The following is a 57,671-nucleotide window of genomic DNA, read 5'->3' as shown; positions in this document are numbered from 1 at the left end:
CGGGCTACCTGCGAATTGGAGGGTCACCGGGGAGGCGTCGGTGACCGTCCCCGTGACGTGCAGGCTCGCCGCGTTGGTGATCGTCCCCTCCGGCGGGGAGGCGATGGTCACCACGGGGGGGATGGAGTCGACGATCACCCCAACCTGGGCCGTGCCCACGTTCCCCGCCGCGTCCTGGGCGTTGGCCACGATCGTGAGCGGGCCGTCGGGGGACGGGACCAGGGCGCTGAAGGCCCCGCCCGCGATGGGGGCCGGGGTTCCATTGACGATGACCTGGGCCAGGGGGGCGGCCGCGCTGACCGTTCCCGTCACGGGAACGGCCGGGCCCCTTACGTACGCGCCCGAAACGGGACTCGTGATCTGGACGGTGGGAGGCGTCCGGTCCACGTTCAGGGTCACGGTGGCGGTCTGGGTGTTGCCGGCGGCGTCGGTGGCGGTGGCGTGGAGGGTGACCAAGGGGCCCGCGCCCAGGGGCACGGCAGGCGCCGTGAAGGCTCCTCCCGAGACCGGAGCCGCGATGCCCTCCACCAGCACCGTGACCGGAGTGTCGTCGGACACGGGGCCGGACACCGCGGTGGTGAGGGCGTTGGTGTAGCTCCCGCCGACGGGCTGGGTGATCGCAATTTGGGGGGGCGTGGTGTCGATCTCGAACTGGATGACCACGGGCGGGGCGGCGTTCTGGGCCAGGTCGGAGAGCGCCGCCCGCAGCTGATAAGAGCCATCGGCGAGGGGAGCCGAGGCCGGAATGCTCCCCAACGCGCTCGCGGGGCCCACCTGCAGGTACGACGTGATCTCGACCTCCGGGCTGGGACCCGAAGGCGTGGGCGGGGGCTGGAGGTAGACGTGCACGGAGCCGGTCGCGACCCCGCTCGTCGCGTCCGAGTAGTCGAGCTCGATCGTCGGGGTGGGATTGTTGAGGAAGGAATCGTTTACGGGCGACCGGAAGGCGGCGGTGGGAGGCTGGGTGTCCACGGTGAAGGTGGTCGGTCCCGCCTGGCCCGGGTTGCCCGCGCCGTCCGCGAAGGTCACGAGGACGGTGTGGGCTCCCTCCGCGAGGGGGGAGGCTGGCGTCCCCACCACCGCGCTCGTGGAGGCCGTGAAATTTGCGCCCTGCAGGACGCCGTCCAGGAAGACCTGGACGCTTCCGGGATTGACGCCCGTCCCGGGCGCGGGGTCGGCGTAGGTGGCCTGGATGATGGGGAGGGCCGTGTTCACCAGAGGCTGCGGAGCCACGAACGTACCCGTGGGAGGCACCGAGTCCACGGTGAAAGTGGAGCCGGCCGTACCCACATTCCCCGCCACGTCGGAGATCTGGGCCTGAAGCGTGTTCGGGCCCTGGGGAAGACCGGAGAGAGCGCCGCTGGCGGAGCCGGGCATCGCCGTGAACGAGGACGTCACGTCGGCGCCGTTCAGGGTCGCCTTGAAGCTCGACAGGACGACCCCATCCGCATCTGAGAACGTGACCGACGCCCCGGTGTTCGTCGAGTTCAGGATCGAGCCCGGCAGCGGCCGCGTGACCGCGATCGCGGGGGGGGTGGTGTCCACGACGAACGAGGCGCCCGCCGTGGTGCGGTTGCCCGCCCGGTCTGCGATGGAGGCGGTGAGGGCGTGCGGGCCGTCCGCGAGCGGCCCCGCGCTCCCCGTGGCCCCGCTGGGCCCGGGGATGCCCATGACGACGGGGGAGGAGTCGAGGAGGACCTTCAGGCTCGTGAGATCGAGGGCCTGGTCGTCCGCGTACTGAAGGCTCACGGTCACGGTGGACATCGAGAGGTAGGAGCCTGCCGCGGGGTGCACGATGGAGAGGGTGGGAGGCTGGGTGTCCACGATGAAGGAGACCTGGGCGGAGGAGGCGTTCCCGGCCAAGTCCTTGATCTGGGCCACGATCAGGTTCCCGCCCGTGGGAAGGCTGGGCGTCCCCGTGGCCCCCCCGGCCGTCTTGGTGAAGGCGGCCGTCTCATCGGTGCCGTTGACCAGCACCTTGAAAGAGGAGAGATCCAGGGCGAAGTTGTCCTGGTACCGGATCTGGACCAGGGGGGTCGCAGTGTTCAAGTAGGCGCCGGCGGCGGGGGTCAGGATCTGGATCTGGGGGGAGCTCAGGCTCACGGTGAAGGAGGCCGTGGTGGTTCCTAGGTTCCCGGCGCGATCCTTGATCGAGGCCGTGACCGCGTGGATACCCTCAGCCAGGGTCAGACCGGGAGGCAGGTCGAGGGAGGCGTCGCTCGAGCGAACGGTGAAGAGGGAGGTGCGGTCGACCCCGTCCAGGAGCACCTGAAGCGTCGAGACGTCCACGCCCGAAGCGACCGGCTCTCCCACCCCCAGGAGGTCCTGATACTGGACGTCGATCCGGGGCGTGGCCGTTCCGATCGTGGACCCGGGGGCCGGCTGGGCGACCGTCACGCGCGGGGGGGTGTGGTCGGCGTTCTGGCCAGAGAGAGTCAGGTAGAGGTACGAGCCGGGCTCGCTGGCCAGGGTGACCTTGAGGATGGTCTGCGGAGTGAGGGTGACGGTCCGGTCGAAGCTGGCCACTGCCTTGTCGTGGTCATCCTCCCCCCGGTTCCCGAAGTCCCGGGGGGTCGCCACGCAGACCCCGTTGACCTGGATCCAGGCCGCGGTCAGGCGGTGAGTCCCGTCGGCTTCCCCGTTCTGCACGTGCAGGTTGTAGGGCCCCACCACCCAAGGGGGAACGCTGAGGGTCGTGGTGTAGCGGTTCCTCTCCCCAGGGGTCCGGAGGTACTTCTGGGGTCCGAAGATGCCAAAGCCTCCCGGGGAGGGCGAGGGCACGACTCCTGGCTCCCCGTGCTCGCCTTCACCGGGGGAACCGCGCCCCTCGTCCCCACCCTCCGCCGGCTCGCACGTCCCGTCGCCCTCCCCGTCCCGGTGATCCTCCTCCCGCGTCCCCACGTCCCGGATATCGGGACGCCCCTCACCCCGGCCCCCACGGTCGGGGGGATCCCGCGGTGCGATGGTCTCGCGGAGGAGGCCGAATGGCGACGGCGTGGAGGCCACCTGCGGCCCGGAGTCGACCGCGTGAGGGAGGGAAGCCGAAGGCGCGCGGTAGGCGACCCCCGGGGCCGTGGGAATCACGTTGGGGGGCGGTATCGCTGAGACCGGGCCGGCAGAGAAGATCCATGACAAAGCGAGCGCGGTCGCGCGCCGAAGCGGTGGGTGACGCCGCGAGCCGTCTTGTCTGCGTTCGCTCATTGCGGGCTCTAGACTCACTGAACTGTGATGTTCCAGACTCCACCGACGAGGCTGTAGAACCCGATGATGGCGCCGTCCCGGCCGGCGGGGGCCACCTGGATCTCGGCCGTACCCGACGAGGCTCCGGCCGTAGAGTAGGTGACGGTGATGCTCCCGTTCAGGACCGAGAACACCCGGTACTGGAGTCCGGTGGGAGAGACGCCGCCGCCGAGAATGGTCCCCCCGGTGGAGCGGTTGTAGCCGTTGCTCGTGGGATCGACGGTGGCAATATCGGCGGCGGAGACGACCACCAGGGTGCCGTCCGGCACCGTGTTGCCCGCGGAGTCCTTGATGCCGGAGAACGTGATCGTGCCCTGACCGCCGCTCAAGGGAAGCGTGGGGGGACCGGAGCCCATGGTCGAGCTCGTCCCGCGGAGGTTAATGGTCCCGACGCCGAAGGCCCGGTTCGTCACGATGCCGTTCGTATCGCCCGCCACGGGCACCACCGCGACCGAGGCCACCCGAGTCTCGTTGACCCCCAGCGCGAGGCCCTGGTCCGAGTAAGCGGCCTGCACGCGGCCTCCCGCCACCGTGAACACGCCGAAGCGCGCGTCGTTGGAAGCGGGGGCTCCGTCCCCGGGCGTGGTGCCCCCGGTCAGGATCTGACCACCCGCGGAGCGGACATAGCAGCAGCCGTCCTCGGTGGCGGCGGCGATGTCGGCCGCCGTGAGTCCGACCTTGGCCCCGTCGGGAATCGGCGTTCCCCCCGTGTCGACGAGGGCGCTCAGGGTGATCTGCGAGAGATGCGCCCCCCCGTCCGCGAACACGTCGGGCGGGTTCGCGGCCACGTTCGCCGACGTCGGACCCACGAGCGCAATGGACGCGGTGGCCACCACCAGGTTGGAGATGAAGGACCCCGCGGGCGTGACCGTGAGGGCCTGGACAGTGGCCGTCTTCTGCTCCGCGCTGCCCGCCGCCACTCCCTGGGCCGAGTACTGCAGCACCACCTGCCCGCTCGTGACGGGGAAGAGCTTGTACTGTGCTCCGAAGGAAGCGGGCGTCCCGCCCACAATCACGCCACCCGCGGAGCGGATATAGCAACAGCCGTTCTGGGTGACCGACCCCTGGTCCGCGGCCGTGAAAGCCAGCAGCGTCCCATCGGGCACGGGCTGACCGTTGGCGTCCCGGATGTTGGACAGGGTCACCGAGGTCCGGTTGTCGAGGTCGTCGGCGTGGACATAGCCCGGGCTCGCCGCCATCGTGCCCGAGGTCACGCCGGCCAAGGCGATCGGGACCACGCCCACGGCGCGGGTGCTGAGAACGCTGCCGTCGCTGCCCGCCTCCAGCAGGCTGGCGTTGGCCTGCTTCACCTCTCCGGGGCCGGCGGTCACGTTCTGGTCGGCGTAGGTGAAGGTGACCTTGCCCCCCTGGATGGTGAGCGCCTTGTAGGCCGACCCGCTGGGCGAGGCGTCCCCCCCCAGGATCTGGCCGCCCGCGGAGCGGATATTGCAGCAACCGTTCTCGGTGACCGCGGCTAGGTCCTGCACGGTCGCGGCCACCTTCGATCCGTCGGGGAGGGGGTTGCCGTAGGCATCGAGGACGGGAGTGAACACAACCGTGGCCGTGTGGACTCCGCCTTCCGCCAAGACCGACGGTGGGGTGGCGGATCCCACGGCGTTGGCCGGCCCGACCAGGCTCAGGGGAGCGACGGCCAGCGCGTGGTTGTCGAGGAGGGTGCCGCTCGGGTCCCCCATCTCGACCTGGAGGTTGACGGTGCCGACCTGGCCGGGACCAATCGAGGCCCCATCGGAGCTGTAGGTGGCGAGGGCCTGCCCCTGGGAAAGGGAGAACACCTTGAAGCCCTGCCCGGAGGGCGATGCCACCCCGTCCACGATCGCCCCCCCCAGCGATCGGACATAGGCGCTCCCGTCAAAAGTGATGGTGGCTAAGTCGTTGGCGCTGATGAGGACGGTGGCTCCGTCGGGGATGAGATTTGCGCGGGCGTCGCGGAGCTGACGGATGACGACGGAGACGGGGCGGGCCGGGGAGGAGAGGGCGACGCTCGGGCTCGAGACCTCCACGTCCGCGATGTCGGCGCCGACCAGGGTGATCTGGGCGGTGCCGATCGTATGGTTGTCGGCCACGGCTCCCGTGCTCGTGGCCGGGAGCACTTGGATGATGGCGGGGGAGACCCTGACCGCCCCAAAGGCGAGGCTCGCGTCGGAGTACTGGCACCGTATCGTCCCGCCCGTAACCGTGAACACCTGGTAGGAGCCACCGCTGGGCGAGGGCTGCCCTCCCAGCACCGCGCCCCCCGCCGAGCGGACATAGCTGCTGTCGGGGTTCAAGGATCCCAAGTCGGCGGCGGTGAGGACAACGGGCGTCCCGTCGGGCAGGGGATTGCCCGCCGCGTCCCGGACGCTGACTGTCACCTGGCTCCGGCGGTCCACGCGATCGGCGTAGAGGGACGAGGGTGAAGGGGAGACGATGGCCCGATCGGCCGCGGGCCGGAGGTTGAGGTCGAGGGTGCCCACCGCGTGCGTTCCCAGCACGTTGCCCGCCGTGTCCGCGGCCTGGATCTGGACGAGGGCGAGGGCGCCCGTGACGGGGGCGGGGGTCACGGAAGCGCTCGAATAGGTCGCGGTCACCGTCCCCCCGCTGATGGTGAAGACCTGGAAGTTGGTGTTGTTGGCGGCCGGCACTCCGTCCACGATCGCCCCCCCCGCGGAGCGGAAGGGATTGGCCCGGGGATCCGTGGAGGCCATGTCCGCAACCGCCACCGCGATCTTGGCCCCGTCGAGGAGGAGCGTGCCGTCGATGTCGCGGATGTTCGTGATGGTCAGGGTGGTCGTGGCCGGCGCGCCCGCGGGCACGGCCACGGTGGTGGGGCTGGCGGAGAGGGTCATGGAGTGCGCGATCTGGGGCTTGTCTTGCGGAGCCACGATCGTGAAGCTGCCCACGAAGTTGGAGCCGTCCGCGAAGCCGGCGGTCACGGTGTAGGTGGCGCCGGGCTGGATCAAGCCGAAATCGGAAGCGAAGAGGGTCAGGGTGGCGCCCGTCGTCACCGGGAAGCTGACCTGGCCGTCGGGGCCGTTGAGCAGCGGGGCGCCCACGTCCGCAGCCACACCCAGAACCGACCCCACCTGCGGACGCGTGCTGCGGGTGAGGGGTCCCGCGAGGTCGATGAAGGACAGCTGGCGGGTCACTCCCTGGCCGATGGACAGACTCAGGGTGAAGACGGCGTCCAGCGCCCCGTCCGGGGTCAGCGCAGCCGGGCCCGGGCCCACCCGATCGACCAGGATTCCCAGGTAGGTGAGCGACGTGGTCCCGTTGGAGGGAGGCAGGGAGGGGGTCCGGCGCACAACCACCAGGGTGGCCGCGCTCCGGTTCCCCACATCGTCGACGGCGATGAGGGAGAGCGTGTCATCGGCGGCGGCGGCGATGGTGGCGCTGAAGGAGCCGTCGGACTGGACGCCCGCGCTGGCCAGGGCGCCGTTGCCGGTGTTGGTGATCTGCACGGTGATCGCGGCCTGAACCGAACCCGCCCGCCCGAAGACCAGGGACGCGCCCGCACTCGGGGGCTCGGCGTCGATGAGGGCGGGGTTGGGGGCGGGGGGCGGTGTCTTCACCACGACCACGGTGAGGGTGGCGGTCGCGGTTTCCCCGCCGGGGGCGAAGCCCTTGACGGTGACGGTGGCCGGCCCGTCCGCGAGGGAGGCCAGGCTCAGGCTGGCCTGGTAGGGCGCGCTCGTCACGGAGAGGGTCTGGGACCCGACCGAGAAGTCCACGTGGTCGACTGACTTCGAGACCGTCGCCTTCACGAGCACGGAGTCGCGGAACCGTGCCCCGTTGGGGGGCGAGGTGATGACCAGGGTCAGGGGCTGGTTGTCCACGATGATGTGCACGTCGGGCCCGAGGGGACCTACGTTACCCGCCCCATCGACCGCCCGCGCCGCCAGATCGTGGATCCCTTCCACGAGCGTGGTCGTGTCCAGAGCCGTCGAGAAGGATGGAGCGATGAGACTCCGCAGGGGGAAGCCGTCGCTCAAGATATCGATGCGCGCCACCCCGGAGCCCGCGTCCGTCGCCGTCGCTCCCAGCGTGATGGTCCCCCGCACCACCTGGGCTTCGGCAACACCCGTGATCTGGGCGGCAGAGGGAGGAACGGTGTCGATCCCGAAACTGACGCTCAGCGTGCCCGAGTTGCCGGCCCGATCAGCTCCCGAAGCCTGCAGGGTGTGGACGCCGTCCGCCAGCCCGGAGGAAGGCGTGAAGACGAGGGAGTTCCCCTGGACGACGGCGGGCACGGCGTTGCCGTCCAGGCTGAGGCCGGCCGTGCCCATGTTCACCCCGCTCAAGGCATCGAAAAGAGTCACGGCGAGGGTGGGTCGGGACGAGCCGAGGAAAGTGCCGTTCACGAGCGCCCCACTGCCCGTGGCCGTCGTGAAGGAGGCGCTCAGGGTAGGCGGGATGGTGTCAAGGGTGGCGAAGGTCGAGCCGAAGGGCACGGTCTGGAGATTTCCGGCCAGGTCCACGGACCCGTTCACGGTCACGGTGTAGAGAACGTTCGTGGCGAGGGGGCTTGCCGGGGTGAAGGTCACCGAGTTTGACGAAGCCAGGACGGTGGTCCCGGCCACCGGCCCCCCCGGCCCGCCCAGGGTCACGAGGGAGGAGAGGTTCGTGAGGGTCGGAGAGAGCGCTTCGCTGAAGGAGACGGTAAGCACGGCCGCGGGATCGACCTGGATCGCCCCGGACGCCGGAACCACAGTGGAGACGGAGGGGGGCGTCAGGTCGACGGTCTGGAACCGAGTGACGACGAACTGCGCCAGGGGCCGACCAAGGACGTCGGTCACGCTCGTGGGAATGGTGAGGGTGAGCTGCTTCTCGTCGGGCCAGCTCGGGGTGGGAGAGAGGGTGAGGGTCACGCCGTCCGCGGCCAGGCTGGCCTGGGAGGGGATGTTAGCGGGCCCGTTGCTCACGGTCACGCCGGCGAAGGACTGCACGCGCTCCGAGAAGACGATGACCACCGGCTGGTCCACCGCCACCTGGGCCGCCCCATCGGACGGAGAGACGGAAACGACCGCGATGGGGGTGTCGTCCAGGACGATGGTGCCGAGGCTGAGGATCTGCAGGTTCGTGTCCAGGCTGCGGCCCTGGACCAGGCCGAGGCCGCTCGTCAGGGGGTCGTTGATGCGGAGGGTGAAAGCCCCCAGGGGCACGCCGTTCAGGGCGAAGGTGCCATCGCTCTGGGCCTGGGTGGTCAGGGAGCCGCGCCCCTGGTCGAGATCAACCGTGACGGAGGCTCCGTATGCGGGGGTCTTGCCGTCGGGGCGGAGGACGCTGCCCGTGATGGTCCCCGTCGGCTGCAGAGCCACCGTCAGCTGAGTCGTCTGCCCCGGGCTCACACGTTCCGAGGCGGTGCCGTAGAGGTTGGCGCCCCCCGCGGAGACGGAGGTGAGCGCGGCTGTGAAGGGTCCAGCCAGGACCTGGGGCAGTTGGAAGGTGCCCCCGCTTCCCTTGGAGAGTATGAGGTAGAAGAAGTAAGGGAAGGAGCCCGTGCCCGTGATCTTCAACGTCCCGTCCACGGGGTTGCCGGCCGAGTCGACCCCCACCCCGCTCAACACCCCCACCCCGTTGAGGGTGATCGGCACCTGAACCGCCCCCCCCGCGGGCACGGTGGCCGTGGCCATCCCCTCGTCGATGCTTCCCAGCACGGTCGCGGTCAGGCTGGCCCGGCCCGTGGGCACCTGATCAAAGCGATAGTTGCCGGTGGCGTCCGTGGTCGTGGTGAGGCTGGCGCTGCCGCTCACCTGCAGCGACACCAGCGATGTGGGGGCGGGGGTCGCCCCGCCCGCGCTCAGGACCTGCCCCGTCACCTGGCCGGACCCCTGGAGGGCCACGTTCACAGTGAGCGTGGTGCCCTCGCCCGTGAGGGTGGCGGCGGCGGTGCCGGAAAATGAGCCGTCGCTGAAGCTCGCCGTCACGACCACGTGGCCTTCGGGCACCCCTTTGATGACGTATTGCCCGGTTCCGTCGCTGTAGGTCACGGCTTGGAAGGCTCCCGACGCCACCACCACCTTGACGGAGGCGACGGGTTGCTCGTTCTGCGTGACCGACCCCGTGACCGTGCCCAGAGCCTGGGCCAGGACGTTGAGGGTAACGACCTGATCCTGGCTGTCCACCGTCCCCACCGCGAGTCCGGTCCGGCCGGTCAGGGGATCCTGGGCGTCCAGACGCACGGGTCCCGCGGGGACGAAGGAGAACGAGAAGGATCCTACGTCCCCGCTCCCCGCGGTCGTGACCTGGCCGATCGTGCGTCCGCCCGCGGTGAGGGAGACGACCCCGAAGGGAATGACGGTTGCTCCGTCGGGCATATAGAAGTGGCCCTGAACGGTCCCGGTGACGGTCAGGCTCACCTGCACGCTGATCGTGGTGCCGCCGGGCCGCGGCAGCACGGCCGACGTGCGGCCGCCGCGTCCGAAGCTGTCCGACGCCTCGACGCTCAGCGGACCCTCGAAGACATTCGGGAAGGTGGCCACTCCCTGGTTGGAGGCGTCGATCGACCCCTCGTAGACCCGATTCGGGTATTCGGTCTCCCGGACCCGAACGAAGGCGCTAGTCACCGGACTGCCCGCCCCATCCACAACCGTGACCGTCACCGTGCCCCTTCCCTTGAGGCGCATGTTGTGGGTCGTGTCCTGGCCCGCGGCCAGGTAGACGGACTCGCGACCCAGCCCACCCGTGACGGGGTCGCTGACCGTCACCTGGTAGAGCCCCTCGGGGAGGATCTTCGCGAAGTGGTATTGACCTTGCCCGTCCGTGGTGACCGTAATGTCGGGGAGGGGACCGGTGGCGGTGACCTGGACCCCGGCTCCCGCCGTGGTCGTGCCATCAGGTAGGAAGACCGCTCCCGAGAGAACCCCCGCAATGGTGTTGACCAGCCGGAGGGGAGGCAAGGTCACGGTCTGACTGTCCTGAAGGAGCGTGCTGTTGACCCCCACCGCCGTCGGGAAGAAGGGCTGACTCGCGGACGCCACCAGCGGACCGACGTTGACGCCGGTGAAGGTGAACAGCCCGTCGGGCCCGGTCTGGAAGCGATGCGAGACCTCCTGGATCAGGTCGCAGGTGGTCAGGCCATCGTTGAAGAAGTGCCGCGAAGAGAGGGCGACGGAGGCGCCAAAGGAGGGTGTGCCGTCAGGATTGAAGACCTTGCCCGTCACCGTCCCCGCGCCCGCGAATTGGACGACGCCGAAGCCGGTGTCGCCGTCCCGCTTGATCGAGGCTTTCCCGTAGGCGACGTCCGTCACGCCGCCCGACATACGAATGGCCTTGACGTTGAAGTCGCCGAGGCCGACCCCCGTAAAGGTGACGGTCCCGTCCGGGCCCGTGGACATGGCGCTGCACCAGCAGACGTCGACGCAGGGCGTCCGGAGCTCCTGGTTTGCAATGGGCTTCCCCGCGGGGTCCAAGACTGTGAACTTCGCCGTGCCCAGGCCGGATAGGGTGATGACAAGCCCGCTCACGACCTGGTTCGGCGACCCGAGCACGAAGGTCGCAAATCCGGAACGCAGCCCGTCTTGCGTGGCCGCGGACACGGTCTGGGACACATTGGGCTTCACGGGAGCGTTGGGAATGCTGAAGGCCCCCGTCGCGTCCGTCAGCACGCCGCGGCCGTCGATGGACACCACGACTCCCGGGGCGGGTGTCGTATCGGGCAGGCGTACGACACCCTGGACGGTGCCGGAGAGGGTCTGGTCCTGGGCTTGGAAGACGAGGTTCTTCCCCGTGAGCTGGTCTCCGGCCACGGTCGCGAAGCCCACGGCAACGATTCCGTACTGGCTGTAGGCGGTGATCACGACAGATCCGGGGGGCATGGAATCGAGGCTGTAGGTCCCGTCCCCGGCGGTCTTCGTCACCCCCACCGGCGTCGGGTTCAATGAGGGGTTCTCGCTGACCCCGTAGACGACGGTGACGTCCGGAAGCGGGGAGCTGACCGTTCCCTGCACGAGGAGCACCGTGCCCGTGACGTGAACCGATCCCGTGTTGAGCGTCACATCAACGACGGAGGCGGTCCCCGCCCGGTCCACCCGCCCCGCGGCCCGGCCCACGAAGGTCCCCTTGGCGGCCCGCACGCTCACCGGGCCCACGGTGATTCCGGGAATGACGTATTGCCCCTGCCCATCCGTGGTGGCGGTACCCCCGCTCTGCGCATCGGTCGTGCTCAGGGCCACGACCACGGCTCCGGGAACGGGGTGACCGGGGATGTCGCGGACCGTGCCCTCCACCGTGCCCCGCCCCTCCAGGGCCAGGTCGAGCACGATCCGCTCGCCCGCCGCCCGCACGAAGCTCGAGACCTGCCGTACCGCTCCGCTGGAGGGGTCCTGGGTCAAGATCATGAAGGGAGAGCCGCAGTTGTCCTGCCGCACGTACCGCAGCTGGTAGCGACCCTGACCGTTGAGGGAAACGGCGGCAAGCGGCTTCTCGAAGGGGAAGATGCAGGACATGTCGGCCTGGTTGAGGTAGGTCACGACCCCCGAGGTGACGGCGGTCCCGTCCGCGTTGAATACTCGCCCGGAGACGACGGCCCCCGCATCCTGGAGGAGCGACCGCAAGGGCTGGGTGAGGGCGGGGCCGAGCGTGCCCCGCGGGTCCAAGATCCCGCTCTCGCTGACCGAGCTGAGAACGTAGGGGCCCTCCGGCGCGGCCAGGGACATGAAAACGATCCGTCCCGACAGCTGCCGCTTGGCGGCCACGACCGAGTTGGAGGGGACCTGGTAGGTCCCGAGCGCGGATGACGCTGTGTCGTCGACGATGCGGTCGAAGAGGAGGGCGACGTCCAACCCGAAGGCACTGGCACCGTCCAGGGTCTCGGGACCGATGACGTTTGCGGACAGCAACTGCGGGCCCTGGGGTGAGATGACCTCGGTGACGAGGGGCATCGCGGTGGCAAAGGTGCCGTCTCCCGCGGTGTCCACGGCGAGGACGAGGGAATCCGGCTGCAGGAGGTCGATCGCGAGCTTGGCGCTGAGGCCAGCCGTGAAGGCCACCCCCAGGATGGACCCCCGCACGAGGGTGCCGTCACCGCGGGGAAGGGTGACGGATATGTCGACCGGACCCGCGCCCCGTCCGGCGATCCGGAGGGTGTAGGGGGAGGCACTGGGGGCGGTCAGCAAGCCCAGCAGGGGCGCGGTGGCGGGGGGGCCCAGGGGAACGATCACGCCACCCGGGATGTCGGAGCGGGGCACAGCGGCCGTGGTCCCGCTGAGGCTCTGCCGGAGCGCGCCGTCGGCGAAGGCGACGTCGACGGGTGCGCCGCTCGTCCCGCTACCCACCGCAAACGAGATGAAATCGGGCCCCGAGGCCTGGAGCTGGGCGAAGCTTCTCTCGTAGGGTAGGGGGCCACCCGCCTGGATCACAGCCCCCACCAGCTCATTCCCGAGGGCAAGGGCCAGGCTTCGGCCGGCGTCCGTCTGCCGCAGGATCTGGTCGAAGCCGGGGTCGAGCGACGGCCCGCCATAGAAATCGACGCCAATGTCGCGCAGGGCGTCGGACAGGTTCTCGCCCAGGGTGACCCGGAGCCCGGCTTCGGCCAGGGCAAGTCCCTTCTGGAAGACGACGGTCTTGCTCGTCCGGATGACGCCTTTTGGCAGCGTCCCGCTGGGGGCGTTGGCTACGCTCCAGGCCTGGCCCAGGACGCGCATGGCTGCATCCACGACGTCGGTGGGCAGGGCGTCAACCGATGCCGGCAGGACGAGGGTGTCCGGGGAGAGCGGTACACCACGCTCGCCAATGCCGAGGGTGAACTTCAGTTCCCCCGTGGACCCGTCCTGGGTGTTGAGATGGAGGTAGCTGGCCACGACCTGGCCGGTCTTCTGGCTTTGGAAGTCGAACTCCAGGGTCTGGGCGTTCCCGGGCTTGAGCGTGGCGATGACCTGCGAGGGATCGCTGAGGAGCAGGACGCCGCTCAGGGCTCCCGAGTCCAGGCTGACGGTGAGGGCGTTGGCGAGGCCCTGGCCAATGTTCGTGATGGTGGTGAAGAGCTTGAACTTCTCCCCCCGCCTCACCACCGAGGGCACGGTGAAAGTCATGTCGAAGAATGGGTTCCGGACCAGCACGCCCCCACTCGCCTTCCCCGTCACGTTGACCGGCCCCACCGGGAGACCCTCGAGCACCGCGGCAATGCCGAAGTCGATGGTCGCGTAGCCTTCCTTCTCTCCTCTGATCAGGAACTCGGCCTGCCCCTGGTCTCCAGGGTTCAGGGTGTCGACATCGGGCTTGCCGTCCGGACCCAGACTGCGCACGGGCATGGTGGAAGGCTGGGGGCCGTTGACCGTAGCGGGGAGAGAGAGGGGATCGTCCGCGGTGCCAACAACGCCGTCCGCCCCCGGGGGCAGGTGGATGGTTCCCGTCACGCTGTGGACGACGAGGCCGGAACCGGCGGGAGCGCCGTTCGCCACGTACAAATCAGCCGCGAAGAACTGCTTGAGGTACCCGACGTTCCCGGGGATGACGAGGACGCCGGGGATCTGGACGGGGGCGCCGCCGGGCAGGGTGAGGGGGATGTCCTGGCCGCTTGAGTCCTTGCCCGTGAGGAGCACGGGAACGATGGTGGGAAGCGGAGGCAGGGACAGGGACACGCCTTGCCGCGTTGGGTCGGGCGGAGGCGTGATGGGCAGGGGCACGGAGACGCCCTGATTATTGAAGACGACAGGGAAGGTGAAGTTCACGGGCGTGGACTCAAGCATCAAGCCCAACGTGAACTCGAAGCCCAGGAAGGCGCTGCTGTCGAGGACGATGCCCCTGGCCTTGATCTCGTCGAGGGTCAGGGGGCGAGTCTGGACCGAGGTGACGAGGATCTGGTCGATGACATGAACCGTAATCTGCTGCGGGACCGCGTCGAGAACGGATCGGCCGCCCACGACGATGCGGGGGTTCGAGAGCAGGTAGTCGCCACCGATGGCAAGAGGAGGGAGGGGCAGGAGAAGGGGGTCTCCCAGAGGCGGCGACCCCGCCTGGGGAATCGTGATCGTCCCCGGCAGCCCCGGACCAGAAAGCTCCGCTGCGACTTGAAATCCCGCTCCCAGGAACCGCGGCACGTCCGCGGAGGTGAGCGGCGTCCCCCCCGCGGTCACGACCAACCTGACCGCGGAGGCGACATTCTTGGGTACCGAGGGGTTCAGGGGGTCGACGGTCGCGGAGACGCCAAGGATGGAAAGATCGGCTTCGCCGATCTTGCGCAGTGGAGCTTGGGCCCAAGCCGGAATGGCCCAAGCCAAGAGACCAAGACTGAGGCCAACGCGGAGACTCGGTCTGACGTTCTGCAGGGCACGAACTCCCAGCTCTTTTCGAGAGCAATCACGGATTTGACACCCCTGTGTCCGAGGACGCAGAGGCCCAACCCGTTTCCTTGGAGGAGTTGAGAGTATACAGTAATCGCCCGGCAGGTCCAGTGAGCTAGAACACAGTCTTCCTTGCGTGTTCGCGCGGGACGCAGTGGCGCAACCCTCAGAAGCGAGGCGGGCAGCGGGACAATCGCCTGGGCGGGTAGGGACTTTTACGGGCTGGGCAAGGTCGAGACGCCCCCCCTCTGATCTTTAATTAAGGAGAGCCCGAACCGGGTGGTGAGGAAGCTAGGGCCTTGCGCCCCTACCGTGGGTTCCGGGAGCGTGGGCCGCCACACGGGAAGTCGGGGTACCCAGTCACAGGCAACTCGGTTGATTCGGAGTCAATCGCGACCCTCCGCCGCTCGGAGCTAGCCTACGAGCTGATGTCGGCTAAGGAACAGCGGTAGCTTGAAGTAGAGTTGCCGGCAAAGCTCCTCGTACGTGCGATACCGAACCGTGAGGATCCCCGCCAGGTCGGAGGGCACGCTCGCCGTGTCCGGCACCGCGTGGGGTCGGCGCTTCCCGACGTATTCGCACACGATGAGGGGCCGCTCGAGGGCATAGGCGATCCCCACCTCCACGTAGACGTTCGGACGGTTGAGCGTCCCGAGGTTGTCGAAAAGACACATCTCTGCCGTGCGGATGCGGCGGATGATGTCCTCGAAGACGTCGTGGGCGCTGATGTCGTAGCCCGACCACTCGAGGTCGATCCGGTACGGCTCGAGGAGATGCCGCAGATTGTAGCGGAGGCTTCGTTCGATGTTCGCCGTGAAGCGGTGCCCGACGAAGCACCTGATCCGCCGGCGATTTGTCGTGCGTGGCACTACCTGGATAAAGGGGAACTCCCGCAGATCGGGCTCCCGCAGCATCCGCAGCGTCAAGGATCCAAGATCCGGGTCGTCGACACTGGAAGTCTTCGCGAAAAGGTGGCTGCTCAACTTCCGTGCGTCGGTCTCCAGTCTGCGTTTGCGCGAGTGGTACTCGTCAGCCGTGAGCTGACCGCCGACAAACTGGGTCTCGAGGAACTCGCCGAGGAAGCCGGCCACAAATCTGGTCCGACTTCGGAGCGCCACGAGCTGCCTAGCCGAGCGAACGATAGGTGTTCACGAAAAGGTCGATGACTCCCTCGTCCCGCTCCCCCGCAGCGGAGGTACGAGCCTTGGTCGCCCGACGGCTCTGCCTCGGCCCAGCCATCTTCAGATCGGCCCGCTTCCCGACCCTCTTCTTGGTTGCTTTCCTGTGCCTCATGCGATGACCTCTGGCGGAGTCGGCGCCCACGTCGTTGACGCCCCTCCTGAGTCCGTCAAGCTGCGAGGCGTTTCGCACACTCCCCGCACTCACATCATCGTACTACGACCGGACGCGGGGTGAGATCCACCGATCTTCGCGGCCGGGGCATCGTTCTGGCGAATTCTCCAGCCTGCCCAACGCGCGGCCACCCGGACGCGGGTTCACCGGGACCGCAGCTTCTTCACGACTCCAGACGAACGGAGATCTCGCACTTGGTTCCCCCTTTGAGCATACACGTCGACTCGGAAATTACCACCTTCTCGCCGAACTCGGCCGCGATGCCGCGGACGATGCCCTTTGCTACCCCGCACATCTTTCGGTTCGAAGTGTAGGCAATCACGAGCGTCGTGGCGCTCAGGCGCGTGCACTGCAGTCGAGGCGGCTCCGCGCCGGGGTTCTGGGAGCGCACTACTCGATGAATCGTTTCCTCCGTATGCTCGAGAATATCCAGGGTCTTCCATTCCTTCTTCAGCAGCGCTCGATACATCCGCAGGAGGTCGGGAGCGATGAACTCACCGAAGTGCTGGAGCACGCCGTCGACCGGCTGCCCGGTGATCTTCGCCGCGGCCGAGACCAGGGCCACCGCTTCCTGATCCGGGTAGGTGTGGATGGGCATGTAGAGCTTCCCGGGAAGGCCCGCGGCTTGGAGCAGGCCGGCCCAGGCGTCCCCGCCCAGCTTGCTGTCCACGTACTTCCTCAGTTCCGAGAAGATAATCCCGTGCATAGACACCTCCTCGGCGCGAGCATAGCGCCGAGTTCGACGGGAAGCACGGGAAATAGCGGTCGGGGCCGGGGGTCATCGAGCGCGCGGATAGTGACCGGCCCCGGGGATGGCTGACGGTTGCTCTGGAAAGCTCCGGCGACGCCGCGAAAGCATGGCTCCTTTTCCGGCCCGCTCAGCGGCCGTGGGGGTTCCGGTCACGTCCGCTCGCCTGGGCCGGACGTGGAGCTGGCCGCGACTCGGCGTGCGGAGGTGCAGAGTGCGGTTGGCTGAACCGTGGCCCACTGTCCGCGCGGGGTGGCCTGGACACCTGGGCATGGGTCATCGGCTGCTGACGAGGCGGCTGGAAGGACCGATTTCCAAACCCAGATCCGTAATCGCGGGATCGACTCGGGGCCGGCCGGGCCGCAGGAGGCGTGACCCTCTCTACCGGGCGGGGCGCAGATTGACGGACTGAAGGCCGGTTCCAACCGCTTGTTTGCCCACGGGGTTCACTCTGCCGCACTTGCGAAGCCGACGGAGGCGGAGCGTCGACACGGCGGCGAGCCGACGTGCCGCTGTTGAACCCTCCGCTGTCTGTGGTGCGGCCGTCCTGACTCCGAGGAACGGGACGCTCGTTCTGCAACTGCCGGGGAGCGGTGGACGTGCTCCGGCCATTCCGATCCGTCGTGCGGCCGATTCCAGCCTGCGGACGCGCGTTTGGCGACCGTTCCGGGATCCTGACGCGGGCGCCGTCTCTTGGAGTCGTCGCGCCGCGAATCGCGGACCGCGAGGGGAGAGGCGCGCTCTGGCTGCGTAGCCGTGCCGTGGGCACGGGCATCGCGTGGACGGTGTGGACGGTGCGGAAGTCCCGTGACGGCTGGGCAACGGGAGAAGACGACAAGACCCTAACTGCGCCGACCACCGCCGGACTGGCTGAGATTCGGTGCCGCGCGATTTGCGGCGCCAGGATGTCGGCACGGCGAGAATAGAACCAGGCCCGCCCGCCGAACCGCCCCCCACTGACGCCTATGCCGATGACGGGCCGGTCATGGAAGCCCAGGGGGCACCAGCCCACGTAGTCTCCGCCGTGGGCCCAAGAGACCCAGGCCGGCCCCCAGACCGAACCGGGGATCCAGTACCAGCCGAGCCGCGCGCCGAAACCCCAGCGGCCGTAGTGGAAGGGAGCCCAGCCCCAGGTCTCATAGGGGCACCAAGTCCAGCCGTAGACGGTCCAGGTCCAGCGCCCGTCGGAGTAGGGAGACCAATCCGCGTCGACGTTTGGCCGCCAAACGCGGCCGACCTCGGCGTCGTCAGCCCAACTGCCGTTGGCGTCCAGATCGTCGGCGTAGGATGCGACCTCTGCCGGAAGGTAGCGCCGACTCTCGCCCGCGTAGGCAGCGACGCTGCTCTCGCGGGTGCGGTCCCAAGAGGCGAAGTTATCACTGTCCGCGCGGTCGAAGCGCTGAGGATCTTCCGGGGGCTCCCCCTTTTGGGCGTACGTTCGTTCCCCGCCTGGAACATCGACCTGGCGATTTCCCGAGTCAAGCGACGCGCTTCCTTGCAGCACGGTGAGACGCGTCTCACCTGAGTCCGCATCGATGCGGTAGACGCCGCTTCGCTGGAGCGTCACGAGCCCTCCGGGCGTCTCTATGGTCAGGTCGCCGCCTTGGCGCGCATGAACGTACAACCCTCCCGAGTCAACCCGGAAGGCTGGCCGGGCTCCCTCGGAGACGTACTCCAGGGAGCTCTGGGTGTCCATGCGGATGAAGACATCCGTTGCCAACTGCAGCTCGGCACGCCCGGCGTTGTCGGTCCACATGCGGTCGCCCGGGAGAAACGGGACATTGGCTTGAGCCTCTTCCGAGGAGGCTTGCGAGCCGTCGTCAGAAGAGTACCTCTGCAGCGTCACCGACGGCTCGACGTAACGGATTCGGGCGGTGGGAGCGTAGGAGTGCGAGTCGTACCCCTCGTCGGCCATCGCGGGTACCGCCAACGCCGCCATCATTAGGACTAGCACTGGCTTATTCATGATCGACTCCGTCCGGGCACGCTCAGCACCGGCGCCCACATCTCCATTGAGCAAGCAGTGTGCCGAGAGCTCCGACGCGCCGTGTCCTTTGTAATCAATGAGTTACGGCCTGACTCGGCAGGCAGTGTCCCCCGGGGAGGGCAGGCCATTCGGCACCGGCGCCTCGGAACGCTCCCTGGAATCGAATCGGCAGCCGCGGGCTACACGGACCAAGACGCAGATCGGAGTCGGCGTCCTGAATGTGCCGTTCACGCTTCCCGCGGCGTCCGCCAAACGTCGGCGGGGGTCTCGACGCTCCACGTGCCTTACTTCCGGCCCTCCTGGCCGTAGCGCCCGTCATGTGGGCGAGTCAGGACGCCACGGTACCACGAACCGACGCCGAGGCAGGTCCGATAGCCTTGGGCAGCCTCTGCTGGTCGCAACCGGCTGCCGGGGGTCGCGTTCGGCCAAGCGCTCCGAGGGGGCCGCCTCCGGGGAGGCGACGTGTGCCGGTCGCGTGGCCCCGGGGGGACCGGCGATGCGCAAGGTCCTGAGGCGTGGCTGATTTCTAAGCCCAGCCAAGGCCGACCTGGGGTAGCGTAGCAGGTGTGAAGCGCCTGGACCGGCTTTTGGGCATCGCCCTCCTCCTCTCGGCGCGGCGGCGGCTCAAGGCGGAGGAACTAGCCCGACGTTTCGGCGTCAGCCTCCGAACGGTCTACCGCGACGTACGGGCTTTACACGAGGGTGGCTTCCCGGTTGCGGGGGCGGCAGGGGACGGTTACCTCCTCCCGCCCGGTAGCCAGCTCCGCCCCCTAGCCCTCGCGCCGGCCGAAGCCGAGGCCCTGGTCATGGGCGCTCGGCTCCTCAACACGGTGGCCGACAACGCCCTCAAGGCGCGACTGCGTTCCGCCACTCTGAAGCTCGAGGCGGCGCTCGGCCCGGAGGCGGTACGCGGTGTTCGTGATCACGAAAGCACCGTGCTGATGCCCTCCCTGGGCCCGAGAGACCCTGGCCCGCTCACTCTCTTCATGGAAGCAGTCAAGCGGCGCGAGGTCGTCACGATTCGGTATCACGGCGTCGCGCGGGGCATGGCCACCGAGCGCGCCATCGAACCCCTCGGGGTCGTCCGTCTGGGCGACGTCTGGCTCGTGCCCGCCTATTGTCGCTTGCGGGAGGACCTGCGGGTCTTTCGTGTGGACCGCATGCTCAAGGCCGAGGCCACCGGTAAGTACTTCACCCTACGGCCCGGAGTCTCCCTGGAGGACTTCGTCCGGCTCAAGGAAAGCGAGCCCATCCCGCGATCCTCCTGACAACAGGCTGTCACTGCTTGTCTGCATCCTCGTGATTGCGGGCTGGTGCCCGCGAAAAGGAGGGTGTGCATGACCGCCAACTTGAGCCCGGACCTCTTCGTGAGCGACCTGGAGAGGAGTGTGGCCTTCTACAAGAAGGCCCTGGGCGTCGAAGAAGTGGATCGGGCGGCGGGGCCCGACGGGCCCTTCTTCTCGATGATGAGTCGCGATGGCTTCCGTATCATGGTCGAGTCGCCCAAGAGCCCAGGAACACAGGAGTTGCAGCGGCGCCAGGGCACAAAGCCTCGGGCCACGATTCTTCTGTACCTCTCCGTCGACGACTTGGCGGTCGAGGAGCGCCGCCTCAAGGCGGCTGGGGTCACGTATGAAGGACCGGTGACCCAGCCCTATGGAATGAAGGAGGTCTCTTTCGAAGATCCTGATGGTTACGCCTGGGCGATCGGGCAAAAGGTCGGGTAGCGGGACGGTCGATCGGTCGACTCGTCCTCCCCGGCGCGGAGGCCGGGAGGGGTTTCCCGGGGACGGGATCGGGCATAGGCCGCGGCGAGCTTGAACCAGTGCCGAACTGTGCGGCAACCTCGGCCCTGAGAAGCGATCGCTAAGGGCCGCCCGCGACCTAAATCCCGGACGTGGCCACCGCGGGCCGTTTCCTGGCACCCATAACAAACCGTCAACGCGAACTGCCCGTAGTCCGACCGGATCCCTATCGGGATGTACCTGCCTTCTTGTTGTGGGCCGGCGGCGGGATGGTGATGTCGATGGTTGTGACCGGGCCGAAGGACGAGAGGGGCCGGTCGAAATCCGTCTGCTTCCCGACCACGAGGACAGCCAACTTGTTTTTGTCGATGTAGTGCTGCGCGACCCGTGCGACATCCGCGGCGGTGACCTTCTCGACCCCAGCGGGGTAGCGCTCGAGGAAGTCGAGGGGGTAGCCGTAAAACTCGTAGGTCATCTTCTCAAACAGGACCTTGGCCCGGGAATCGATGCGGAAGATGTGCGAGTTGAGGAGTGACTCCTTGGCCCGCTGCAGCTCCTCCCCCGTCACCGGTACCTTCTTGATGTTGTCGATCTCCTCGTAGAGGGCGTCGATGGCAGTGGCAGTGGTCCCGCTCTTCGTGGACGTGAAGACCGAGAACAGCCCTGGATGGTCGTAAGCGACGCCGACAGCGCCTCCCACTGCATAGGCGAGGCCCTTCTTGGAGCGGACGTTCGTGAAAAGGCGGGCCGCGAAACTGCCGCCAAACACCTCGTTCATTACCGTGATCGCGTAGTAGTCGGGATTGTCCATGGTCGTGCCCAGGTGGACCATTCGGATGTTGGACTGGTTCACGTCGTCCTTGGCGATGAAGTACAAGCCGGGCGCCGCGGTGGGAGTCGGGCTCGCCTTGGCCTTCGGCGCGGCGGGTCCCTTGGGCCACGAGCCGAAGGCCTTGCGGAGCGTCCCTTCCATCGCCTGGGCGTCGAAATCGCCCACCACGCCGAGGATCATGTTGTTGGGATGGACGTAAGTCTTGTGCCAGGCGAGGAGGTCGTCGCGCGTTACGGCGTTCAGCGTGGCGTACTCCAACAGCCGTCCGTAGGGCGATGCCGCGCCGTAGCCCAGCCTATTCGACTCCCGGAACAGGATGGACTGCGGGCTGTCGTTGCGGCGGGCGATGATCGTACTCAGCTGCTGGCGCGCCAGCTCGATCTTCTCTTGCCTGAACTCCGGCTCCCGGACGAGCTCCAGGAAGACATCAAGGACCTCGGTGAAGTTCTCCTTGAGGCAGTCGAGGCTCACCGTCGACGAGTCGAGGCCGTCATTGGTTTCGACGTGGGCAGCGCGAGCTTCGAGGAAGTCGTCGAGGTGGTCGCCTGTGCGATTCCTTGTCCCTCCGGTGCGCCAGGCCCGACCATAGATGCCGCCCAGCCCGACCTTCGCGGCGTCCTCTTCCCGCCAGCCACCGCGGATGCGAAGAGTGGCGTGGATAAGAGGCAGCTCGCGATCTTCTTGGAGGAACATCACGAGGCCGTTGCCGACCATTACCCGCTTTGGTTGCACGGGCTGGAAGGGGCGCAGCGCCGGTTTGCGGATTTGCTTCCAGTCGGTGGAGACCGGCTGGGCAAGAGCCGGCCAGGGAATAAGAAGCGGCGCGAAGAGCACTGCCAGAATCGTCCGTCGGGGACCCATCACTTGCCTCCCTGCCCTGGGGGGCCGCCCGCTAGCTTCGTTGACTCGAGAATCCCGACCGTCCGGTTCTCCGGAACGAACGCCTTCTGGGCGATCCTTCTCATGTCGGCCTTCGTGACCCTACCGATGTGATCGACGCTGCGGAACAACTCCCGCCAGTCGCCGTACCGCGCCTGCGCTTGGCCGAGCTGGAAGGCCAACCCGTTGTTGTTTCCGAGTCGGCGGATGAGGTCTGCTTTGACTCGGGTCTTGACCATCTTCAGCTCGTCGTCGGTCACGTCCTCGCTCTTGATGCGCTCGACCTCGGCCCCGATGGCGTCACCCAGCTCTTGGGGGGTGTGGCCCGGTGTGGAGATCGCGAAGAAGGCGAACAAGTGCGGGTACTTGTTGCCGGGCAGCCCGCTGAACCCCGAGGCTCCGGCCGCGATCTTCTTGTCGCGGACCAAAGAGCGGTAGAGGCGAGAGGTCCGACCTTCCGACATCAGGTTGCTGATCACGGCGTAGACGGCGTCGTCCGGGTCCCGCGAGTCGGGCCGATGGTAGCCCTCGATGTAATAGGGCTGAGCAGTCTCGCGCAGGATCACCTGCCGCTCCGCCCGCTGAGGAGGCTCGATGGTGCGGAGCGGCTCTGGCTTGGGTGCCGCGGGGAGGCGGCCGAAGTATCTTTCGACCAGCGGCACCACTTCGGAGGGCCGGACGTCACCCACCACGGTCACCACCATGTTTGCGGGCACGTAGTAACGGCGATAGAACTCCATGGCATCCGTCGCCGAGAAGGACTCGAGGTCGGAAGGCCAGCCGATAACGGGCTGGCCGTAGGGATGCGCGGTGAAGGCCGCAGCCAGGAACTCCTCGATCAGTCGTCCTATGGGCTGGCTGTCCGTGCGCATCCTCCGCTCCTCGTGGACGACGTCGCGCTCCTTGTAGAACTCGCGCATCACTGGTTTCAGGAAGCGCTCCGATTCAAGATACGCCCACAGCTCGAGACGGTTCGAGGGCAGAGAATAGAAGTAGCCGGTCTCTTGGCTGCTCGTGAAGGCGTTCAGTCCGACCCCGCCCTCTCGTTCGACGATCTCGCCGAACGCGTTGGTCACGACATATTTGTTCGCCTCGGCCAGCGCGTTCTTCCAGGCCCTTTCCTGCTCTGCCACCTTCGTCTCGTCGCGCCCCGGACTGCGCCGGCGCTCCAAGTCGAAGGACAGATAGGCGCGCTCGACCTTCTCGAGGGCCACCTTCTCCGCTCCGTAATTGGTTGTGCCTATGACGTCGGTCCCCTTGAAGGCCATGTGTTCGAACATGTGGGCGAGCCCGGTGATCCCCGGAACCTCACGATCGGCACCTACATCCACGTGGGTGTAGAACGAGAACACGGGCACCTCGGGCCGCTCGCAAACTACCAGGGTCAGGCCGTTGTCCAGGGTTTTAACGGTGACGCGCTTCTCGAACGAAGCGAGGTCTTGGGCGCTCGCCGATCCGGCCACAAGGATCAGGACTCCCGCCAATAGCGCCGGTCTGTTCATCGCGTTCCTCCCGTTTCTGACACTGAGATTACGTTCCTGGGGCGCCGGGTGTCCACTGGATCTACGGTTTGGCAGCAGGGCGACAGCGGCTCTTACCAGGGGTGCATAATATCCGCGAGGTGATTCATGTCCACCCTTGCCAGAGCCATCGCTGTGGCTGCTCAGGCTCACATCGATCAGAAGGACAAGTCGGGTGCCCCCTACATCCTCCACCCGCTGCGGATCATGCTGCGCATGGACACCGAGGCGGAAATGATGGTCGCTGTGCTCCACGACGTAGTCGAGGATACCGACTGGAGTATCGACAAGCTGCGTTCGAACGGATTCCCGGAAGTGGTGTTGACGGCGGTCGAGAGCGTCACGCACCGAGAGGGGGAAAGCTACGACGATTTCGTCGCGCGTGCGGCCGCCAACCCGATCGGCCGCAGGGTCAAGCTCGCAGACCTCGAAGACAACATGGATGTGAGGCGTATCGACGAGCTCGCCGATCGGGATCTCGAGCGGGTCAGGAAGTACCATCGCGCGTGGCGAATCTTGACGAACACACCTCGCTGAGTCATGTGCGCCGCCTTTTCAACAGAAGCCGCGAGCGCAGCACCCTACGCCCTTCGCGGCGGTGCTTGCCGCGCGTGTGACAGCTCGGATCTCAGCGCTCTGATCGCCCGCCAGCCCTTCCCAGGAATGGCACCGTGGGAGCGGCGACCTCAACCAAGCCCGCCGTCCTGGACAGCGGCCTGGGTGACTGCGGGGGGAGGGAAATGGAGCCTACGACTGACAAGCCCTGGAAGGTCGTCGGCTGGGATACGTTTGCCGGGGATGACTACCCCGTGTCCCAACACGCTACCGAGAAGGAAGCCCAACAAGCGGCGCAAGAGTTTCTGCGCGAGATCGAATGCCAACAACCCTCGGAAAGGTCCGGCGGACAAGATGGGATCCAGGACCAGGTCTCCATCTCTGGGCCCAATTGGGTCTTCTACCAGGTGCGATTTCTGCTGCGTGGGATGAAGCCCTGTCACCGCGCTGCATTTCTTGGTGCCAAGCTCGCAGGAGTGCTCTCGTCGGAGGACTGCGAGGCATTGCGCCGTGAAGTCGCCCACGAGCTACCCGAGCTGTCGGGATTCCTCGAGAAGAGTCTGGTGCACAAGATCGAGCAGCCGTTTTTCCGCCAAGTCGAGGTCATAGAAGCGACGACCCAGGAGTTGCGCATCTGCGCCGCTTTGGCCGGCGAGCCGCGGCGCGCATGGTTATTGAGCGGTCGACCCGAAAACCTGAACGCGATAGCCGAACTTGAGCGGCCAGCTGAACTCAATAACCAGAAGATCGCGACGGCGTACGCGCTCAACTGCTCCGATTGGACGTTGCCGCCATCGCCGTTCGGCGAACTGTTAGTCACGAGTTTCGACGAGATGCCATTTCGTTCGCCGCTCACACAGGAGGAGCGCGCGGCCGTGGACGAGCTGCGGGCCCGCATCGGTGACCGCATTCAGCCGGTGCGGCTCGCCTTGGGCGTCGGCACCTCCGAGGTCACGATTTGGCTGGTAAGTGGACAGATGGTTGTCGAGCGAACGATGAAGCTTCTAATCAACGGACATTTCGAACAGCAAGACGCTGTATGCGCGCGCGGGCTTCCGATGCCGGACGGCCGATTTTGGGGTTTCGTCGACCCAAACCCACGCAACGTTCCAATGGACTCTTGGCTTTCTCCGCAAGTATGGGAGGCGCGGGATGACGCTTTTGTTTGTACCTGGAGGGCCGTAGGCGGTCCTCCAAAGGGTCCTGAATGAACGAGAGCATCAGGGGGTTCCGATAGCAAACGGCCCCAAAACAACGGTCTTCGGAGCTGCCCGTAACAGAGCGGCTTACTTGAAGGATCGCCGGGCGGGCCGCAGTCTCGCTCGACATTCTTTGATTGTGCACGCCGCGGGGGAGCACGAGCCGTGGTGAGCGTCGCGGTTTCCGGGAGGCGGCGCTATGTTTTCGCTGACTTCGTCCTCTCGCCCTCCCGCCGCGTGCTTCTCCGGGGCCCGCGCGAGGTTTCCTTGATCCCGCGCTATTTCGACCTCCTGGTGATGCTGGTCGAGAGGAGGGGGGAGGCCGTGCACCGGCGGGAGATTTTCGACGCTGTCTGGAGAGATGTCGTCGTCACGGACGGGGCGCTCAGCCAGGCAGTCCGGACCCTCCGCAGGGCGCTCGGGGACGACCCCCGCGACCCGGTCTTCATTCGCACGCTGTCGCGCCACGGGTACCGTTTCGTCTTTTCTGAAGTTGTTGAGCAGCCGGACGAGGAATCGGTGCTCCCTGTTGCCGCCAGCGCCGGCGCGCGCCCGCCCGAAACGCCCCCGCCCGCGGCGGAGCCGGATCCTCTCGGGGCGGCTCTCGAGCGGCTATTGGCTCCGGGCCCCCTCGACGGCGAGGAGCGGCGGGAGGCGGCGGAGTCGCTTCACGCCCTCGGCACCGAAGAGGCGCTGGCGGGCCTGGACCGCCGTCCAGGGCACGCGCGGGCGCGGGCCCTCCTTCGCGACACACGCTGGGAGGTCGCGGGCGCCGGCCCCGTACCTCTCCTCGGCCAACCGGGCCTGCCGGCGACGATCGGCTTCTTGGCCTGGCTGCGCTTGCGGCGGACTCTACGGCTCGCGGGCGCCCGCTGGGCGGGCGCCGTCGCGGGAGGCGCGGTTACTGGGCTCATCGCTGGGTTCCTGGGAGGCCTCGCCCTTCGCCTGGGGCCGGGCTCGCGCGCCGCCGACAGTGTGTCCGTCGTCCTCGGCCTGGTCGGGCTCGCCATCGGAGGGCTGGGTGCCGCCGGCGTCGGGGCCGGCCTCGCCGCGGCCGAAGTGCTCGTCCGGTCCTTCCGGGGGATCGCCCTTGTCGTCTTCGGAGCCCTGGGTGGAGGCGCGGTGGGCGCCGGAGCGCACCTGCTTGCGCTGTGGACGATCCAGGGGCTCTTCGGCCGCGACCTCTCGGCGGTCGCGGGCGGCTTCGAGGGGTTCGTGCTGGGCGCGGCCACCGGCCTTGGCTACGCGCTCGCTACCTCGCGGGCGGAAGGTGGCATGGCCGCCCCGCGCGGCCCGGCGCGTGCCCTCGCCGTGCTGGTCACGGGTCTTAGCTGTGCCACCGCAGCAGTGGCGCTCGCGGCGACGGGCAGCTACCTGGGCGCCATGAGCCTCGACTTCATGGCCAATGCCTTTCCGGGCTCGCAGGTGGGCCTCGCCCCCTTGTCGCGCTTGTTGGGGGAGGACGAGCCGGGCCTCTTCACCCGTGTGGTGATCAGCGCCTGGGAGGGTCTCCTCTTCGGCTCCGGCCTCGTCTTGGGTCTGACCCGGCGTCCCCGATCCTCGGTTTCCTGACACCGTGACCCAACCCTCACATCCCCCTCACGTCTCCCTCAGCCCGCGGGCCTAGCTTCTGCCCTGACGCCTCGGTCGCAGGCGAGAGAAGGAGAGCGAATGGCCGCGAGCCTATTCGTGAGCGTGCGGGAAGCGGCCGTTCTCCGCGTGTGCCGCGACCTCATCCACCTCCGGACGGAGAAGCCCTTGCAGTTCATCGACCTGACGGAGTTGGTGGCGGAGCGGGTCCGGAGGTCCGGCGTATCTGAAGGAATGGTCATGGTGCAGAGCCGGCACACGACCGCCGCCGTGGTCGTGAACGAGAACGAGCCCTTTCTCCTCGAGGATTTCGCTCACCTCCTCGAGCGCTGGGCCCCCGAAGGCGTCCCCTACCGCCACAACAACCTCGCGGCGCGGGAGGCTCCGCTCTCGGACGAGAAACCCAACGGACACGCCCACGCCCGAGCCCTGGTACTTGGCGCCTCCGTCTCTTTGAACGTCGCGGAAGGGGAGATCGACATCGGGCAATGGCAGAGCGTCTTCCTGGTCGAGCTCGACGGACCCCGGAGGCGCTTGGTGTCGGTCCAGGTCCTGGGCGTCGTGACCGCGGATCGCGGCCGGCCATGAGAGTGAAGATGATCCTCCCCGCCCTCACCGAGGCGGTGAGCCCGTTCTTCCGTCCCATCAAGTACTCGCTCTTCCCTCCCCTGGGTCTCGCTACCCTCGCCGGCTACCTGCGCGAGGAGGACGAGGTCCGGCTCCAGGACGAGCACGTGGAGCGCCTCGACCTGGACGACGAGCCGGACTTGGTGGTCATCCAGGTTTACATCACCTCCGCCAAACGGGCCTACCGCCTAGCCGACCACTACCGGAGGAAAGGCGCCTACGTCGCTCTCGGTGGCCTCCACGTGACCTCGCTCCCGGAGGAGGCGGCCCCGCACGCCGATAGCATCTTCCTCGGCCCCGGCGAGGACACCTGGCCCCAGTTCCTGGCCGACTTCTCCTCCGGGCGGCCCCAGCCGGTCTACCGCTCGCGCGTCCGGACCCTCGCGGGTCTCCCCCCGATCCGCCGCGACCTCATCCGGCGCCACCTCTACCTCGTGCCCAACTCCATCGTCGTCTCGCGTGGCTGCCCCCACGCCTGCGACTTCTGCTACAAGGAGGCGTTCTTCGAGGGCGGGAGGGGCTTCTACACCCAGCGGGTGGACGCGGCTCTCGCGGAGATCGAACGCCTGCCCGGCCGCCACCTTTACTTCCTGGACGACCATCTCTTCGGCGACGTGCGCTTTGCGGCCGCGCTCTTCGAAGGCATGCGGGGCATGGGGCGCGTCTGGCAGGCGGCGGGCACGGTGCAGTCGGTGCTGAAGCCGGCTTTGCTCGAAAAGGCCGTCGCCTCTGGCCTGCGCAGCCTGTTCGTCGGCTTCGAGACGCTCAACCCTCTGGGCCTGCGCGCCCAGGGCAAGGTGCAGAACCTACACCGCGACTATGGCGAGACCGTGCGCCGGCTCCATAGCCTCGGAGTGATGGTCAACGGCAGCTTTGTGTTCGGGATGGACGAGGACGACGCCTCGGTGTTCGACCGGACCGTGGGCTGGGCCATCGGGGAGGGGATAGAGACCGCGACCTTCCACATCCTCACTCCCTATCCGGGCACCGCGTTGTTTCAGCGGATGGAAGCGGCCGGGCGCATCCTCCACCGGGACTGGGACCTCTACGACACGCGGCATGTGGTCTTCGAAGGCCGCGGCATGCGGGCCGGGGAGCTGGAATCAGGCTACTGGCGTGCCTACCGGGAGTTCTATCGCTGGGGCTCGATCTTTCGGAGCGCGTCCACGACGCGGTCGTGGGGCGGACGGCTTCGCCACCTGGCCTACGCCGGGGGATGGAAGAAGTTCGAGCCCCTCTGGGACTGGGTCATCCGCGCTCGAAGGGTCTCGCGGATGCTTCCCCTTCTCGAGGCCGTGCTGGGCTGAAGGGCTTCTTCCCATGCGAAGAGCCCATCGTGTACTTGTAGGCCCGACCCTTGGCGGAGTTTTGCTCAGCGAACGCCAGGCCGGTGTGGTACGGCTTCCATCAGGATTGCGAGAGCTCTCCGCAGGCTCTGCGTTCCGGGTTCGCTGCCTTTGAAGTGGCCCAGCCGAACGACCACGAGGTCGTGCGAAGGAATGATCAGCGTGGTCTGTCCCCCGGCACCGGCCATGAAGTACGCCTCTTTAGGGACTGGGAACGCGCCTTCGCCGTTGATCCAGAAGAAGCCGCCGTAGACGGGCCGCTTGTCGGCCTCCCACGCCGGCGCGACCGTGGACACAAACTTGACGTATCCCTCGGGAAGAATCCGTTCGCCCTTCCACACGCCATCCTGAAGGTAGAGGTTGCCGAGACGGGCCCAGTCGCGTCCCGACGCGAAATCGTATCCCTGAGTCAGGAAGTTCCCGAAGGGGTCCGTTTCGATCACTATGGTTCGGATCCCGATCTTGTCGAATAGGGCCCGCCGCGGGAACGAGAGATACTCTTCCCCCCGTTTCTCGACGGCCAGACGGATGAGGTAGTTGATCAGGACCGGGTCGGTGTTGTGATAGCGCCCCACCATGCCGGGCGGCCATTGCAACGGGCGGGTGGCAGCGTAGTGAAATGAGTCGACGCCGCCCGTGTAGAGATAGACGTGGTCGGGATACGTGCCTGACGGATCGTAGTCTGGATCCTGGGGCGCCTTGATGCGTAGCCCACTCGACATGCGCAGGAGGTCGGCGATGCGGATCTTGGCGCGAGCATCGCCCTCCCCTTGCCACTCGGGAATGGGCGCCCGCTGCCACAGGTCGTAGGCCCCTTGTTTGATGAGGATGCCCATGAGGGTGGCCGTCACGCTCTTGCCCATCGACCAGCTCTCGAGCGGCGTGTGCCCCGTGATGGTTTCGCCGTACCGCTCACCAATGAGCCTGCCCCTCCACGTCACCACAAAGGCGGACGTCATGCCCTCGGCAGGCTCGAAGGCCGCATCCACAGCTTGCTTGACCTTGGCCGTGTCGATGTCCGCCGCCAGGGCGTCCTTGGCGGGTACGTCGCCCATCGGCCAGGGCAGCGTCGAAGCGTCGGGGAGCTGGCTCTTGAGCGGCAGGGGTGTGAAATTCACGGAGGACTTTCCAGCGGGGAGCGTCACGCAGCCTTGGTCACCCAGATACTTGGCCGTGCGCGTCACGCCACTGGGAAGCGTCACACTCACCGTCTTCCCGATACGATCGATCACGGGTCTTCCCACCTTCGCGCGCTCAGCGTAGGGGCTGGTGAAGTACCCGACGTTCTCGGCGGCGAACTCGGGATCGAGCCCAGTGATGAAAACCGCGGAGCAGATGACTTTGGCGAAGCCGGCCGTGTGATGCTCAAGAGGGTCGCCCGGAGGTGGCACGTACGGGGTGTCGAGCTCAAGCGATTTTGCGCGCGCGATGAGCGCCTCGCGGGGGGAGAGGGGCGCCTGAGCCGCGGTGCCGCTCTTCCCTCCAGTCGTCTGGGCATGTGATCCCGAGATGACCGACGCCCCGGTGATCAGCAAGAGCACGTTCCCGATGGTGTGAATCCGCACTTCCAACCTCCTACGGCAGGGAGCGCTGCCCTATCCGCACCTGGCCGTCTCCCTACCCGCTTTGTTACTCAGGCAACGGCATCGGTGTGATGCCGACAGCCACTAGCTGCGGTCGCAGACTCGCCATATCGCCTGCCACAATGAACACCAGTGCGTCGGCGTGCAAGACACTAAGGGATTCGCGGATCGCAGTCTCATCGGTGGCTGCAGCCTGACGGAGCAATTCCGGATAGGAAGTCAGGGGGAGACCTCGGCGAGTGAGCTCAACCAGCGCATCAACCACGCCTGCCGTTATGTTCGCACTGCCAACGATCTGCCGAGTGAGATCCCGTCGATAGAACGGCAACCGCGCTGTTTCGCTGTCACCGCCGGTCGCACCGAACTCACGCCGGATCTCTGCGATCGCATCCGCGGTTCGGTCGGCCTGCACTTCGGTCACAACTGACAACATCGGCGTGCCGTCCGAAGCCGCGGCTAGCATCGCTTGCGCTCCATACGACCAATGACGCTGCTCGCGGAGGTTCGCGTTGAGTCTCGTGCCAACGATCGCGGTTGCGAGTCGTGCCTTGATGAATGTCGCAGGCGTGATCGGGTCCAGGCTGTGGCCGCCGGCGATCAGCGTTTGGGGCCGACCCGGAACATCGAGGACGTAAGCGACTGGGCCGCCGACCATCGACCGAGCCGGTCGTGTCCCTTGATTGTTGGTGGCCGCTCGGACGGTTTTCCTGTCACCAAAGAGCTTCTTCACGGTTGCATCGACAGTCGATGATTGGATACCACCCGCGACAATAAGAGTCGCCCCGGTCGTTGAGACCATCGTCCGGATCGCCGCGTCCGCGATGGTCTCCCGGTTGTCTCGCCCCTCACGCGCTTCGCCGCCAGCGAGAAGGTCGGCAAGCGCCGCGCGAATACGCGTCGTCGCGTCCTGCGCCACGCGACGATCCTCGTCTTCGGATAGGGCGCGTCTTACAGCGCCCCCGTCTAACGGTTCGGACACGAACAGCGTTGCGGCTGCTTCCAAGGCCAGCGATGTACCGGCAACCAGTGTTTCGATAGTGATGGTTGTCGCAGCCCCATCCACGGCAACATCGACGGCGCCTCCTGCGGCGATACACGCCCGCCATGCCTCCGCGCGCCGCGAACGGTTTTCGGGGTGGCGATCCGTAAGCGCCCGCGCAACGATGCGGCGCATTTGCTCGGTTGCTCTGGCCGTCTGTGGAGAGAGGGTGGCCGTGACGTTCACCAGGCGCGACTCTGGCACCTCCATCGTCGCCAGGGTCAGACTGTCCGGCAGCGTTTTCACCATGACCGGCGGCAAGTTGGGCGGCACGGCCGGCGGCAGCGATACCGGGCGCGTCCGATCAATATCGGCAGGTGAGGTGGTAGAAGCTTGCGCAATTGCGTTGAGGACGTATCCGTGGCCGAGGACCCACATCCGAGCCGCGTGCGCCACATCCTCGCGGGTCGCGTTCGCAATGCGCTCGACACGCTCACGATAGGCATCAGCGTTGCCCAGGTAGAGCGCCCCCTCGCCCAGCAAGTCGATTCGCGACCCTTGGAATCCTAGGCGCTCCCACTGACGCGCCTCTCGCGTGGCCAGGCGCGCCTTCGCCGTGCGCAGCTCCGAATCGGTCGGTCCGGTCTGCGACAACTCATCGACCACACTGAGGAAGACTGATTCGGCTCTCTGTGGACTGGCCCCCGGCCGCAGCGACACCGTCGCGCGAATCAACCCTGCTAATTCCTCGATCTGCGCATCGGCAGCTGTCGTGCTGGCCAGTGTGTCGAGCGACACCATCTGCAGATACAGACGACCGACCTCCGGCGCCGCGAGGATCTCCGCAAAAAGCGTCAGATAGTCGGCGTCAGCCGTGCCGTACCGGGGTGTGCTCCATACAGCCAGAACTTGTCCCGTCGGCGCTGCGACAGTCATCCGCTCGCGGCGCTGGGGTGTCGGTTGAATCGGCTCCACGACCAGTCGGCTTTGCGGACCGGCGGGCAGGCCTTTGACCGCGGGAATCGGCGCAAAGTAGCGCTCGATGAGCGGGCGTGCACGCTCGACTGACACCTTGCCGGCAATAAGCAAGACGGCCTCGCCGGGCGTGTAACGTGCGGCGATCCACCGCCGCATATCGGCGTCTGTCAGCGTGGAGACGTCCGAGTTGAGCTGAATCGGCCGGCCGTATGGATGCTGCAACCCGAAGCCGTTGACCAACATCTTGACATCTGTTGCCGACCCGAATCCAAACGGACGCGATTCATTGCCACGGTATTCGTTGATGACGATGTCCCGATTAGCCTTGAGACGTTCAGCCGTCATGGCAGCGAGTGGGTAGTCAAGCCGATCGGCCTGTAAAGCCAAGGCGTACTCGAGGGCCTCACTGCCAACCAGCAAATAGTATCGGCAAAAATCGCGACGTGTCTGCGCATTGCCATCAAGGACGCGGCCCGGCGCCGGTGGAGTACGTGTGGCGCCAAAGATGTGTTCAAAGAAATGTGCTTGGCCCCAATGACCGGCGTCTTCGTAGCGCACGCCCGCCCGCACCCACAATTCCACCGCGACGTTTGCCACCGAGGAATCCTCGTTGATCACCACGGTAAGACCATTGGAGAGAGTAAAGGTCGTGGAGGGTTTCTCCGTCACGGACTGTGCGACGGTCGGAACGACGCCTAGGGACGTGCAGAGGAGCGCGAGGGTCAGCGGGGCGGTTCGACTCATGGGAGACTCCCTCGGCGTAAATCAACCGATGGTAGTCTTCGGCAAGCTCCTCCCGCAAGCGGACAGGCGCTTTGGCTTCGAGGTTTCCCATCTCGCCCTGCACCGAGAGTGGGGACGAAACCCGGATTGTCAGGACAGCCTTGACAATTCGGTCGAGGCTATATAGCCTATTGACTCGATAGGAATGCAATGAGGATCTCCCACCGTGGGCTGTACGCCATGAAGGCTCTCACCCACCTGGCCGAGGCTTACGGTGGGGGATTGGTCAAGATTCATCGCATCGCAGAGCTTGAGTCGATACCAGAGAAATTCCTAGAGGGGATCCTGGTGACTCTCAAGAACGCCCGTATCGTCGCGAGCGAGCGTGGACGCGAGGGAGGATATCGCCTTCGCCGACCCCCCGGAGAAATCATGGTGGGCGATGTGATCCGTGTCGTGGACGGGCCGCTCGCCCCGCTTGGGGATGCCGTAGAGCTGGCCCATCGGGTCAAGACCGAGCCCCGCCACCCCGGCCTTTTCGACCTATTTCTGGACGTGCGCAACGCCGCCGCCGCGATCCTGGACCATACGAGCCTCGCCGACCTTGTCGAGCGCAATAGCCGGATCCTCGAAGGTCGTCCGCAGAGAAATGCCGTCTAAGAAGCGAGTCCCGAGAGAGTGACGAGTCACGTAATGTCTAGTACTAACGTGGACATACAAGATAACAGCACGATCAGCGAAACTAGTGGCTGGGAGCGGCAGGTAGTCGACGCCGTGCGGGCGATCCGGTACAGGTCCGTGGAGGTCGTGGCCCTCTACGGCCGAGTTGTTCAGATCGTGCCATGAATGCTCGCGCCCGGCACGCCCTCGCCACGCTCGTTCTGGGCGCCCTTGCGACCTTGGCATCGGCCGCCGACCAGACCCTCCTGAACGTGTCCTACGACCCCACCCGAGAGCTCTACCAGGACTTCAACACCGCATTCGCGAAGTACTGGCGCCAGAAGAGCGGGAAGACGGTCGAGGTGCAGCAATCCCACGGCGGCTCCAGCAAGCAGTCGCGGGCCGTCATCGATGGCCTCGAGGCCGACGTCCTGACGCTGGCCCTGGCCTACGACATCGATGCCGTGGCCGAGAGTGGGCTCCTGGCCAAGGGCTGGCAGCAACGGCTTCCGCAGAACAGCTCTCCCTTCACGTCGACCATCGTATTTCTCGTGCGCAAGGGGAACCCGAAAGGGATCAACGACTGGAGCGGCCTCGTCAGGCCCGGGATCCAAGTCATCACCCCTAACCCCAAGACCTCGGGTGGCGCTCGCTGGAACTACTTGGCCGCCTGGGCCTATGCGCTCAGGCAGCCCGGGGGGAGCGAGGCGAAGGCGCGGGACTTCGTCACCCGGCTCTACAGGAACGTGCCCGTGCTGGACTCCGGCGCCCGCGGGTCCGCCACCACTTTCGTCCAGCGGGGGATCGGGGACGTCCTCCTGGCCTGGGAGAACGAGGCGTTCCTGGCCATCAAGGAGCTGGGTCCGGACAAGGTGGAGATCGTGGTGCCGTCCCAGAGCATCCTCGCTGAGCCCCCCGTCGCCCTGGTCGACCGCGTGGTTGACAAGAGAGGGACTCGGGCTGTCGCCCAGGCCTACCTGGAATACCTGTACACGTTTGAGGGGCAGGAGATCGCCGCCAAGAACTACTACCGGCCGCGGCTCGAGGCCGTGGCCAAGAAGTACGCGTCGACGTTCCCCAGGGTCAGTCTCGCCACGGTCGATGAGATCGCCGGGGGCTGGCAGAAGGCACAGAAGAGGCATTTCGCGGACGGCGGCATCTTCGACGAGATCTACCAGCCGAAATGAGGGAAACCAGCCGGCGCAACCTGGCGGGCGTTCGGAGGCAGAAGAAGCGCGCCGGAGCGGAGGAATGGGTGCCGTGTTGAGGATTCCCTGGACGCGCCCGCGCGTTCTGCCGGGTTTCGGGCTGACCCTCGGATACACGCTCTTGTACCTGAGCGTGATCGTCCTGATCCCGCTCTCGACACTATTTCTGAGGAGCGCGACCCTCGGGGCGAGCGGCTTCTGGGCTGCCGTCACCGCGCCGCGCGTGCTGGCGTCGTACAAGCTCACTCTCGGCGCCTCGCTGGCGGGGGCTGTCATCAACGCCGTCTTTGGCTTGATCGTGGCCTGGGTCCTCGTGCGGTATCGTTTCCCGGGCCATCGGTTGGTGGACGCGCTCGTGGACCTTCCCTTTGCCCTCCCCACGGCCGTCGCCGGAATTGTGCTGACGACGCTCTATGCGGAAACGGGTTGGCTGGGCAGGCCGCTGGCGAAGGCGGGAATCAAGGTCGCCTTCACGCCTCTCGGCGTGGCCGTGGCCCTCACTTTCATCGGACTCCCGTTCGTGGTCCGCACGCTGCAGCCGGTGATCGACAGCCTTGAGCCCGAATTCGAGGAGGCGGCGGCAAGTCTGGGGGCGAGCCGGCTGCAGATCTTCCGGCGGGTGATCCTTCCCGCCATCCTCCCCGCCTGGATCACTGGCTTCGCGCTCGCCTTCGCACGAGCCCTCGGGGAGTACGGGTCCGTCGTCTTCATCGCGGGGAACATGCCGATGCGAACGGAGATTTCCGCTCTCCTGATCATCACCAAGCTGGAGCAGTACGACTACGCAGGCGCCACGGCCATCGCGGTGGTGATGCTCGTGGCCTCCTTCGTGCTGCTCCTCGCCATCAACCGCCTCCAGTCGTGGAGCATGCGCTTCGCATCGGACTGAGGAGGAACGACCTCATGGCCAGCGTCGTCGGCGTCCAGAATCGTGGGGCGGATGGACCGCGGAATCTCACCGAACCGGTCGCCGTTCGCGTCGTCCTCACCCTGGTGGCTCTGGCCTATCTCTCGGTCTTTCTCGTCGTCCCCCTCGGCGCCGTCTTCGCGGAGGCTCTGCAAAAGGGCTGGGCCGCCTACGTCAACGCGGTGAGGGAGCCGATGGCCCTCTCCGCGCTGTGGCTCACTTTGCTCACGGCCGCGGTTGCCGTGCCCTTGAACCTCGTCTTCGGCGTCGCCGCGGCATGGACGATCGCCAAGTTCGAGCTTCCGGGCAAGAACGCCCTCATCACGCTCATCGACCTTCCCTTTGCGGTCTCCCCGGTGATCTCGGGAATGGTCTTCATCCTCCTTTTCGGCCGCCAGGGATATCTGGGACCCTGGCTACAGGCCCACGACTTCAAGATCGTGTTCGCGCTTCCCGGGCTCGCCCTGGCCACCATCTTCGTCACCTTTCCCTTCGTCGCCCGGGAGCTGATCCCGGTGATGCAGGCGGCGGGACCCGAAGAGGAGGAAGCGGCGCGGGTGCTGGGGGCCGGCGGCTGGACCACCTTCTACCGCGTGACGCTCCCCAGCGTGAAGTGGGGGCTCCTGTTCGGCGTGATCCTCTGCAACGCTCGCGCCCTGGGCGAGTTCGGCGCCGTCTCGGTCGTGTCGGGGCACATCCGGGGCAAGACCAACACCCTGCCCCTGCACGTGGAGATCCTCTACAACGAATACAACTTCCAGGCCGCTTTTGCCGTGGCCTCCCTGCTCACTTTCGTCGCCGTCCTCACCCTTGTGGCCAAGAGCCTGGTCGAGTGGCGGTCGAGCCGGCGGACGGACTCGCTTGCGGAGCCCGGGCAATGAGCATCGAAGTCCGAAACGTCACGAAGAAATTCGGGGACTTCATCGCGGTGAACGACGTGAGCCTCCACGTCCCCAGCGGTGAGCTCGTGGCGCTGCTAGGCCCCTCCGGGTCGGGGAAGACCAGCTTGCTGCGGATTATCGCCGGCCTCGAACAAGCCGAGAGGGGCCAGGTACTCTTCGAGGGCGAAGACGCGACCACCCGCCACGTGCGCCATCGGTCCGTGGGCTTCGTCTTCCAGCACTACGCTCTCTTCCGCCACATGAGCGTTTTCGAGAATGTGGCCTTCGGCCTCCGCGTCCGGCCGCGGGCCAGCCGCCCCGAGGAGAAGGAGATCCGCCGCCGCGTGATGGACCTCCTGAAGCTGGTCCAGCTCGACTGGCTCGGGAATCGGCTTCCTTCCGAGCTCTCGGGCGGGCAGCGGCAGCGCGTGGCCCTGGCCCGCGCCCTGGCCGTGGAGCCACGGGTGCTCCTGCTCGACGAGCCCTTCGGCTCCCTGGACGCCAAGGTGCGCCAGGAGCTCCGGCGGTGGCTGCGCCGCCTCCACGACGAGATCCGCCTCACCAGCGTGTTCGTCACCCACGATCAGGAGGAAGCTCTGGAGGTCGCGGACCGGGTGGTGGTCATGAACCACGGGCGCGTGGAGCAGGTGGGAACGCCGCAGGAGGTCTTCGATCACCCCGCCACCCCCTTTGTCATGGGATTCCTGGGAAACGTGAACATCTTTGGGGGGCGCGTAGAGGGCGGGCGGGCCATCCTCGGCCCCCTCCGTCTCGACTACCCGGAGCACCCCCACGCGGAGTCTCTCCCCGCCGCCGGCTACACGCGGCCCCACGAGCTGGAGGTGGACCGGACAGAGGGCGGGGGGGGTGGATTCTGGGCCGCGCTGCGCTACGCCAACACGGCCGGCGCCGTGGTCAAGCTCGAGCTCGTCACCGGAGACGACCGGATCGTGCACGTCGAGACGACCCGCGAGCAGTACGAACTCCTCCGCCCGACAACCGGCGAGCGGCTCTATGTTCGGCCGCGCCAGGTGCGCATCTTCGTAGAGCCCGGCAAGGGTCCGCCATCGTCAGCGGACGGAGTGATGCCGCCCAAATAGCCTCGGGTACAGGATTGCGGAGCAGCCTTACTCCTTCCGCTTCGCCGCCCATGCGCCATCGGAACGTCCTTCCACGCGCATCCGCCCCTTGCCGGAATCGCCGTCAATCCAACCGGTCAGGAACGCAGTGACCGGACCCGGGGCTCCTTGCCGGCTCTCCTTCGGCCAGTCACCCCCAAACGAGAGCTCGACGTAACCGTCGCGCCAGGTGCCGGTTATCTCGCGCCCCTCTCCAAGTGGGCCGGACCACGTTCCCTTGACTCTGTTTCCGTCGCGGTGCAATTCCATGGACGCGCCCATTCCACCTGCGTCGCTTGAATACCGCATCTCCCACGAACCGGCGACGTCCGATCCGTTTTTCAGGTTCTGCGGCACCGCGCGCGTAATCCGCACATTGGAAAAATAGGCCTCCTCGTCGGTGAAGCCCCAAAGCCCGACGGCGCCGTGCAAGTCCTCGCCCTTCAACCCGTCCACGACCAGACTCGGCTTGGTCGATCCGTTCAGATAGAGTGTCGCGGCGCGGCCGGTCACCTCGACCCGAATTCTGGTCCAAGTCTCCATGGCAAGATCCGCATGAGACTCATAAACCCACGGCCATTCCCGGCGCAGTCGATACCATCCGAAGCCTGGCTCCGAGACGTACTGAACTGAATGGTTCCGCATCGCTTGATCCGCGGCCGCCGAGTTTCCCGGCCTCAGGTAGAACAACTCGTAGTGCGAAGCATCGGGCCTGACGCGGAAGGCAATGCCGACAAAGCCTGGATACCTGACCCCCGGGGGGGTTGTGGTCTTCAGCGCGATATCCGCCTCGATCACTCCATCTTGGAAGTCGGTTCCCGGCAGCAGCGCGATCCCCGCGTGGTCTTCCCCTTCGATGGTGACCCGGACGCATTCGCGTCCGAGGTACTTCACTGCTTCCGTCTTCACTTTCGGCGCTATCAAGCCCGTCGTATCGCGAAGAGGAAACGTTTGGACGGGCCCCGATGTCTGCGCAAACAGGCAACTTGCCGCCAATACCGTTACTGCGCTGCAATTGAAGCAACGTCTCAGCATGACCGTGCTCCTCGAGGGCGGTTAGCTTCAATCCCTCAACACATGGCCGCAGCGGCGACGGTGCTGAAGCCGTATTTCCGTGTCAACGTACATGAGACACGCTACCATCTGGAAATAGTGACGACGAGGTGGGGAGGTACAACTGTGACCCTTTCCTATCGAAGGGTCTAACGCAACCGTGCTCTCTACCCCTCGGAACGGCAAACGAACGTGTGCTAGTCTTGCCCCCAACCGCCGAGGGCGGCGGTAGCGACCCGCGTGAATCAAGGACCAAGAAGGAAGCATCGCCATGGAACGAAAGAACGCGTCCGACTTCTCGCAGGAAGTGCTGGACCTGTTTCACCTCTACGTTCACGGTGACATCAGTCGTCGGGCATTCCTGGACCGTGCCGGCAAGTTCGCCGTTGGTGGCCTCACGGCGGCGGCGCTCCTCGAGTCGCTCCAGGCCAACTACGCTTGGGCGGAGCAGGTGCCGCCGCAGGACAAGCGCATCCGGACCGACAGCGCGACGGTACTATCGCCCATGGGCAACGGCTCGATCAAGGGCTATCTCGTCCGGCCGGCGAGCGGCTCGAAATGGCCCGCGGTCCTCGTCGTCCATGAGAACCGCGGCCTCAATCCCTATGTTGAAGATGTCGCGCGGCGGCTCGGCACGGCGGATTTCATGGCCCTTGCGCCGGACGGCCTGACATCGCTCGGCGGGTATCCGGGCGACGACGAAAAGGGACTCGAGCTGTTCAAGAAGTTGGACAGACCAAAGCTCGCGGAGGACTTCGTCGCGGCCGCCAACTGGCTGAAGGCTCGTCCCGACAGCACGGGCAAGCTCGGGGTGGTCGGGTTCTGCTTCGGCGGCGGCACCGCCAGCATGATCGCCACCCGCCTTCCGGACCTTGCGGCGGCCGTTTCCTTCTACGGCGGGGTGCCTGAGCCGGCAGAAGTCGCGAAGATCAAGGCGGCGGTCCTGGTGCACCACGCCGAGCTCGACACGCGGCTGGCGGCGACGTGGCCCGATTACGACAAGGCCCTGACCGCCATCGGCGTACCGCACGAAGGCTACGTATATCCCAAGGCCAACCACGGCTTTCACAACGACACGACACCCCGCTACGACGAAGCCGCCGCGAAGCTGGCCTGGCAGCGGACGCTGGACTGGTTCAGCAAGTACCTGCGCGGCTGATGCGTAGCGCCGGGCGGAGAGGAGCCTGATCCCTCACATAGGGTTCGGTGCGTCAGCCGTTCCGTCCGACCATTTTGCGACCGGGATCAGGAATACCGTCAATCGGGAAGCGGGGTCTTGAGACGCCAAAATGGGGGAGCCTGGCAGATTTGCACACCAAGTCAGAGCCGCCGTTTGCGGAACGAAAAACATCAGGTGGGGGTGCCAGTGCCCGTCACGATCGCTCAGGTACCCATCCTTTGACAGCATGTAGCACATCGCACCAGATTCCGGTGTCGGCAACTCCTTCTTGTCGAGGCCGGCCCTTATACCTTCGGACATTTGAGTTTTGGACTGTCCAGCTAGCACCAACTCGGTCTTCTTGATAGTAAGGGGGAGGTAGGAACGTACTGCGGGCGGGTTGAAGCAAATCGGACCCCGCAGCTTGGGATTCCAAAAGTCGGGATCGTCGATCGGGGCGGTCCACGATCTCTCCACGATACACATGAAGCCGTTCTTGCCTTTAACGGCGGTCTCGTAGCCCTGCCGTCCAAGCACCATGACCTCGGCATCGCGTGAGATGGATTCCGGCGCCGCGCTCCGGGCCAGCGCTACCTCGGCATTCCGATCGGTGATCAAGTATTGCTCAAGCGGCGCCATGCTCGGATACGGTGCTTTGGCCTCTTGCGCCTGCTGCGGCCACCCGGGGCTCAAGGCGGCGGCCAGCACGAGGCTTGGAAATGAGACGGTCCGGGTCATCTCTAGCTTCATTGATTTCTCCTGGGACAGAGGATCCCTCTCGTGATACAAGGGCAGCGTGGCTGCCTTTCCCTCTCCGCGCCGTTTGCGCGATACGTTGATATCAATATAATTCAACTATGTCAAGACTTACGAACCCTGCTTACGAGACGACACTCCTGGTCCGTGACTCTTGCCTCTGTCTTCATGTGCAGCGAGCAGCGAGGGCGCTGGCGCGACGCTTTGACGATGCGTTACGCCCGCTAAGCCTGACCAACGGGCAGTTCTCGCTCATGATGTCCCTGAACCGCCCGAAACCACCCGATATGGCGGAAGTGTCGTCGCTACTGGCGATGGATCGGACCACCTTGACGGCGGCCCTCAAACCGTTGCAGAGCAGGGGCCTGGTCACGATCGTGACGGACCCGACCGACCGGCGGCGCCGTCTGATGACGCTGACGCCCACTGGGCGGAAATTGCTTGTCCGCGCCGTTCCCGTCTGGAAGAGAACCCACGCTGCGATCGAGAGCCTTCTTTCCGATGGCGGCCCGGACCGGCTGCGGAAAGATCTGCGCGCACTCTACTGACTGTCTCTAGAGTTGCGAATCGAATGTATGTGCTCATCCGTTCGACCGGGCCTCAGAGTGTCAGCACGGTGCTGACTTGGGCCTCCCGAGCTTGATCTAACGGAGAGCGAGGATCACCCTCTCTTCAACGCAGGGGGCCCGGAGCCTCGCGACGGCTCGCCGCGCGCAGGGAGAGTTCTTCGGGGCCCCTACCTCGATGAGGTGGGGATCCACACAGTCTCGAGCACTATTTCGCTATTCCCAACGGAATACCTGCGTCATCGAGGCGAAACTCGCTCCCCTTTCCTAAGGCCGCGGGCAGGCCCCGCTGCGTCCGAAGACCGCGTAGCGGATGTCCACGTTGATCTCGGACTCGGGAAGCACATGACCGGGCCCGGCCGTGCTGGCCTTGTTCAAGGCGAAGCCGAAGGCATCGAAAAAGGCCCCGTGCAGGTCGGCCGTGGGGTTCTGCCGAATAGTGAGGTAGTCGCCGAACAGACCCGTCGTCGCGTTCGCATCCGTCGTGTCGTAGACCTTGAAGTCCCCCCAGAATCCCACCGCGTGGTTCTCATAGTCCGTGTTCCCGCCACCGCGGGCCAGGGAGAGCCCGATCTCCCCGGTGCAGGCATTGGTGGCGAGGGAAGGGAACCCGAAGGCGAAGGCGGAGTTCCAGATCTGCTCCTGCTGGACCACGGTAAAGTCGGCGCTCCGATCCAGGGTGACCATCTCGATGTAGGGTTGGGGAATGTCGTCCTTCGGGGCGGCATCCCACGCGAACCAGACCTGCTTCCCCGACCGTGTGGCCCCCATGATGATGTCGTCCGAGAACCTCCAGAGCCAGTCCCGGGTGTGGGGGACGAGGAGCTTCGCTAGGGGGTAGGGAGCATAGGAGGGCTCGTGGCCAGCGACCTTGATGATCTTGCCGGCGTTGTTCGTGGTCCCCGGGGGGTTCCTCACGTAGGTCGCGATCTTCACATCCTCCCAGTGGTAGATGTTCGAACCTTCCGCCCAGGAAAACACCCTGAGCTGGCTGGTGCCGTTGTGGCCGGCCCAGAAGACCTCGTCCTTCGTGTCCTGGGTCACGGCCGACGCCCAGGCCACGTAGGAGTTGGACGGGTGCGTGTAGCGGAAGTGGATGGCGCCGCCGGCTTGGATGTCCGAGAGGGGGATCCGCAGGACCTCGCGCCCCCACGTGCAAGGGTGCTTCTTGGTTCCGCAGGCCTGCCATCCCACGTCCCAGCTAACATAGAGGGAGTTGTTGCCCACGGACATGCTGGGGTAGTCGAAGTCTGTAGGGTCCGGCTGGCCGATGCTGTGGGCGTCCAGTTTCCAGGTGGTCCAGACCAGGCCGTGGTGCTTCTTGATCTCGGCGGGGCTCGCCGCCGCCAGCCGGTAGTCGCCCTGGCCCGATTGGCTGTGGGTCGGGCCCTGCATGATCCAGATAAAACGATCGATCTTCGGGACGTACTGGACTACCTGGTCGCAGCAGATCCCGATGCCGTCGTGGGGGAAGGCCTTCTGGAGGTCGATCGTCCTGTAGGTGCTTCCCCCGTCCAGGGAGTAGGCCGCGCCCGTGGTGTAGTACGGGTTGAAGGTGACGAAGACCACCCCTCCCCCGCTTGCACCGCTCGGCTCCGTAATCGGCCAGATATCGGACTGGGGGACGCCAACGCCCCGGTTCGTCGTGATGGCGACCGGCGGGTCCGTTAGTGGCTTCGTCAGGAGCGCGGAGGCCGTGTGACCGTTCGGGGGCGCCTCGACGGAGGTGCTCGGCTGGGTCAAGTTGCCGGGGACGAAGGGGCCCACCGGTGTGGGCAGCCTCACCGTGTTGACCTCGGGGCTGAACCCGTGGGGAAAGGGCGGGAAGGGGGGGCCCGAGGGAGACTCGGGTCTTGCCGAACCACTCTTCGCTGTGGCCGAGCCGGGGCTTGCCGGGAGCGTGCTCACCTCCCGCGTCAGCGTGAAGGGGATCGGGCGGCCGTTGGGCCCGTGGGTGTACGTGCCCGTGACCGTCAGGGTGTAGGAGAAATCCGCCTCGAGATTGCCGGCCTCGAAGTCGGCCTGGAAGATCACGTGACCGCCGGGTGGAATCGGTCCCAGTATGACCGGGAAGGACGTTGGGCTCAGGAGCGGTGCTGACCCCAGGGACACGCCCGTCACCTGCAGGTCGTCCACGCGCTGGGCCCCCGCGTTGTCGATGGGGAGCGCCACCATGAACGTCTCGTCCATCATTCCCAGCCCCGGGCGGCCGGTCTCGAGCCGGACGATAGGGGTTTTGGCCCCTCCAGCGGTCCAGGCCGCTAGAGTGAAGAGAAGCAATCCCACGGAAGTGGCTACCAGCCGAGACGGCATGAGTGTCCTCCTTGTCTGACGCGCCTTATCTTAAGGCCGTAAAGGAGGGCGGGTCTATTGGACCTGCAAGGCGCATGTCGCAGCGACACGAAAAACGGTTCTTCCCCACTAGTGCACGAAAGGAGCTGGCCGAGCCCGCAACTAACCGGAATGGCAGGGGTAACTCGGATGACATCAGCGCGTTTGTTCATTCAGGCAGTCGCGCCGACTCGTTCGCTCGTAACCCCCTGGCTCAAAGGTGGTTCGCCGCCAGAAAGGCCGCCGGTTTGCACCGAGAGTGGGGAAGAACCCAGATAGGTGCCATCGCCCGGCTCTTTTGCCACCGAAAGTGCGGACAAACCGATCAAAACAGCAGGTCGACAGGCGTCACGGCGCACTGGAAGTATTCGTCCTAAGGGGCAGGCGAGCCCTCACCTCAGTCCCACCTCCTGGGCGGGTGGTTAGTTCGTAAACTCCGCCCGCCAGGGACACGCGCTCCTGCATCCCGAGGAGGCCCATCGAAGCTCCTCCGATCGCGCGCTCCCGCGCCAGGGCGGCGTCGAAGCCGACCCCGTCATCCCGAATCCTGAGGTCGATCTCAGCGCCGACGACGTGGAGATCTATCCAGACGTTTCGAGCCCGCGCGTGGCGAGCAATGTTCGTGAGCGCCTCCTGGGTCACCCGGAAGCAGGCGGTTTCCAGCTCCGCCGGCACTTGCGGCACCACATCCATTGCAACGTGTGCGCGGACGTGCGTCGTCCTCGCGAATCGGTCGGCATACCAGCGGACGGCCGCAGCTAGCCCGAGGTCGTCGAGCACCGAAGGCCTCAGGTCCAATGCCAGGTCGCGCACCCTCTCCATGGCCTGGTCGACGGAAGCGATCGCTTCCTTGAGGCGGGCTAAGCCCATTCCGGCTTTCCTCTGCCGCTCGAGGGACGCGAGATTGATCTTCACGACCGTGAGGACCTGGCCGAGCTCGTCGTGCAGCTCGACAGCCAGCCGCCGGCGCTCCTCCTCCTGTGCACTAAGGAGGCGCCGGGACAGGGCTTGCAACTGCTTACGGCCCGCCCGCATCCCCTCGTCGAGGCGGCTCCGCTCGATCGTGGGTGCAACGCGGTCGGCAACAACCTGGAGCAGGCGCAAGTCCTCTTCCGTGAATCGGCGCGGCTGGGCAGTAACGACGCTCAGCACGCCTATCACTCGGCCCTCGACCTGCAGGGGAGTCCCGAGCATCGAGCCCCTAAGGAGGGTACGAAACTCGGGGGTCAGCCCTTCGACCTTGGAAATATCGGCGGTTGACAGGTCGTAGATGATCTGCGGCTTCCCGTCGGCGGCGATGCGGCCTGAGACCGCCTGGCCGATCGGCACCCGTACGGTCTTGACCAGGTCCAGAGCCACTCCGTCGGCGGCTCGGGTGAAGAGTCTATCGTGCTTTTCATCGATGAGTTCAATGAAAGCGTAGTCGCCTTCCAGAGCCTTTCGTAAACGCGCCAGCAGCTCGGCCACCAGTTCGTCGACGGCGAGGCGTGCCAGAGCCAAATCGGTGATGCTCTGAATGGCGCGAAGCCGCTCGAGCGTCCGCTCCGTCTCCGCTCTGGCGCGGCGCTCGCTGTCCAGGAGGCGTGCGCGCTCCTCCTCCGCGAGCTTACGGCGGGTGATGTCCGCGTTGGTCCCATAGACACGCACCGCTCGGCCCGCGAAATCGCGCACGACTGTGGCGAGCCCGAGGATGTGGTGCACGCTGGCGTCCGGCCAGATCACGCGGTACTCGATGTCCGGCGGACCCTCGCCCGCCAGCAGCTCTGCCCGACGGGAGAGCACGCGGGCGCGGTCGTCGGGATGGATCACCTGGGAGTAGTCGTCGAATACGTGCGTACCTCTGGCGCCACCGAAGAAGAGCCGCCGGTTCCCTTCGCTGTCGACGATCTCGCCCGTGACAAGGTCGTGCTCCCAGCTACCGGTCGCCCCGAGTTTCTCCGCTTCCACCAGGAGGCGCTGGGTCCTCCGCAGGGCCTCCTCGGCGCGGACGCGCTCCGTGACGTCCTGGTTGACGACCACGGCGCCGACGATGGCGCCGTTGGGCCCGGATATTGGCGCGGCCGAGTTCTGAATGATGCGGCGCCGTCCGTCGAATGTCTCGATGTCGATCAACTCGTTGAGCGAGGTCTCGCCCTTGCGCAGGGCTCGCATCGAGCCCCAGTCCTCAGGAGCCAACGGTTGGCCCGTCGCGTGCCAATGGCCCTTGCAGCTGCGGTAACGCTCGTCCGCAGCGGCAATGACGCCGCCCCAGATACGGGCTGACGCGGGATTGCTGAGGACGACGTTGGCATCAGGATCGACGACCACCACACCGACGGGGATCGTCTCCAGCACACGTTGCAGGAGCCGCTGGCCCACGCGGACCTCCTCCTCGACACGAGCCCGGTCGGTGATGTCGAGGGTCGAGCCAAGGATGCGCTCCGGCCGGCCGGAGGTGTCGCGCAGCAGTTCGCCACGCGTCACGACGGTACGCGTTGAGCCGTCGGGGGTCACCAGTGGGTGCTCGATCTCAAAGGGCACACCCTCTTCGATCGTGCGTCGACGCAGCTCGACTAGACGAGCCCGCTCTTCAGTTGGAACCGCCTTCCAGGCTTCCTCCCGCGGCAGCGGTAGAGGCGGCTCGACCAGTTCGGCTAGGTCCTCCTTGATGACGCCGGTACGCAGATCCTCCTCCCACGACCGCACGCGCCCGATGCGCTGCGCTTCGCGAAGGAGACGCTGCGCTTCGCGGAGCCCGCTTTCCGCACGAGTCCGTTCGGTGACGTCGAATGCGAGGCCGATCACACCGACCACTCTGCCTTGGGCGTCGAAGCGGGGCGTCAGGCGAAGATGGGCGCTGTGCTCACCGTCATCGATGTGCAGCTCGCTATCTCCCCCTGCAGTGCACTGCGGCAGCCGTCGAGAACGCGATCGCGATCCGGGGAGGTGGCGAAGAGCTCGTCAACCGTCTTGCCAATGGGTCCGGGGCTGTCAGCGAAACCCAGCCCGATGTCGCGGACGACGCGCAGATCGCCATCCGTGGCGCACGCCCGCACCGGGACGTGCTCCGTGAATAGCTGCAGCCACGCCTCGGTCTCGGCCAGCCTGGCGAGCAACTGATCCCGGGATGCCTGCGCCGCCACGGTCGCGGCACCCTTGTTACGACTCTCGGTCATTTCTTGGCACCGACAGCACGAGGGCTGGTGTCCCCTGTTGTGGGATAGCAGTCGCCCTGGAACCAAACTATGACCATACGGGACGCGGGTCAAGCCTGCGATTCGGCCTGCGATTACGGACGCTTCTATGGGGTCACGGGACGGCACGGCTCCCGTCCACTACCTGCAGATCTATCAGGCCGACATTCTGTACGCCAACGACCACCAGCAGGTTCAGGCTAAGCTTCTTTACGCCAGCAAGCGGCTTTTGTCTTCGTACTGAAGATTGAAAGAAGATAAGCACCTGTTGCCCCCTGCGAATGGTGCTCCCTGGATAGTCGGAGGGCGTGAAGCTCCCCTAGGGAATCGCGGCCGCCTCCGCAATCACGCCATCGTCCGAAACGAATCGTTTCCGAATTTCAAGGGCCATGCCATCCTCCAGATTAGGCTGTAGTCCAGTCAGGATCCCGACCTCTCACCTTGACTGGGGCGTCTTTGGCAGGGCCCGCGACTCCCCAGAGGCGGCGTTCTACCACTTGGGTGCAGGGCGACAACAGCACTCAAACCCGCTGCGGACCTGGCTTCCTGGCCCGCGGTCGCCGGTTGCGCCCGGCCGCGCGTCACTCGGTAACGCTGCGGCGCCCGTCACCGGGCCTTGCCGCCCGCGCCTTGCCGCTGGCGGCGTACTCCAGGAAGCGCACTACCCATCTGTGCGAGCGGTAGCCCGTAAGTTGGTTGAGCGCGGGACCGTCGGGGCCAGCGACCACCAGGGTGGGAAAGCCCCGGACTTGGAGGCGCGCCTCCAGCGAGGCCACCGGAGGCGGGTTCTCGCCGTCCTCCTTGGCGCGGTCAACCACCTTTACCGGTACGAAGCGTTCGTTGACGAACGCCGCCTGGCGGGGGTCGGAGAAGACCTCGCGCTCCAGGCGGGCGCATGGCCCACACCAGGCCGCGGTGAAGTCGTAGAGGATGGGCCGGCCGCGCTCCGCGGAGACCCGCGCTGCTTCCGCCAGCGGCACCCAGGCCACCTGGTCCCGGGGCTCAGGAAGCACCAGCCGCAGTCCCAGCAGGACGGGTACTGCCGCGAGCAGCGCGCGCGGCCAGCGCCGCTGGGAGCCACCGCGCGGAGGGCTAGCCGGCTCCATACGAGAACTGCCGGTGGCGAAACACCAATGCGCCCAGCAGCAGCGTCACTGCCCCGTTGCTGAGCCAGCGCACGAGGTCCTGCAAGAACGTGAGCGAAAAGCCGGAGTAGGTGAGTTCGTTTTCGACCTGGTCCGCCCACCAGTGGAACGCCGCCGCCAGCCAGGGCCAGGACACGTCCGACGCCTGCCAGGCCAGAAGCCGGCTGGCCACCAGCAGCACCAGGTAGGCGACCACGTCACCATGCCCGGGAGCGAATGTGGAGAGGGCGAAGCAAAGGGTGGTCTGCCAGAGCAGGTGGGCGAGAGTCGTTATAGCCAGGAGGGTCAGCTCTTCCCGGTCCAGCCGCCCGCTTCTCAGCCACACTCCGGCGGTGCCCCCGCAGAGGATGAGCACACCGGCGAGCACGGCCAGAGTGGCGGCGCCCAGGAAGCGCCCCGCCAAGTACTGGTTCCGGGTCAGGGGCCGCGCCAGCACCAGCTGCACCGTGCCGTCCGCCACGTCGCTGCCGATCAGGCCCGCGCTGGTCACAATGGTGCTGATGCTGGCGATTACGATTGCGGTTAGGGGGTCGATGCCGCCGTCCACCCAGCCCAGGAAGGTAGCGGTGGCCACCAAGAAAGCGGCCAGCGCCAGCGGAGCCGGGCGGAGCCCTCGCGCGCGCAGAGTGCTGCGGAACATCTCAGCCATCGCGGCCCCCGTTTCCGAAAAGCCCCTCCAGCCGGGCCGTCGCGGGAGCCAGGCCCAGCAGGGCGAGCCCGGCTCCCACGAGTACAGGTGCGACTCGCGCCAACTCGGCCGGCGTCAGCTCCAGGCGAATCCGGTCCTCTCCCTGGCCCGCCACCGCCAGGCCGGCCCCTCTTAGCGTGGCCAGCGCCGCGTCCTGCTGGCCGGTGCCCACCCGCGCTTCCCAGGTTTCGGTGGCGCGGCTCGGATCGCGCAGCACCTCCACCCTCTCCACATGCCCGCGCGCGATGAAGGCCACGCGGTCGCACACACGCTCCACCTCCGGGAGCTGGTGTGAGTTCAGCACCACCGTGGACCCGCGGGCGCGCTCCTCAAGGATCACCTCGCGCACCAAGGCCACGCCGATGGGGTCCATACCCGAGGCGGGCTCGTCCAGAAAGAGCAGGTCCGGCGCGCGGAACAGCGCCTGGGCAAGCCCGATGCGCTGCAGCAGGCCCCGCGAGTAGGTGCGCAGGGGGCGCCGCAGCGCCTCCTCCGCGATCTGCACGCGCTCGCGCGCCTGGCGCAGGCTGGGCGCGACCTCCCGCTCCCCGAGGCCCGCCAGCCGCGCGTGCTGGCGGAGGAAATCCTGCCCGGTCAACTCGCGATCAAAGCCCAGCCGTTCCGGGAGGTAACCGGTGCGGGCCCGCACTGCCAGGTCGTCCGCGGCGCGGCCGGCCACGGCGATGGTCCCGCGGTCGGGGCGCTGGAGGCCCAGCAGGCAGGTGAGCAGCGTGGTCTTGCCGGCGCCGTTTGGGCCGATGAGGCCGAATACTTCGCCCTGGTGCACATCGAGGTCCACCCCGGCGAGAGCGGGGATGCGGCGGCGCCAGGACCGGTAGGTCTTCTCGACGCCGCGGGCGGCAATGAGCGTCATCGTCATCATCGAAGCCAAGACATACCCCCGACCGCTGACTTACCGAACGGAATACCGCGCGACGAATACCTCGGAGGGCTGATTCTGATCGGCAAAGCGGGAGACGATTAACGCTTCGATCGAGAACGCCCCTGGGGGAACGACAAACGAGGCGCCAAGGCTGGCCTTGCCTCGCGGCGCGATATCGACCGCTGGTGCGGACGCGAGGAGGGGAACACCTGCCTCGTCTTGCAGAGAGAGGGTCGTGCGGCAGGGAGAGTCCACAAGGGAAACCACGGTCAGGCTTAGGTCGACGGCAGTGTTCGTCGACAACGAGGTCCCCATTGCGGGCGAGACGCCCGAAATCTCAACCGGCGGGGGGCCAAGAGCGGGCGTCGGTGCGGCTGGTGTTGAGCAAGCTGAGAGGGCCGCCGCCAATGCGGAAAGAAAGACAAGAACAATGCCTAATCTCATGCAGCCCTCCTTCCTCGCCACGGGATGCACGCGGCTCAGCTTGGCCAGTCAGGACAGGTCCAATCTCGGAATTATACTCCCCTGAGTATCTGTTTCTTCCCTCCTCGTTTGTGCAGCCGAAGGTCGTGGAACGTTCCAACTGGGCGGCGCTTGCTCCTGTAGCCAGGCGGGACGGACGTTCGCTGGGCTTCCGCCATGATCCGACCCCTATGCCGCCTTTCAGACCCGAAGGCGAGACGACCGTTCCCGGTCGTGGTTGCATCGCAAGGATTTCAGGCCGAGACTGTGGTTGAAATGAACAGAGAAGTGGGTCGTGCCAATCTATGAGCCTACCGAGAAGGGCGTGTTACTAGAGACGGTCTGGCGCTGGGCCGAGGGTCGCACGTCAACGAGCTCACGCGACTGCTGCGACGTGAAGCCTGAGTCCTCGCGTGCGCAGTAGTTGCGGCGAGCGTGTTGTCGCCGGAGCGCAATGCTCTCCCGACCAGCTCACGCAATACTTGGTCGAAAAAGCAGACGGGGACCGCTTTGGGTCCAGGGCGAGAGGTCGAAGGCACTCCGAAGCCTGGCGGGCCCGACAAACATTCACACTGCAAGGAGGTGCTTATGAACCGGTCGAGCTTGACGGCAGTTACCGTAATAGTCGTGTTCGCTACCTTCTTAACGTTATCCTGGACTCCTGCTCTGGATGCTCAGCAGGCAGGTGCCAAACGCACGATTCTGACGAAGCAAGACCTAAGCAATTTTCCAGCCCACGAGGGAGTGGTAGCCCAAGTGGAATTTACACCGGGGGCACGAGAACCGAAACACACGCATCCCGGCGACGTCTTCGGGTATGTTCACGAGGGCACTCTCACCGTTAGCATCGAGGGCAGACCGACCGCCACGGTGAAATCAGGCGAGGTCTTTTTTGTGCCGGCTGGAAAAGTTCATTGGGCAGAAAATGCGGGCGAAACGCCAGTCAAGGTGCTGGCCACGTTCGTGGTCGAGAAGGGCAAACCGCTGACTTCTCCGGCCCAGTGACGCGAGGCGCAGGACTAGCTGCCGTGTGCCTTGCCTCGCCGAGCTTCGTCGGTGTGGCAGGGTGCGGCCTGGACCCCCTCCAGGCTCGCTTCGTTATGAACCGGCACTGTTAAGGGGAGTCGCTCGTCTCCGCGCTTCCCACTGTCGGACACACGTGTCGAGTCAGTGTTGTCCCAAAACTCCTGCACTTCCACCTAGCGAGCCGCCTCCCCCTGAGAGTGTGGCCGCTGCAACTTGACTCTGCTCATGGGCTTAGGGGAGGAGTCGCAACCCGCGAGATCGCGTTTGGAAATCAGATGGTCAAGAAGGGTAGTAACCTTATTGATAGCACTCGAGACACCAATGGCATAGGAGGTCCAGAATTTGGCGAGCCGGAAACTTGTCGGTTCATTTTTCACGCTCAACGAGGACTACCATGCGCTGCAGCGGGCGGATCTCCTCTCCGCGGCGAAGCGAAGCGGGTTCGGGGTCGAGGTCCTCGATGCCGAAGAAAACGCCGTCCTTCAAATCCATCAACTCTTCCAGAGGATCCACGCCCCGTTGGACGAGCGGCCGCTCGCCTTCCTGGTCCACACGCGCGTGCCGGACGGCCTCGAGCGCGTGGCCCGGAACGCAGCGGCCGCTGGGATTGGCTGGATCCTCCTGAATCGCAGCGCCCCCTATGTCGAAGCCTTGCGGCGGGAATACCCGCGGGTGACCATCTCTGCCGTCGCAGCAGACAACCACGAGATTGGCCGGATCCAAGCACGCCAGTTTCGCGCCATTTTGCCGAGCGGCGGATCCGTTCTCTATGTCCAGGGCCCGCCAGGGACGGCGGCTGCGCAAGCCCGGCTGGAGGGGATGAACGAGGGGATCGTGGACACCGGCATCATTATCAAGGTCCTACCCGCCGAGTGGACAGAAGCCAGCGGTGAAATGGCGGTCGCGGCGTGGCTTCGGCTCAAGACCTCTGAGCTTTTCAAGCCTGATCTGGTCGGCTGCCAAAACGACGCCTTGGCTCTGGGCGCTCGCAGGGCCCTCCAGGCGCACCGGCCCGAATGGGCGCGTGTGCCGTTTACGGGATGTGACGGGCTGCCTGAGAGGGGACGACGTCTCGTGACCACGAAGGAACTCGCAGCCACCATTGAGGTAGCCCCCTGCACGGGTCCGGCGGTCGATCTTATCGATCAGGCCTTGAAGACTGACAGGCCGGCGCCGGAGAGGGTTCTTGTTCCCCCTCAGTCGCTTCCGCCTATTGAGGGGATTGACAAGGCCAGCACAAGGCCCTGACCACGCTGCCGCCAGTTCCGGGGGCCTTGCATTTGATCAATCCCTTCGGAGTCGACCGGCACCCGGAACTGGCAGCTGACGCCTCAGACCGGCAGCCCGCCTTATTTGCGACTCGAGTGTCTGAACCTTGTGGCCCTCCCCGAAGGATCGTGGGCCGTGCCGGTTCTCCTCAGACCGCCTCTGCCAGCTCCGGCATCGGGGCCTCCGCTAGCGCGGGCACCCGCGACCGCGCGACGAGCAGATAGATCGCCGGCACCACGAACAGCGTGAAGAAGGTGCCGATGATCATACCGCTCACGAGCATGATGCCGATGCTGTTGCGCGCGCCGGCCCCGGGCCCGCTCGCGAGCACGAGCGGGAAATGGCCGAGCACGGTGGCGGCCGTGGTCATCAGGATCGGGCGGAGTCGCGTGGCCGCGGCGTCGACCACGGCGCCGAGCTTGTCCAGGCCCGTCTCCTGTAGGTGGTTTGCGAACTCCACGATGAGGATCCCGTTCTTCGAGACCAGACCCACCAGCGTGATGAGCCCCACCTGGCTGTAGATGTTGAGGGTCGTGAACCCGAGGAAGGAAAAAAGGAGAGCTCCCGAGATGGCCAGCGGAACCGAGCCGGCCAGGATGATGAAGGGATCCCGGAAGCTCTCGAACTGCGCGGCCAGGACCAGATAAATGAGAATGGCCGAGAGCAGGAAGGTGGCCATGAACTTGCTGCCCTCGGTGCGGAGCTGCCGCGACTCGCCCGCGTAGTCGATGGTGAAGCCGGGGGGAAGGATGCGGCGAGCCTCATCCTCGAGGGCGGTGAGCGCGCGGTCGAGGGGAACCCCGGGGGGAATGACGCCTTGGATGCGGACGGCGTTGAGCTGCTGGAAGCGCTTCAGCTCCCGCGGCTCGGTACTGGTCTTCAAGCTGGCGAAGGTGGAAAGCGGCACGAGCTTGTCGCCGGGCCCGCTCACGTACATCTGCTGGAGCTGATCGGCGGTGAGCCGCTCCGTGCGCTTCACCTGCGGAATCACCTTGTAGCTGCGCCCCTGAATGCTGAAGCGGTTGACGTAGTCGCCCCCCATCAGCGTCGAGAGGTCGCGCCCGGCCTGGCTCAAGTCGACGCCCTGGGATCGGACCTTGTCGCGATTGAAGACCACCTCCGTCTGCGGCTGGTCGAATTTGAGGTCGGCGTCGGCGAAGATGTACAGCCCGCTGCCGAACGCCTTCATCACGAGCTTGTTGGCCACTTCGTTCAGTTGCTTCGGCTCCGCGGTGGAGGCGATCACCAGGTCCACCGGGAAGTCGCCGCCGCCGGGCAGCGGGGCCGGCGTCCGGGGAATGGCGCGGATTCCCGGGATGTTCGACAGCTTCCCGGCCGACTCCATCATGAGCTGCTCGGCGGTCTTGGTCCGCTGGCTCCAGGGCTTGGTGACCATGCCCCCGAAGCCCCCCGTGGGGGAGATGATCTGGAAGATGCTGTCCGACTCGGGGAACGACTTGTAGACCTCGTAGACCTCGGCCGTGAACAGCTTGGTCTGGTCAAGAGTGGAGTTGGCGGCCGCCTGGATGTATCCAAAGACCACGCCCTGGTCCTCGATGGGCGCCAACTCCTTCTGCGAGAACAAGTAGAGCGGCACCGCCAGCAGGATGACGATCGCCCAGAGGGCGAAGACGGCGGGCCGATCGCGCAGCGTCCAGGAGAGGGCCTTCGTGTAGAGGCGACGCACGGCCTCGAACCGCCGGTTGATCACTCCCGCCAAACCCCTGTCCGTGTCGCCCGCCCGCAACAGCCGGGAGCCCATCATGGGGGAGAGGGTGAGCGCGACCACGCCGGAGACGATCACCGCGCCGGCCAGGGTGAGGGCGAACTCGCGGAAGAGCGCCCCCGTGAGGCCGCCCTGGAGGGCGACCGGGGCATAAACGGCGGCCAGGGTGATGGTCATGGCGATGATCGGGCCCACCAGCTCGCGCGCGGCATCGATCGCCGCCTGGAAGGGCGATTTGCCTAGGTGGAGGTGCCGCTCCACGTTCTCGACCATGACGATGGCGTCGTCTACGACCAAGCCGACGGAGAGCACGATGGCCAGGAGCGTCAGCAGGTTGATGGTGAAGCCCGCCGCCAGCATGAGGAACACCGCCCCCACCAGCGAGATGGGGATGGCCACGACGGGAATCAACACCGACCGCAGGGAGCCCAGGAACAGGAAGATCACGATCACCACGATGAGGAGCGTCTCGCTGAGGGTCTTGATGACCTCGTTGATGGCGTCCTGGATGTAGGCCGTGGAGTCATAGGGGACGCCCAGCTTCATGCCCGCCGGCAGCTGCGCCGCGATCTCGGGAAGGGTCTCCCGAACCTTCTTGACGACCTCGAGGGAGTTGGCGGTGGGGAGCACCCACACGCCCATGAAGGTGGCGACCTGACCGTTGAACCGGACGTCCTCCTCGTAGTTCTCCGACCCCAGCGAGACGTCCGCTATCTCGCCGAGCCGCACCACCACCCCGTCCTTGCTCTTCACCACCAGCTGCCGGAACTCCTCCGGGGTGCGGAGGTCAGTGTTGGCCACGAGGTTCACCGACACCATCGAGCCCTTGGTCTTGCCCAGGGCGGAGAGATAGTTGTTCTTGGCCAGCGCGTCGCGCAGCTGGGAGGGAGAGATGCCCAGCGCGGCCATCTTGTCGGGCTTGAGCCAAATGCGCATCGCGAACGTTCGATTGCCAAGGATGTCGGCGCGCTGGACGCCGCTCACGGCGGAGAGCTTGGGCTGGACGACGCGGGTGAGGTAGTCGGTGATCTGGTTCTCGTCCAGGTTGTCGGCGGAAAAGCCCAAATACATGGCGGCAAACTGGTTGTCGGCGGTCTCCAGCTCGATGACCGGCGCCTGGGCCTCGGGGGGGAGGTCGTTCCGCACCTGCGCCACCTTTGCCTGGACCTGGGTGAGGGCGGCGTTGGTGTCGTAGTTGAGCTTCAAGTGGACGATGATCGAGCTCAGGGCCTGGGCGCTGGAGGACTCCATGAAGTCGATGCCGTCCGCGCTGGCGATCACGCGCTCGAGCGGGGTGGTGATGAAGCCGCGCACGAGGTCGGCGCTAGCACCCACATAGGTTGTCGTCACCCGGACGACCGCAATGTCGCTCCGCGGATACTGACGCACGCTCAGCGAGCGGATGGACTGCAGGCCGGCGATGAGGATGACCAGGTTGACGACGATGGCCAGGACGGGTCGCTTGACGAAGAGGTCGGTGAACTTCACGTCAGTTGTCCTCGGGCTTGGGTGCAGGGTCGTTGGCGGGCCGCACCTGGTTATTCACGTGGACGGCGGCCCCGTTGCGCAGCTTGAACACGCCGGAGCTCGCCACTTCCTCGCCCGCGCGGAGGCCGGAGAGGACGGCCACCTGATCGCCGCGGGCGACGCCCAGCTTCACTACCTGCTGGCGGACGCCCCGGTAAGCCTCGCCTTTCGGCCCCTTGAGCTCCTCGACCACGAACACGGTGTCGCCGTAAGGCGCGTAGTTCACGGCGGAGGCCGGGAGGGCGATGATGTCGTGGCTGGCGCCGATGAGGATCTGGGTGTCCACGAACATTCCCGGGCGCAGCTTGCCCTCAGGGTTGGCAAGGGTGGCCTGGATTCGTAGGTTTCGGGTGCCCTCGTCGACCACCGAGTCGACGGCGGTCATCTTGCCCGCGAAGCCGGCGGGGTCCACCGCCTCCGCGTGCACCCGCACGTCACCGCCGATGTGCAGGCGGCCGAGCTCCTGCTGTGGAACGTTGAAGTTGACGTAAATCGGATCGAGCGACTGCATCGGGATCACGGGGGTGCCGGCGCTGAGGTACTGACCGAGGTTGACCTGACGGATCCCGACCACTCCGGAGAAGGGCGCGCGAATGTGCTTCCTCGCGATCGTGGCCTGGATCTCGCCCACGCGAGCTTCGGCTTGCTTGTGCTCGGCCGCTGCCCGGTCGTTGTCGGCCTGGGAGAGGATCCCCTCTTGCGCGAGACCGCGCGTGCGCTCGAGGCTGACGCGAGTGAGGTCGGCGGCGGCAACGGCGGCGGCGAGTTGGGCCTGCTCCTGGCGGGTGTCGAGCTCGACCAGGATGTCCCCCGCCTGCACCGCGCGGCCGGACTCGATGAAGATCCGGTCGACGATGCCGGGCAGGTCGGCGCTCACGGTGACGCCGTGAACGGCAACGACGGTCCCGATGACGTCCAGTGTGGCGGGCCACTGCTCCTGCCGGGCCACAACCGTGGTGACGGCCTCGGGCGGGGGCTGGAAGGACGACGCCTGGGCGATGGCGGCTTTGATCTGGAAGAACTTGACGGAGCCCACAGCCGCGATGAAGAGGGCCATCGCGCTGAGCATCAACAACATCCGCTTAGTCATCGGGGGAAGCTCCTTTGCCTTCGAGTGTTCGACGTATGAGCGGCCCGGCGGCGGACACTCTCCGGTCGGGCACGAAAGGCCCAAAAACTACACGTATAGACGGTGCATCTATGAACTATGTTCCCTAAAGAAAACTCAATGCTCACCGCACTTTAGGGAGCCCAGAAGCTTGAGGAGGACGTCCTGCTGATTCTTGGGGAGCCCGGAGAAGAGCTCACACTCCGCCTGCTCGACGATCTTGAGCGCAGCGGCATAGTGCTCCCGGCCCTCCTTCGTGAGCTCGGCGCGAACCGAGCGGCGGTCACCGGGATCGGCAACACGTCTCACGAGCTGGTCGGCTTCCAGGCGGTCGATGAGTTGGGTCATGTTCGAGCGGACGCAGGCCATCCGCTCGGCCAACGTTCCGAGGGGGAGGGGCTCGCCCGCCGCCACGAGCTTGGCGAGCACGCCGAACTTGGCGACCGAGAGCCCCAAGGGCTCGAGCGCGGCTTCCAGCCGCTCCTCAACGGTGTGCAGGAAATATATGAGCTTCCCGGCCCGAACCCCGGGCGCCAAGTCATTCATACATGAACTATACAGCCCTGATTCAACGACGTCAAGTCCCTGGTGTCCGGTGAACCCCTGCTGGAAGCGGCACGACCCACGCGCGATGTCGCAGATCAAAGAAACTCACGTCGATCTCGTAGCCGTCGAGCGTCTCCTCGGAGCGCTTGACCGAACGCGACGCTCGGCAGCCGGTTGCGACCAGCAGAGGCTGCCCAAGGCTATCGGACCTGCCTCGGCGTCGGTTAGTGGTACCGTGGCATCCTGACTCGCCCACATGACGGGCGCTACGGCCAGGAGGGCCGGAAGTAAGGCACGTGGAGCGTCGAGACCCCCG

Annotated in this window: 37 protein-coding genes (1 of these 37 running past the window's edge); 17 read left to right on the top strand and 20 right to left on the bottom strand. The window is 66.3% G+C overall.

Annotation, left to right across the window (positions count from 1 at the left end; translation table 11 throughout):
• The 4 genes from VN461_00650 to VN461_00635 all read right to left on the bottom strand — a co-directional run.
• Positions 1-3,084: the 5' portion of an Ig-like domain-containing protein gene (locus tag VN461_00650; GenBank protein ID HXB53265.1), read on the bottom strand. It extends 10,896 nt beyond the left edge of the window; the window shows 3,084 of its 13,980 coding nt (coding positions 1-3,084); the start codon lies at positions 3,082-3,084; its stop codon lies beyond the left edge, outside the window.
• A gap of 131 nt (positions 3,085-3,215) precedes the next feature.
• Positions 3,216-14,456, bottom strand: a complete 11,241-nt coding sequence (locus VN461_00645) for a carboxypeptidase regulatory-like domain-containing protein (protein ID HXB53264.1) — start codon at positions 14,454-14,456, stop codon at positions 3,216-3,218.
• 476 nt (positions 14,457-14,932) lie between these two features.
• Positions 14,933-15,610, bottom strand: a complete 678-nt coding sequence (locus tag VN461_00640; GenBank protein HXB53263.1) for a hypothetical protein — start codon at positions 15,608-15,610, stop codon at positions 14,933-14,935.
• A 425-nt stretch (positions 15,611-16,035) separates the two neighbouring features.
• Entirely contained in the window at positions 16,036-16,578 is a 543-nt protein-coding gene (locus VN461_00635) for a heme NO-binding domain-containing protein (protein HXB53262.1), read from the bottom strand.
• A 2,595-nt stretch (positions 16,579-19,173) separates the two neighbouring features.
• Between VN461_00635 and VN461_00630 the strand changes: the two genes are divergently transcribed.
• Both VN461_00630 and VN461_00625 read left to right on the top strand, forming a co-directional pair.
• Complete coding sequence (locus VN461_00630; GenBank protein ID HXB53261.1) at positions 19,174-19,875, top strand: WYL domain-containing protein; 702 nt, start codon at positions 19,174-19,176, stop codon at positions 19,873-19,875.
• A gap of 69 nt (positions 19,876-19,944) precedes the next feature.
• Entirely contained in the window at positions 19,945-20,334 is a 390-nt protein-coding gene (locus VN461_00625; GenBank protein ID HXB53260.1) for a VOC family protein, read from the top strand.
• Between the two features lie 244 nt (positions 20,335-20,578).
• Here VN461_00625 and VN461_00620 read toward each other — a convergent pair whose 3' ends face one another.
• Positions 20,579-22,045: a pitrilysin family protein gene (locus VN461_00620; GenBank protein HXB53259.1), complete on the bottom strand. Its 1,467-nt coding sequence runs from the start codon at positions 22,043-22,045 to the stop codon at positions 20,579-20,581.
• Positions 22,045-23,565: a pitrilysin family protein gene (locus tag VN461_00615; GenBank protein HXB53258.1), complete on the bottom strand. Its 1,521-nt coding sequence runs from the start codon at positions 23,563-23,565 to the stop codon at positions 22,045-22,047. Before VN461_00615 ends, VN461_00620 begins: the two co-directional genes overlap by 1 nt.
• Before the next feature lie 126 nt (positions 23,566-23,691).
• On the opposite strand from VN461_00615, the gene VN461_00610 reads away from it, so the two are divergent.
• The 5 genes from VN461_00610 to VN461_00590 all read left to right on the top strand — a co-directional run bounded on the left by VN461_00610 (position 23,692) and on the right by VN461_00590 (position 28,861).
• Entirely contained in the window at positions 23,692-24,120 is a 429-nt protein-coding gene (locus tag VN461_00610) for a GTP pyrophosphokinase (GenBank protein HXB53257.1), read from the top strand.
• A gap of 203 nt (positions 24,121-24,323) precedes the next feature.
• A complete protein-coding gene (locus tag VN461_00605) occupies positions 24,324-25,349 on the top strand; it encodes a DUF2188 domain-containing protein (GenBank protein HXB53256.1) in 1,026 nt (341 codons plus the stop codon).
• A gap of 156 nt (positions 25,350-25,505) precedes the next feature.
• On the top strand, positions 25,506-26,909 hold the full coding sequence (locus VN461_00600; GenBank protein ID HXB53255.1) for a transcriptional regulator: 1,404 nt from the start codon (positions 25,506-25,508) through the stop codon (positions 26,907-26,909).
• Positions 26,910-27,008: 99 nt separating this feature from the next.
• Positions 27,009-27,515, top strand: a complete 507-nt coding sequence (locus VN461_00595; protein ID HXB53254.1) for a secondary thiamine-phosphate synthase enzyme YjbQ — start codon at positions 27,009-27,011, stop codon at positions 27,513-27,515.
• Positions 27,512-28,861 (top strand): radical SAM protein, encoded by a 1,350-nt coding sequence (locus tag VN461_00590; protein ID HXB53253.1) that lies wholly within the window; start codon positions 27,512-27,514, stop codon positions 28,859-28,861. Before VN461_00595 ends, VN461_00590 begins: the two co-directional genes overlap by 4 nt.
• Before the next feature lie 65 nt (positions 28,862-28,926).
• Here the strand turns inward: VN461_00590 and VN461_00585 are convergent, their stop codons facing one another.
• Positions 28,927-30,465: a serine hydrolase gene (locus tag VN461_00585; GenBank protein HXB53252.1), complete on the bottom strand. Its 1,539-nt coding sequence runs from the start codon at positions 30,463-30,465 to the stop codon at positions 28,927-28,929.
• Between the two features lie 64 nt (positions 30,466-30,529).
• On the bottom strand, positions 30,530-33,184 hold the full coding sequence (locus VN461_00580; protein HXB53251.1) for an insulinase family protein: 2,655 nt from the start codon (positions 33,182-33,184) through the stop codon (positions 30,530-30,532).
• A gap of 189 nt (positions 33,185-33,373) precedes the next feature.
• Between VN461_00580 and VN461_00575 the strand changes: the two genes are divergently transcribed.
• The 5 genes from VN461_00575 (at position 33,374) to VN461_00555 (ending at position 37,919) form a co-directional block, all read left to right on the top strand.
• The gene (locus tag VN461_00575; protein ID HXB53250.1) at positions 33,374-33,823 is read left to right on the top strand and encodes an Rrf2 family transcriptional regulator; all 450 of its coding nucleotides are present in this window, start codon (positions 33,374-33,376) and stop codon (positions 33,821-33,823) included.
• Positions 33,824-34,005: 182 nt separating this feature from the next.
• Positions 34,006-35,010 carry a sulfate ABC transporter substrate-binding protein gene (locus VN461_00570; protein ID HXB53249.1) on the top strand — a complete coding sequence of 335 codons (1,005 nt, stop codon included), beginning with the start codon at positions 34,006-34,008 and terminating at the stop codon, positions 35,008-35,010.
• Between the two features lie 73 nt (positions 35,011-35,083).
• Positions 35,084-35,920, top strand: a complete 837-nt coding sequence (cysT, locus tag VN461_00565) for a sulfate ABC transporter permease subunit CysT (protein ID HXB53248.1) — start codon at positions 35,084-35,086, stop codon at positions 35,918-35,920.
• Between the two features lie 14 nt (positions 35,921-35,934).
• Positions 35,935-36,819, top strand: coding sequence for a sulfate ABC transporter permease subunit CysW (gene cysW / locus VN461_00560; GenBank protein HXB53247.1), 885 nt, complete (start codon positions 35,935-35,937; stop codon positions 36,817-36,819).
• A complete protein-coding gene (locus VN461_00555; protein ID HXB53246.1) occupies positions 36,816-37,919 on the top strand; it encodes a sulfate ABC transporter ATP-binding protein in 1,104 nt (367 codons plus the stop codon). Before cysW ends, VN461_00555 begins: the two co-directional genes overlap by 4 nt.
• Before the next feature lie 27 nt (positions 37,920-37,946).
• Here VN461_00555 and VN461_00550 read toward each other — a convergent pair whose 3' ends face one another.
• Positions 37,947-38,972, bottom strand: a complete 1,026-nt coding sequence (locus tag VN461_00550; GenBank protein HXB53245.1) for a hypothetical protein — start codon at positions 38,970-38,972, stop codon at positions 37,947-37,949.
• A 289-nt stretch (positions 38,973-39,261) separates the two neighbouring features.
• Between VN461_00550 and VN461_00545 the strand changes: the two genes are divergently transcribed.
• Complete coding sequence (locus tag VN461_00545; GenBank protein ID HXB53244.1) at positions 39,262-40,149, top strand: dienelactone hydrolase family protein; 888 nt, start codon at positions 39,262-39,264, stop codon at positions 40,147-40,149.
• Between the two features lie 33 nt (positions 40,150-40,182).
• Here the strand turns inward: VN461_00545 and VN461_00540 are convergent, their stop codons facing one another.
• A complete protein-coding gene (locus VN461_00540; protein ID HXB53243.1) occupies positions 40,183-40,899 on the bottom strand; it encodes a hypothetical protein in 717 nt (238 codons plus the stop codon).
• Positions 40,900-41,006: 107 nt separating this feature from the next.
• Between VN461_00540 and VN461_00535 the strand changes: the two genes are divergently transcribed.
• Positions 41,007-41,453 (top strand): MarR family winged helix-turn-helix transcriptional regulator, encoded by a 447-nt coding sequence (locus tag VN461_00535; protein ID HXB53242.1) that lies wholly within the window; start codon positions 41,007-41,009, stop codon positions 41,451-41,453.
• A gap of 285 nt (positions 41,454-41,738) precedes the next feature.
• Here the strand turns inward: VN461_00535 and VN461_00530 are convergent, their stop codons facing one another.
• From VN461_00530 to VN461_00520, 3 genes are all read right to left on the bottom strand, one after another.
• On the bottom strand, positions 41,739-43,784 hold the full coding sequence (locus VN461_00530) for a hypothetical protein (protein ID HXB53241.1): 2,046 nt from the start codon (positions 43,782-43,784) through the stop codon (positions 41,739-41,741).
• A gap of 366 nt (positions 43,785-44,150) precedes the next feature.
• A complete protein-coding gene (locus tag VN461_00525) occupies positions 44,151-46,586 on the bottom strand; it encodes a PAS domain S-box protein (protein HXB53240.1) in 2,436 nt (811 codons plus the stop codon).
• A 35-nt stretch (positions 46,587-46,621) separates the two neighbouring features.
• Positions 46,622-46,957: a hypothetical protein gene (locus VN461_00520; protein ID HXB53239.1), complete on the bottom strand. Its 336-nt coding sequence runs from the start codon at positions 46,955-46,957 to the stop codon at positions 46,622-46,624.
• 127 nt (positions 46,958-47,084) lie between these two features.
• Between VN461_00520 and VN461_00515 the strand changes: the two genes are divergently transcribed.
• Complete coding sequence (locus VN461_00515; GenBank protein ID HXB53238.1) at positions 47,085-47,219, top strand: hypothetical protein; 135 nt, start codon at positions 47,085-47,087, stop codon at positions 47,217-47,219.
• A 337-nt stretch (positions 47,220-47,556) separates the two neighbouring features.
• Here VN461_00515 and VN461_00510 read toward each other — a convergent pair whose 3' ends face one another.
• The 4 genes from VN461_00510 to VN461_00495 are packed head-to-tail and all read right to left on the bottom strand — an operon-like array spanning position 47,557 to position 50,135.
• Positions 47,557-48,081, bottom strand: coding sequence for a thioredoxin family protein (locus VN461_00510; GenBank protein ID HXB53237.1), 525 nt, complete (start codon positions 48,079-48,081; stop codon positions 47,557-47,559).
• The gene (locus VN461_00505) at positions 48,068-48,769 is read right to left on the bottom strand and encodes an ABC transporter permease subunit (GenBank protein ID HXB53236.1); all 702 of its coding nucleotides are present in this window, start codon (positions 48,767-48,769) and stop codon (positions 48,068-48,070) included. The genes VN461_00510 and VN461_00505 overlap by 14 nt, the downstream gene beginning before the upstream one ends.
• Entirely contained in the window at positions 48,762-49,682 is a 921-nt protein-coding gene (locus tag VN461_00500) for an ABC transporter ATP-binding protein (GenBank protein ID HXB53235.1), read from the bottom strand. Before VN461_00500 ends, VN461_00505 begins: the two co-directional genes overlap by 8 nt.
• A gap of 39 nt (positions 49,683-49,721) precedes the next feature.
• Entirely contained in the window at positions 49,722-50,135 is a 414-nt protein-coding gene (locus VN461_00495; protein ID HXB53234.1) for a hypothetical protein, read from the bottom strand.
• Between the two features lie 606 nt (positions 50,136-50,741).
• Here VN461_00495 and VN461_00490 point away from each other — a divergent pair.
• Positions 50,742-51,158 carry a cupin domain-containing protein gene (locus tag VN461_00490; GenBank protein HXB53233.1) on the top strand — a complete coding sequence of 139 codons (417 nt, stop codon included), beginning with the start codon at positions 50,742-50,744 and terminating at the stop codon, positions 51,156-51,158.
• A 363-nt stretch (positions 51,159-51,521) separates the two neighbouring features.
• The gene (locus VN461_00485) at positions 51,522-52,427 is read left to right on the top strand and encodes a substrate-binding domain-containing protein (GenBank protein HXB53232.1); all 906 of its coding nucleotides are present in this window, start codon (positions 51,522-51,524) and stop codon (positions 52,425-52,427) included.
• Positions 52,428-52,596: 169 nt separating this feature from the next.
• On the opposite strand, the gene VN461_00480 is transcribed toward VN461_00485, so the two are convergent.
• The 3 genes from VN461_00480 to VN461_00470 form a co-directional block, all read right to left on the bottom strand.
• Positions 52,597-55,662, bottom strand: a complete 3,066-nt coding sequence (locus tag VN461_00480) for an efflux RND transporter permease subunit (protein ID HXB53231.1) — start codon at positions 55,660-55,662, stop codon at positions 52,597-52,599.
• Between the two features lies 1 nt (position 55,663).
• Positions 55,664-56,791, bottom strand: a complete 1,128-nt coding sequence (locus VN461_00475) for an efflux RND transporter periplasmic adaptor subunit (protein ID HXB53230.1) — start codon at positions 56,789-56,791, stop codon at positions 55,664-55,666.
• A gap of 135 nt (positions 56,792-56,926) precedes the next feature.
• Positions 56,927-57,355 carry a MarR family transcriptional regulator gene (locus VN461_00470; GenBank protein ID HXB53229.1) on the bottom strand — a complete coding sequence of 143 codons (429 nt, stop codon included), beginning with the start codon at positions 57,353-57,355 and terminating at the stop codon, positions 56,927-56,929.
• Positions 57,356-57,671: the final 316 nt, after the last annotated feature.

The sequence above is a fragment of the Vicinamibacteria bacterium genome (assembly GCA_035570235.1).
Taxonomy (GTDB): Bacteria; Acidobacteriota; Vicinamibacteria; order Fen-336; family Fen-336; genus DATMML01.
Note: the sequence above shows the minus strand (reverse complement) of the source record. Positions and strands in the feature narration are given on the sequence as shown.

What these genes read in the sequence shown, in the direction of transcription:
- VN461_00635 (HXB53262.1), bottom strand. Translation starts at nt 16,578, where the DNA reads ATGCACGGGATTATCTTCTCGGAACTGAGGAAGTACGTGGACAGCAAG.
- VN461_00625 (HXB53260.1), top strand. Translation starts at nt 19,945, where the DNA reads ATGACCGCCAACTTGAGCCCGGACCTCTTCGTGAGCGACCTGGAGAGG.
- VN461_00620 (HXB53259.1), bottom strand. Translation starts at nt 22,045, where the DNA reads ATGGGTCCCCGACGGACGATTCTGGCAGTGCTCTTCGCGCCGCTTCTT.
- VN461_00615 (HXB53258.1), bottom strand. Translation starts at nt 23,565, where the DNA reads ATGAACAGACCGGCGCTATTGGCGGGAGTCCTGATCCTTGTGGCCGGA.
- VN461_00610 (HXB53257.1), top strand. Translation starts at nt 23,692, where the DNA reads ATGTCCACCCTTGCCAGAGCCATCGCTGTGGCTGCTCAGGCTCACATC.
- VN461_00605 (HXB53256.1), top strand. Translation starts at nt 24,324, where the DNA reads ATGGAGCCTACGACTGACAAGCCCTGGAAGGTCGTCGGCTGGGATACG.
- VN461_00595 (HXB53254.1), top strand. Translation starts at nt 27,009, where the DNA reads ATGGCCGCGAGCCTATTCGTGAGCGTGCGGGAAGCGGCCGTTCTCCGC.
- VN461_00590 (HXB53253.1), top strand. Translation starts at nt 27,512, where the DNA reads ATGAGAGTGAAGATGATCCTCCCCGCCCTCACCGAGGCGGTGAGCCCG.
- VN461_00580 (HXB53251.1), bottom strand. Translation starts at nt 33,184, where the DNA reads ATGAGTCGAACCGCCCCGCTGACCCTCGCGCTCCTCTGCACGTCCCTA.
- VN461_00575 (HXB53250.1), top strand. Translation starts at nt 33,374, where the DNA reads ATGAGGATCTCCCACCGTGGGCTGTACGCCATGAAGGCTCTCACCCAC.
- VN461_00570 (HXB53249.1), top strand. Translation starts at nt 34,006, where the DNA reads ATGAATGCTCGCGCCCGGCACGCCCTCGCCACGCTCGTTCTGGGCGCC.
- cysW (HXB53247.1), top strand. Translation starts at nt 35,935, where the DNA reads ATGGCCAGCGTCGTCGGCGTCCAGAATCGTGGGGCGGATGGACCGCGG.
- VN461_00555 (HXB53246.1), top strand. Translation starts at nt 36,816, where the DNA reads ATGAGCATCGAAGTCCGAAACGTCACGAAGAAATTCGGGGACTTCATC.
- VN461_00550 (HXB53245.1), bottom strand. Translation starts at nt 38,972, where the DNA reads ATGCTGAGACGTTGCTTCAATTGCAGCGCAGTAACGGTATTGGCGGCA.
- VN461_00545 (HXB53244.1), top strand. Translation starts at nt 39,262, where the DNA reads ATGGAACGAAAGAACGCGTCCGACTTCTCGCAGGAAGTGCTGGACCTG.
- VN461_00540 (HXB53243.1), bottom strand. Translation starts at nt 40,899, where the DNA reads ATGAAGCTAGAGATGACCCGGACCGTCTCATTTCCAAGCCTCGTGCTG.
- VN461_00535 (HXB53242.1), top strand. Translation starts at nt 41,007, where the DNA reads ATGTCAAGACTTACGAACCCTGCTTACGAGACGACACTCCTGGTCCGT.
- VN461_00530 (HXB53241.1), bottom strand. Translation starts at nt 43,784, where the DNA reads ATGCCGTCTCGGCTGGTAGCCACTTCCGTGGGATTGCTTCTCTTCACT.
- VN461_00520 (HXB53239.1), bottom strand. Translation starts at nt 46,957, where the DNA reads ATGACCGAGAGTCGTAACAAGGGTGCCGCGACCGTGGCGGCGCAGGCA.
- VN461_00515 (HXB53238.1), top strand. Translation starts at nt 47,085, where the DNA reads ATGGGGTCACGGGACGGCACGGCTCCCGTCCACTACCTGCAGATCTAT.
- VN461_00510 (HXB53237.1), bottom strand. Translation starts at nt 48,081, where the DNA reads ATGGAGCCGGCTAGCCCTCCGCGCGGTGGCTCCCAGCGGCGCTGGCCG.
- VN461_00505 (HXB53236.1), bottom strand. Translation starts at nt 48,769, where the DNA reads ATGGCTGAGATGTTCCGCAGCACTCTGCGCGCGCGAGGGCTCCGCCCG.
- VN461_00500 (HXB53235.1), bottom strand. Translation starts at nt 49,682, where the DNA reads ATGACGCTCATTGCCGCCCGCGGCGTCGAGAAGACCTACCGGTCCTGG.
- VN461_00495 (HXB53234.1), bottom strand. Translation starts at nt 50,135, where the DNA reads ATGAGATTAGGCATTGTTCTTGTCTTTCTTTCCGCATTGGCGGCGGCC.
- VN461_00490 (HXB53233.1), top strand. Translation starts at nt 50,742, where the DNA reads ATGAACCGGTCGAGCTTGACGGCAGTTACCGTAATAGTCGTGTTCGCT.
- VN461_00475 (HXB53230.1), bottom strand. Translation starts at nt 56,791, where the DNA reads ATGACTAAGCGGATGTTGTTGATGCTCAGCGCGATGGCCCTCTTCATC.
- VN461_00470 (HXB53229.1), bottom strand. Translation starts at nt 57,355, where the DNA reads ATGAATGACTTGGCGCCCGGGGTTCGGGCCGGGAAGCTCATATATTTC.